The 57671-nt window shown below is 40.5% G+C and carries 60 protein-coding genes and 1 pseudogene (2 of these 61 running past the window's edge); 10 read left to right on the top strand and 51 right to left on the bottom strand.

Features of this window, described 5'->3' with window-relative positions; translation table 11 throughout:
• Both FD46_RS03340 and argF read left to right on the top strand, forming a co-directional pair.
• A protein-coding gene (locus tag FD46_RS03340; RefSeq protein ID WP_057895772.1) for an acetylornithine transaminase crosses the window boundary here: on the top strand, positions 1-468 show its 3' end. 684 nt of this gene lie to the left of the window's left edge; only the last 468 of its 1152 coding nucleotides appear in the window; its start codon lies off the left edge, out of view; it ends in the stop codon at positions 466-468.
• A 14-nt stretch (positions 469-482) separates the two neighbouring features.
• Complete coding sequence (argF, locus tag FD46_RS03345) at positions 483-1502, top strand: ornithine carbamoyltransferase (protein ID WP_057895773.1); 1020 nt, start codon at positions 483-485, stop codon at positions 1500-1502.
• 229 nt (positions 1503-1731) lie between these two features.
• Here argF and FD46_RS03350 read toward each other — a convergent pair whose 3' ends face one another.
• The 21 genes from FD46_RS03350 to FD46_RS03445 all read right to left on the bottom strand — a co-directional run bounded on the left by FD46_RS03350 (position 1732) and on the right by FD46_RS03445 (position 25195).
• Positions 1732-3099, bottom strand: coding sequence for an FAD-binding oxidoreductase (locus FD46_RS03350; protein WP_057895774.1), 1368 nt, complete (start codon positions 3097-3099; stop codon positions 1732-1734).
• A 207-nt stretch (positions 3100-3306) separates the two neighbouring features.
• Positions 3307-3801, bottom strand: coding sequence for an ECF transporter S component (locus FD46_RS03355; RefSeq protein WP_057895775.1), 495 nt, complete (start codon positions 3799-3801; stop codon positions 3307-3309).
• 105 nt (positions 3802-3906) lie between these two features.
• Positions 3907-4869 carry a bifunctional hydroxymethylpyrimidine kinase/phosphomethylpyrimidine kinase gene (locus FD46_RS03360; protein WP_083479355.1) on the bottom strand — a complete coding sequence of 321 codons (963 nt, stop codon included), beginning with the start codon at positions 4867-4869 and terminating at the stop codon, positions 3907-3909.
• Between the two features lie 214 nt (positions 4870-5083).
• Positions 5084-5230, bottom strand: coding sequence for a hypothetical protein (locus FD46_RS10450; protein WP_169790353.1), 147 nt, complete (start codon positions 5228-5230; stop codon positions 5084-5086).
• Between the two features lie 253 nt (positions 5231-5483).
• Positions 5484-6431: a ferrochelatase gene (gene hemH / locus FD46_RS03365; RefSeq protein WP_057895777.1), complete on the bottom strand. Its 948-nt coding sequence runs from the start codon at positions 6429-6431 to the stop codon at positions 5484-5486.
• A 35-nt stretch (positions 6432-6466) separates the two neighbouring features.
• Positions 6467-7261, bottom strand: a complete 795-nt coding sequence (locus tag FD46_RS03370) for a hypothetical protein (RefSeq protein ID WP_235805546.1) — start codon at positions 7259-7261, stop codon at positions 6467-6469.
• A gap of 314 nt (positions 7262-7575) precedes the next feature.
• On the bottom strand, positions 7576-8283 hold the full coding sequence (locus FD46_RS03375; protein WP_057895779.1) for an MIP/aquaporin family protein: 708 nt from the start codon (positions 8281-8283) through the stop codon (positions 7576-7578).
• Between the two features lie 13 nt (positions 8284-8296).
• Entirely contained in the window at positions 8297-8671 is a 375-nt protein-coding gene (gene dhaM / locus FD46_RS03380) for a dihydroxyacetone kinase phosphoryl donor subunit DhaM (protein ID WP_057895780.1), read from the bottom strand.
• Positions 8668-9252, bottom strand: coding sequence for a dihydroxyacetone kinase subunit DhaL (gene dhaL / locus FD46_RS03385; RefSeq protein WP_057895781.1), 585 nt, complete (start codon positions 9250-9252; stop codon positions 8668-8670). Before dhaL ends, dhaM begins: the two co-directional genes overlap by 4 nt.
• A 39-nt stretch (positions 9253-9291) precedes the next feature.
• Positions 9292-10287, bottom strand: a complete 996-nt coding sequence (dhaK, locus tag FD46_RS03390; RefSeq protein WP_057895782.1) for a dihydroxyacetone kinase subunit DhaK — start codon at positions 10285-10287, stop codon at positions 9292-9294.
• 199 nt (positions 10288-10486) lie between these two features.
• On the bottom strand, positions 10487-11203 hold the full coding sequence (locus FD46_RS03395; protein ID WP_057895876.1) for a demethylmenaquinone methyltransferase: 717 nt from the start codon (positions 11201-11203) through the stop codon (positions 10487-10489).
• Between the two features lie 435 nt (positions 11204-11638).
• On the bottom strand, positions 11639-13123 hold the full coding sequence (guaB, locus tag FD46_RS03400; RefSeq protein ID WP_057895783.1) for an IMP dehydrogenase: 1485 nt from the start codon (positions 13121-13123) through the stop codon (positions 11639-11641).
• A 408-nt stretch (positions 13124-13531) separates the two neighbouring features.
• A complete protein-coding gene (locus tag FD46_RS03405; protein ID WP_057895784.1) occupies positions 13532-14764 on the bottom strand; it encodes a dihydrolipoamide acetyltransferase family protein in 1233 nt (410 codons plus the stop codon).
• A 12-nt stretch (positions 14765-14776) separates the two neighbouring features.
• Positions 14777-15808 (bottom strand): alpha-ketoacid dehydrogenase subunit beta, encoded by a 1032-nt coding sequence (locus tag FD46_RS03410; RefSeq protein ID WP_057895785.1) that lies wholly within the window; start codon positions 15806-15808, stop codon positions 14777-14779.
• A gap of 26 nt (positions 15809-15834) precedes the next feature.
• Positions 15835-16803 carry a thiamine pyrophosphate-dependent dehydrogenase E1 component subunit alpha gene (locus tag FD46_RS03415; RefSeq protein WP_057895786.1) on the bottom strand — a complete coding sequence of 323 codons (969 nt, stop codon included), beginning with the start codon at positions 16801-16803 and terminating at the stop codon, positions 15835-15837.
• A 38-nt stretch (positions 16804-16841) separates the two neighbouring features.
• Positions 16842-18197, bottom strand: a complete 1356-nt coding sequence (gene lpdA, locus FD46_RS03420; RefSeq protein WP_057895787.1) for a dihydrolipoyl dehydrogenase — start codon at positions 18195-18197, stop codon at positions 16842-16844.
• Between the two features lie 312 nt (positions 18198-18509).
• Complete coding sequence (locus FD46_RS03425) at positions 18510-20282, bottom strand: sigma-54-dependent Fis family transcriptional regulator (protein WP_057895788.1); 1773 nt, start codon at positions 20280-20282, stop codon at positions 18510-18512.
• A gap of 330 nt (positions 20283-20612) precedes the next feature.
• Entirely contained in the window at positions 20613-21428 is an 816-nt protein-coding gene (locus FD46_RS03430) for an SPFH domain-containing protein (RefSeq protein WP_057895789.1), read from the bottom strand.
• Between the two features lie 20 nt (positions 21429-21448).
• Positions 21449-21799 carry a hypothetical protein gene (locus FD46_RS03435; protein WP_083479361.1) on the bottom strand — a complete coding sequence of 117 codons (351 nt, stop codon included), beginning with the start codon at positions 21797-21799 and terminating at the stop codon, positions 21449-21451.
• Between the two features lie 79 nt (positions 21800-21878).
• A complete protein-coding gene (locus tag FD46_RS03440) occupies positions 21879-24782 on the bottom strand; it encodes a DEAD/DEAH box helicase (protein ID WP_157047082.1) in 2904 nt (967 codons plus the stop codon).
• Positions 24779-25195 (bottom strand): (deoxy)nucleoside triphosphate pyrophosphohydrolase, encoded by a 417-nt coding sequence (locus FD46_RS03445; protein WP_057895791.1) that lies wholly within the window; start codon positions 25193-25195, stop codon positions 24779-24781. The genes FD46_RS03440 and FD46_RS03445 overlap by 4 nt, the downstream gene beginning before the upstream one ends.
• A gap of 131 nt (positions 25196-25326) precedes the next feature.
• On the opposite strand from FD46_RS03445, the gene FD46_RS03450 reads away from it, so the two are divergent.
• The 5 genes from FD46_RS03450 (at position 25327) to FD46_RS03470 (ending at position 31231) form a co-directional block, all read left to right on the top strand.
• A complete protein-coding gene (locus tag FD46_RS03450) occupies positions 25327-26517 on the top strand; it encodes an ArgE/DapE family deacylase (protein WP_338040979.1) in 1191 nt (396 codons plus the stop codon).
• Positions 26518-26594: 77 nt separating this feature from the next.
• Positions 26595-27932: a dihydrolipoyl dehydrogenase family protein gene (locus tag FD46_RS03455; protein WP_057895793.1), complete on the top strand. Its 1338-nt coding sequence runs from the start codon at positions 26595-26597 to the stop codon at positions 27930-27932.
• 458 nt (positions 27933-28390) lie between these two features.
• Positions 28391-29179 carry a DUF1003 domain-containing protein gene (locus FD46_RS03460; RefSeq protein WP_057895794.1) on the top strand — a complete coding sequence of 263 codons (789 nt, stop codon included), beginning with the start codon at positions 28391-28393 and terminating at the stop codon, positions 29177-29179.
• A gap of 447 nt (positions 29180-29626) precedes the next feature.
• Positions 29627-30265, top strand: a complete 639-nt coding sequence (locus FD46_RS03465) for an amino acid ABC transporter permease (protein WP_057895795.1) — start codon at positions 29627-29629, stop codon at positions 30263-30265.
• A gap of 114 nt (positions 30266-30379) precedes the next feature.
• Positions 30380-31231 carry a transporter substrate-binding domain-containing protein gene (locus tag FD46_RS03470; protein WP_057895796.1) on the top strand — a complete coding sequence of 284 codons (852 nt, stop codon included), beginning with the start codon at positions 30380-30382 and terminating at the stop codon, positions 31229-31231.
• Between the two features lie 181 nt (positions 31232-31412).
• Here FD46_RS03470 and FD46_RS03475 read toward each other — a convergent pair whose 3' ends face one another.
• Entirely contained in the window at positions 31413-32270 is an 858-nt protein-coding gene (locus FD46_RS03475) for a YitT family protein (protein WP_057895797.1), read from the bottom strand.
• Positions 32271-32375: 105 nt separating this feature from the next.
• Positions 32376-32723, bottom strand: a complete 348-nt coding sequence (locus tag FD46_RS03480) for a YisL family protein (RefSeq protein WP_057895798.1) — start codon at positions 32721-32723, stop codon at positions 32376-32378.
• 288 nt (positions 32724-33011) lie between these two features.
• Here FD46_RS03480 and FD46_RS03485 point away from each other — a divergent pair, with 288 nt between their 5' ends.
• Positions 33012-33977 carry a DUF1307 domain-containing protein gene (locus tag FD46_RS03485; protein WP_057895799.1) on the top strand — a complete coding sequence of 322 codons (966 nt, stop codon included), beginning with the start codon at positions 33012-33014 and terminating at the stop codon, positions 33975-33977.
• Between the two features lie 79 nt (positions 33978-34056).
• Positions 34057-34404, top strand: a complete 348-nt coding sequence (locus FD46_RS03490) for a hypothetical protein (protein ID WP_057895800.1) — start codon at positions 34057-34059, stop codon at positions 34402-34404.
• Here FD46_RS03490 and FD46_RS03495 read toward each other — a convergent pair.
• From FD46_RS03495 to rsmG, 13 genes and pseudogenes are all read right to left on the bottom strand, one after another.
• Positions 34401-35336: pseudogene (locus tag FD46_RS03495) on the bottom strand (magnesium transporter CorA family protein). The gene FD46_RS03490 and the pseudogene FD46_RS03495 overlap by 4 nt on opposite strands.
• Before the next feature lie 115 nt (positions 35337-35451).
• Positions 35452-36060, bottom strand: coding sequence for a superoxide dismutase (locus tag FD46_RS03505; protein ID WP_057895803.1), 609 nt, complete (start codon positions 36058-36060; stop codon positions 35452-35454).
• Between the two features lie 100 nt (positions 36061-36160).
• Positions 36161-37126, bottom strand: a complete 966-nt coding sequence (locus FD46_RS03510; protein WP_235805547.1) for an AEC family transporter — start codon at positions 37124-37126, stop codon at positions 36161-36163.
• 260 nt (positions 37127-37386) lie between these two features.
• On the bottom strand, positions 37387-38184 hold the full coding sequence (locus tag FD46_RS03515; protein WP_057895805.1) for a transporter substrate-binding domain-containing protein: 798 nt from the start codon (positions 38182-38184) through the stop codon (positions 37387-37389).
• Positions 38185-38199: 15 nt separating this feature from the next.
• Positions 38200-38943, bottom strand: a complete 744-nt coding sequence (locus FD46_RS03520; protein ID WP_057895806.1) for an amino acid ABC transporter ATP-binding protein — start codon at positions 38941-38943, stop codon at positions 38200-38202.
• 18 nt (positions 38944-38961) lie between these two features.
• A complete protein-coding gene (locus tag FD46_RS03525; protein WP_057895807.1) occupies positions 38962-39660 on the bottom strand; it encodes an amino acid ABC transporter permease in 699 nt (232 codons plus the stop codon).
• Between the two features lie 375 nt (positions 39661-40035).
• Positions 40036-40776 carry a DUF1129 domain-containing protein gene (locus FD46_RS03530; RefSeq protein ID WP_157047083.1) on the bottom strand — a complete coding sequence of 247 codons (741 nt, stop codon included), beginning with the start codon at positions 40774-40776 and terminating at the stop codon, positions 40036-40038.
• A gap of 26 nt (positions 40777-40802) precedes the next feature.
• Positions 40803-41903, bottom strand: a complete 1101-nt coding sequence (gene ychF / locus FD46_RS03535) for a redox-regulated ATPase YchF (protein ID WP_057895808.1) — start codon at positions 41901-41903, stop codon at positions 40803-40805.
• A gap of 18 nt (positions 41904-41921) precedes the next feature.
• A complete protein-coding gene (locus tag FD46_RS03540) occupies positions 41922-42128 on the bottom strand; it encodes a DUF951 domain-containing protein (RefSeq protein ID WP_057895809.1) in 207 nt (68 codons plus the stop codon).
• Positions 42129-42148: 20 nt separating this feature from the next.
• Positions 42149-43030: a ParB/RepB/Spo0J family partition protein gene (locus FD46_RS03545; protein ID WP_057895810.1), complete on the bottom strand. Its 882-nt coding sequence runs from the start codon at positions 43028-43030 to the stop codon at positions 42149-42151.
• Positions 43020-43787: a ParA family protein gene (locus FD46_RS03550; protein WP_057895811.1), complete on the bottom strand. Its 768-nt coding sequence runs from the start codon at positions 43785-43787 to the stop codon at positions 43020-43022. Before FD46_RS03550 ends, FD46_RS03545 begins: the two co-directional genes overlap by 11 nt.
• 23 nt (positions 43788-43810) lie before the next feature.
• Positions 43811-44653: a nucleoid occlusion protein gene (noc, locus tag FD46_RS03555; RefSeq protein WP_057895812.1), complete on the bottom strand. Its 843-nt coding sequence runs from the start codon at positions 44651-44653 to the stop codon at positions 43811-43813.
• 5 nt (positions 44654-44658) lie between these two features.
• Positions 44659-45402: a 16S rRNA (guanine(527)-N(7))-methyltransferase RsmG gene (gene rsmG, locus FD46_RS03560; RefSeq protein ID WP_057895813.1), complete on the bottom strand. Its 744-nt coding sequence runs from the start codon at positions 45400-45402 to the stop codon at positions 44659-44661.
• Positions 45403-45720: 318 nt separating this feature from the next.
• Here rsmG and FD46_RS03565 point away from each other — a divergent pair, with 318 nt between their 5' ends.
• Positions 45721-45906, top strand: coding sequence for a hypothetical protein (locus FD46_RS03565; protein WP_057895814.1), 186 nt, complete (start codon positions 45721-45723; stop codon positions 45904-45906).
• 195 nt (positions 45907-46101) lie between these two features.
• Here the strand turns inward: FD46_RS03565 and FD46_RS03570 are convergent, their stop codons facing one another.
• From FD46_RS03570 to FD46_RS03640, 15 genes are all read right to left on the bottom strand, one after another.
• The gene (locus FD46_RS03570; protein WP_057895815.1) at positions 46102-46797 is read right to left on the bottom strand and encodes a DUF4097 family beta strand repeat-containing protein; all 696 of its coding nucleotides are present in this window, start codon (positions 46795-46797) and stop codon (positions 46102-46104) included.
• A 20-nt stretch (positions 46798-46817) separates the two neighbouring features.
• A complete protein-coding gene (locus FD46_RS03575; RefSeq protein WP_057895816.1) occupies positions 46818-47381 on the bottom strand; it encodes a TetR/AcrR family transcriptional regulator in 564 nt (187 codons plus the stop codon).
• A gap of 318 nt (positions 47382-47699) precedes the next feature.
• A complete protein-coding gene (gene fliS / locus FD46_RS03580; RefSeq protein WP_235805548.1) occupies positions 47700-48074 on the bottom strand; it encodes a flagellar export chaperone FliS in 375 nt (124 codons plus the stop codon).
• 14 nt (positions 48075-48088) lie between these two features.
• Entirely contained in the window at positions 48089-48424 is a 336-nt protein-coding gene (locus tag FD46_RS03585) for a helix-turn-helix domain-containing protein (RefSeq protein WP_057895817.1), read from the bottom strand.
• A gap of 23 nt (positions 48425-48447) precedes the next feature.
• Positions 48448-49857 carry a flagellar filament capping protein FliD gene (fliD, locus tag FD46_RS03590; RefSeq protein ID WP_057895818.1) on the bottom strand — a complete coding sequence of 470 codons (1410 nt, stop codon included), beginning with the start codon at positions 49855-49857 and terminating at the stop codon, positions 48448-48450.
• Between the two features lie 9 nt (positions 49858-49866).
• Positions 49867-50292, bottom strand: a complete 426-nt coding sequence (locus tag FD46_RS03595; protein WP_057895819.1) for a flagellar protein FlaG — start codon at positions 50290-50292, stop codon at positions 49867-49869.
• Positions 50293-50395: 103 nt separating this feature from the next.
• Complete coding sequence (locus FD46_RS03600; RefSeq protein WP_057895820.1) at positions 50396-51499, bottom strand: flagellin N-terminal helical domain-containing protein; 1104 nt, start codon at positions 51497-51499, stop codon at positions 50396-50398.
• A 338-nt stretch (positions 51500-51837) separates the two neighbouring features.
• Positions 51838-52761 carry a flagellar hook-associated protein FlgL gene (gene flgL / locus FD46_RS03605; protein ID WP_057895821.1) on the bottom strand — a complete coding sequence of 308 codons (924 nt, stop codon included), beginning with the start codon at positions 52759-52761 and terminating at the stop codon, positions 51838-51840.
• 4 nt (positions 52762-52765) lie between these two features.
• A complete protein-coding gene (gene flgK / locus FD46_RS03610; RefSeq protein ID WP_057895822.1) occupies positions 52766-54289 on the bottom strand; it encodes a flagellar hook-associated protein FlgK in 1524 nt (507 codons plus the stop codon).
• 22 nt (positions 54290-54311) lie between these two features.
• Positions 54312-54671, bottom strand: a complete 360-nt coding sequence (locus tag FD46_RS03615; protein WP_057895823.1) for a hypothetical protein — start codon at positions 54669-54671, stop codon at positions 54312-54314.
• Positions 54672-54674: 3 nt separating this feature from the next.
• Complete coding sequence (gene flgM, locus FD46_RS03620; protein ID WP_057895824.1) at positions 54675-54965, bottom strand: flagellar biosynthesis anti-sigma factor FlgM; 291 nt, start codon at positions 54963-54965, stop codon at positions 54675-54677.
• A gap of 112 nt (positions 54966-55077) precedes the next feature.
• Entirely contained in the window at positions 55078-56184 is a 1107-nt protein-coding gene (gene fliY / locus FD46_RS03625) for a flagellar motor switch phosphatase FliY (protein ID WP_057895825.1), read from the bottom strand.
• A complete protein-coding gene (gene fliM / locus FD46_RS03630) occupies positions 56177-57187 on the bottom strand; it encodes a flagellar motor switch protein FliM (RefSeq protein WP_057895826.1) in 1011 nt (336 codons plus the stop codon). The genes fliY and fliM overlap by 8 nt, the downstream gene beginning before the upstream one ends.
• A gap of 16 nt (positions 57188-57203) precedes the next feature.
• Positions 57204-57596, bottom strand: a complete 393-nt coding sequence (locus FD46_RS03635) for a chemotaxis protein CheW (protein ID WP_057895827.1) — start codon at positions 57594-57596, stop codon at positions 57204-57206.
• A 21-nt stretch (positions 57597-57617) separates the two neighbouring features.
• Positions 57618-57671: the 3' portion of a response regulator gene (locus FD46_RS03640; RefSeq protein WP_057895879.1), read on the bottom strand. The gene runs 309 nt beyond the window's last position; 54 of the gene's 363 nt are visible here — the last part of the coding sequence; the start codon falls outside the window, past its right edge — the gene reads right to left on this strand; it ends in the stop codon at positions 57618-57620.

The following is a 57671-nucleotide window of genomic DNA, read 5'->3' on the forward strand; positions in this document are numbered from 1 at the left end:
ATTGTAACTGTTGCCAAAGGCCTTGCTAATGGTATTCCCGTAGGTGCGATGATCGGTAAGGCTGAACTTGCTGAATCCTTTGGGCCAGGAGCTCATGGTACTACCTTTGGAGGAAATCCGCTGGCAATGGCAGCAGCAGAAGCGGTGCTGACCACCATTGATGCTGATTTTCTTGATGCAGTTCAGCAAAAGGCTAGTTTCTTTTGGTATTACTTGGAAAAAGAAATTGCACCACTCCAAGTTGTCGATTCTGTTTCTGGCAAAGGCCTCATGGTCGGAATCCATCTGAACAAAGAGCTTGAAATTTCGAATGTAATCACTGCTTTGCAGCAAGCTGGGCTTCTCACCCTTCCTTCACGTGGAAATACACTCCGTTTACTTCCACCGCTTGTGATTACTGGTTCTAAGTTATTGACTGGTTTGAAACTAATTAAAAATACATTGCAAAACATCACAGTTAATCAATAGGGAGCGAAAAAAATATGAATCATTTTTTGGGCAAATCATTTCTCAAAGAAAACGATTTTTCAGCAGCGGAACTCAATTATTTAATTGACTTCGCTATTCATTTAAAAAAACTAAAAAAAAATCATCTTCCGCATCAATATTTACTGGGGCAAAATATTGCCCTACTTTTCGAAAAGCCCTCAACTAGGACACGTTCCGCTTTTACCGTTGCCGCCAATGATCTGGGAGCGCATCCGGAATTCTTAGGCAAACAAGACATTCAATTCGGCACCAAAGAATCTGTTGCAGATACAGCAGCAGTCTTAGGGGGAATGTTTGATGGAATTGAATTCCGCGGTTTCAAACAAGAAACTGTAGCAAAACTGGCTGAAAAAAGTGGAGTCCCAGTCTGGAACGGTCTTACGGATGAGTGGCACCCGACCCAAATGATTGCTGACTTTATGACACTCAAAGAATCCTTTGGAAAACTAAAAGGACTTACTCTAACTTACATCGGTGACGGCAGAAATAACGTTGCCAACAGCCTCTTAGTTACTGGAGCAATTTTAGGAGTAAATATCCATATTGCCGCACCAAAAAAGTTGCAGCCGCAAGCTGAAATTCAAAAAATTGCGGCAAAAGAAGCTGAAAAAAGCGGAGCTCAAATAAAAATCACTGATGACCTTCTTGCTGCCGTAAAGAATGCAGATGCGTTATACACCGATGTGTGGATTTCAATGGGGGAAAAAGTTGATGTTGGTGAACGAATCAAATTATTGCTTCCGTTCCAAATCAATAAAAAGCTCCTGCAGCAGACTGGAAAAGCTAAAACAATTATCATGCATTGTTTACCAGCCTTGCATGACAATCATACAGTTATTGGTAAAAAATTAACTACACAGTATCAGTTAGCTGCTTTAGAAATTACTGATGAGGTTTTTAATGGACCTCAGTCAGTCGTCTTTCAAGAAGCTGAAAACCGGATGCATGCTATCAAAGCCATCATGGCAGCTACACTTGGTACTCTTTTTATTCCAGATTCTATCTTTGCTTAACTTATTATTTCCAGCAGCTGTAGGTGCTGTTCAAACACAAACGAGAATCGAGAGTGTGCCAATAGTCGTTGAGGCATTAACTGTGAATATAATTTGACTATGAGTAATTCACGTTTAAACGAAAAAGACTGACTATTGAAACAAATTAATTTGTATATTTCAGGCTAAACCAAAGGGGCTGGATCAAAAATTAACTTTTGACTCAGCCCCCTTTTAATTCCTAAAATTACTAAACTTTACGGTTAGGATTTAAGATATTATTAGGATCAAATGTTTTTTTGACCTTTTTTTGCAAGTCAACCAGATTTTGCCCTAACTGCGGCAAAACCCATGCGTCTTTCAAATCTCCAATTCCATGCTCAGCAGAAATAGTTCCGCCCAATGATTGCACGTAGGCAAAAATTTTCTTGATCGCTTCAGTAACGTCTGAAGGAATCGCTGTTAATTCACGCGGGATTGCAATATTAGGGTGGAAGTTGCCATCTCCTGCATGCCCGCCGAGAAAAGCCTTAACTGGTGTTTTAAAAGTCAATTGATCGACAAATTCTGCTAATTCAGGTAGCTTTGAAAGTGGAACAGCAACATCCTCAACCACTAAACGCCCATAAGCTGCTTCTGCCTGGTAGTAATCTTGGCGAATCTTAATGATCTTTTGGGCATAGTCTCTTTCATTTGTAACCGAAACGTGAAGAGCGTTGTTTTCATGCAATATTTTTTTGAGTGCTTCAATAGCACCAACAGGAGTCACATCAAGTTGAAAGATCAAGAGTGCTTCTGCCCCGCCTTTGCCAAGATCAGTTTTTTCAAGTTTATCTAAAGCTTCGATTGAGGTATTATTTAAAGCTTCCATTAGAGAAGGAGATAAACCGCTCGTCGAAATTTTTTCGACGGCGACGCTTAAACTTTTCATGCTAGAAAAAGTAGCAAGTCCAGTAGTTGGTGTTCCAAAAGGAATTGGTAAAATTCTGACAGTAGCTTCTACAATGATCCCAAGCGTTCCTTCAGATCCGACAAAAAGGTCAGTCAGATCATAGCCCACATTATCTTTAAAACATTTGCTGCCTGTTTCAACAAGTGTCCCATCTGCTAATACAACTTTTAGTCCGATCACAGATTGCTTAGTAGTACCATACTTCAAAGAACTCATTCCACCAGCATTAGTGGCAATATTGCCTCCGACAGAACTAATCGGTTTAGATCCAGGATCAGGAGCAAAAAAATAACCTTCTTTACGGACTTCTTCATCAAGATCACCATTCAAAACACCTGCTTGCACAATAGCGTATTGATCCGGAATACTGATCTCAACAATTTTGTTTAAAGCTGATAAATCAAGAACGAGCCCTTCTTGTTCTCCTGCAGAGCCATTCACAATGGATGTCCCTGCTCCAAAAGCTGTTACAGCAGCTCCGTGTTGGTTTGCAAAACGCAAGGTTGCCTGGACATCTGCAATACTTTCAGCATGTACAACAGCTGCAGGCAAATTACCAGTAATAATTTCTTGCGTATACCTATTTTGTCCGTATTTTTTTCTTACCGTCAATTCTCTTTCAATTTTTCCATCCGGTATAGTAAGCTTTTCAATTTTAATTGTCATCTTTTTGCTTCTTCCTGATTTGTTTTGAAGATAGCCGGGATTGGGTCAAAGCTTATCTTTTGACTCAGTTTTTTTGTACTCTCTTGCAGTTTCCATATTAACATGTTTCAATAGTCAGCCCTTTTCTGCTTAAAGTCTAACGACTATTGGCACACTCCCTTATCTTCATCAAAAATGTTTAATTTACATTTCATATTTTTAAATATATTATTTATTACTAAAAACTCTATTGCCTAAACGATAATAAACTGGCAACGCAACGAATGCTCCTGCCAATCCCTGCACAAAGTTCAAGGGAACTCCAATTAGGCCAGTCTGTAGAGTATACATCAGTGAGTCGCTAATCAGATATCCACCCACCATTACAACTACGCCCACTGTTAAGCCTAACCAAGAGGCATATTTCCCATTTTTTTCACTAAGCATCCCAGCTAAATAACCCTCTAAGCCGTGAATTATCAGTGAAAAGAACATATATTGCGGGAAGCCCGAAATCAGATCCAAGAAGAAGCCGCTGAATCCTCCCACAACCGCACCTGCATATCTTCCCAACAATAAAGCAGCAATAAAAATTCCAGCATCACATAAATTAATATTACCGTGTGTCATTGGGAGCGGAATCAAGAATACACGTGCAATCACTACATTAACAGCAATTAAGATTGCCAATAACGTAACCTGCTTTAATCTATCTTGTTTCATTTTTCTTCTTCCTTTCCTAGGTACTTCAGCAATAAAACTCATAATAAGCTAATTAAATTGTAATTTAATCATTATTCTAGCATTATTTAATCTGAGATAAAACATCTATTCGTCTCTTATTTCAAGTATTTTCTTAATAATAGGCATCAGTTCTACGCCAAAGCGCCGCTTAACTTGTTTGTTTTCCAATCCTCTTAAAGCATGATAAGTTACTTTTGTTGCGAACCTTACTGCTTGACCGAAGGAAGCTCCATTCCATAAACTTCCAGTTAAAAGGGCTGCAAAAATATCCCCGCTTCCATAAAAATGCCCTTTAAGACATGGATAATAGCAGGATTGGACAATTCCATTTTCAAGCCAGATGCACCCTATCTTATTTTGTACTCTGACACCCGTGATCACTGCTTTGCCCCCTGCTTTTAACTGGCTTTGCATTTTGAGCAGCAGCTCTTTTTGCTGCAGTTTTGAAGGTTCTTTCAAACAAACTCTTCCAGCCAAAAAACAGGCCTCTGTTAAATTCGGAGTACTTATATCTGCATATTTAAGCAGTTTTTCAGTCGAATTAAGCTGTTCGGTTGTAAAGGAAGGATAAAGCTTCCCTTCATCCGCCATTACTGGATCAACCACCACTAATCTCAAAGAAGCAGTTTTCAAAAATGTTTTCAAAACTTCGCTGACTTCAACACTATCAATATAGCCTAATAAAGCTCCTTGCAGCGGAACATGCTGCGTTTTCCAGTGTGCAATAGTTTTTTTTATCCATACAGCCGTTTCCAGCCTTACTGGAGTGCCGAAGCCCTCACTTTGTGTAGACATGATTCCAGTTGGCAAAAGTGCTACGGATATGCCTTGAGACTCTAGAATAGGAAATGCAGCGGTTGTTGATAGGCTACCGAGGGCACAAAGGTCTTCTGCTAATATCAAATATTCTTTATGCTCCATCGTGTACCTCATCTTCTTCCTCTGGTAGATAATATAACGGCTGCGTTCAGATTCTACTTTAAAATTACTTTTATTCTTAGAGTATACATAACTATTCAGCATAAAAACAATGTATTTTGTATTCAAATAATTAACTGTTGTTTTTACAAGCAGAAAGATAATCCTGTTGATAGTTATAAGGCTTCTTACTACTACAAAAAAGCGACCAATTCTAGAATAGAATAAAGTCGCTATTATTTACTTGCATTAAAATGTCACTTTGGCACTTACCGCTATCTTTTTTTAAGTTCGGCAAGGCATATTTCAGAAAAGTTCATATTTTGCTGTACCTGTAATCCTATCAGCTATTCTTATGCAGTAAATTTTGTAATTTATCACCTAAAGTATCAATCTTCTTAGACGCAAAAATCGTCGCTCCAATTAAAAAGCCGCCCACTATCAAGGTGCTTGCAACCATAAACTTAAAAATTGATTTTAAAGCTTCCATCGTAATTCCCCCTCATATCTCTAAGACATACTACTTTGTCTTGTATCGTCTATATCTCGTTGTCAGTTCCTTACTGATTGCTAGAAAAAGCTGCACTAGTGAAAGAAGCAAGGAAACCTTCGTCCAAAAACTAATTTTGTTACCTGCTCTTTTCAACTGTCCGCCCCCGATCCTTTTTCTTAACTAACTACAAGTTAATTATAGATGAAAACGGTACCCAATATCTAGTAATACGAATTGAGTACTGTTTTACCTACTGTTTATTCAAAACAAGTTTTTTTAATACTTCAATAAAGTCCTCATCATCATTAAGAGCAGGAATCATTCTATAATCAACTCCGCCACTATCCAAAAAATAAGCCTGGTTTTCAATCTGTAATTCATGCAGTGTTTCGAGGCAATCGGCAACAAAACTGGGGGCAACAACTAAAACCCTTTTTATGCCTTTGCTGGGCAGAAGCTTCAGAGTCGTATCTGTTGCTGGTTTTAACCATTCATTCGGTCCAAAACGGGACTGAAAAGTTTGAAAATGAGGATATGGTCCGAGTTGTTTCATTATTAATTCAGTTGTAAGCGTACAACGCTTTTGGTAAGGATCACCCTTTTTTATATAGCTGACAGGCAGTCCATGATAAGAAAATAAAATTTTATCCGGCTGGAATTTCTCAATCTCCAGCTTTATTTTTTGCGCTATTACCCTTATATAAGGATCAAAGTCGCAAAAATCCGTGACAATATGTAAGTTTGGAATCTCAGTACGTTTAAAATAAAACCGATTGACTTCATCAAGAACTGAACCCACAGTTGTTGTCGAATATTGAGGATAAAGCGGAATAATTGTTAAGTCATCGATTTCCAAAGCCTCAAACTCTTTTAATACAGTCGGAATTAATGGACTGCTATAACTCATAGCATACTTGACCACGTACTGAACGAGCTGCTGCTGCAGCAGCTGTGTTTGCCTTTGCGTGTAGTACAACAATGGTGAGCCATGCTCTTTTGACCAGATTTTTTGATACAACTGTGCTGATTTTTGCGGTCGATGCGGCAAGATCATTAAATTCAGAATCGGCTTCCATTTCCAAGCAGGCATATCAATCACACGCTGATCACTTAAAAATTTTTTCAAGTAGGCCCTTACGTCCGCAACTGCTGTGGTTTCAGGAGTTCCTAGATTTACAAGCAACACACCTTTTTTCATTTTCTTCACTCCTTTACTGTGCTGTTCTATCGGAACTAAACACTACGATTATTTGCAAGCAAGGTTCTGAAACCTATTCCTAAACCAAGTACAACTGCGGCTACTAAAACAAGCTGCTTGCTATTATTATTATCTTTATTATCAGTTTCATGGTTCTGCGGTCTATTTTCAGTACTGACACTGCTACTGAACGTTTCTGTCTTTACTATTCCATTAACCGGCGGCAAGGTTGTTATATCAGTACTTATAACCTTTACGGCAAATGTCTGGGGAATACTGTTTTGCGAGAAATGTTTTGAAATTGCATTTTCTTGTTTCCATAAAGAGCTTGTCACGGCTTGTTTTAGAGGAGTAGGAGGACTGCTTTGTGTTTCTGTACTAGTTGAATAATAATACATTGTACTGCTTAAAGATGATACTTCAGCAGGAACAGCACTTGCGGAAGATTCAGCAGCAGACAATGATTGTGGGAGGTCTGCCGTATCAAAAACAATAAGAAAATGTTCTGTTTCTTGTTTATTTTCAGCTGTTTTTTTTGTTATTTTCCCTTCAAGCGGAACTCCCAGATTTTGCACCAAAAAAGTGACAGATAATTCTTCACTTTGAGGTTTAAATTGCTGCCCATTAATAATCAAGTCGGTCTCTGTACCAGCTGGTGTCAAAAACAAGGTCACTATATAGCGATCTTGAGTAACTGAAACTTTGGCGTTATTTGTAAAGTAACTCTCCGCAGCGGAAGAATCTCCCGTTTCAAAATCCTTCAATCGATAATTAATTTGGTAATCAACCGTACCCGTCTGCTCCGCATGTGCTTCAAATGACAGATTCATTAATAAGATTAATATGGTCGTGAAAAACACCGCTAGTATTTTTTTAATCATTTGCCTAACCTTTACTTTTCGTTCACTGCTTTGTTTTTAAAAAGCTAACTTTCAAAATTATATCATTAACTTTCCTTCAGTTCTTCATTTGAATAAAATAATTCGCAAAAAAGTAAAAGCAATAACATCATTAAAAACTATTTAATATAAAAAGATCCAGTCTGAGAAATTAAGCTAACTACGTTTCTCAATCTGAATCCAATTTAAAATTTTTTTATTTTTATTTTAAACCTATAACTGCACTTTATATTAAAATAAAATTTTTATGGCATAATGAATTCTAAACCTGCAGCCAAAACTCCGCCCACAATCGGTCCTACCATCGGCACCCATGCATATGACCAATTAGGGTTTGTTTTATTTGGAACCGGTAAAACAGTATAAGCAAAACGAGGTCCCCAGTCACGGGCAGGGTTAAGAGCAAATCCGGTAGTTCCGCCTAATGCCAGTCCAACTACAGTAATTAACAACCCTACAATAACTGGTTTTAAACCTTGTGTAAAATCTCCTAAGTTTAGCAGTGTAAAAATGAAGGCAAAAGTAGCAATCACTTCACTTAAAAAGTTAAAGGTCGGATTTTCAATTGCAGGTGCGGTTGCAAAAATCCCAACATGATTTCCGTCTTTTGCTGTCTTAGTATCTTTAAAGTGCGGGTAGTATTGGACAACTACAATAGCTGCACCAATAAACGCTCCTATAAATTGCCCCAACAAGTATGGTAAAACCTCACTCCAAGGAAAGAAACCAAAAGCTGCAAAACCGATCGTTACAGCAGGATTAAGATGGCCTTGTGATCCAAAGTGTCCTGCTACGTATACCCCGAAAGTTACAGCTAAACCCCAAGCAAGTGAAATGAATGTCCAATTCTGCGCATGCGCATATGTTTTTTTTAGATTAACTCCAGCCCCGCAGCCAACACCAAAAATTATTAAAACTGCTGTTCCCAGTAATTCACCCCAAAAGCCATTCATACAGATACCCTCCTTATTTAATCTTCAAAGGTGCCAATTGTTCTTCAACGTCTTTAAGTGCTACATCCGCTTGCAGAAGCGTTGCTGCAGTATATGCTCCTTCAATCAACGCTGCATCATAAATGTGAACTTTTTTATCAGTCATCTCAACAGCAAGTTCAAGGTTCATTTTCGAACTGCCAAGATCATAAAATGCAGCAATTTCATCTGCCTTGTTTTCGGTAAACGCAGTTGAAATTTTAGCAGCGCTCGTTCCAATATCATTATCATCAGTTCCGCCAGCAAAAGTGATTGAAACATCTGCAGCGACTTGTTCAAGCAAACGTGGAATCCCCGCGGCCACTTCTGGAACATGAGAAACGATTACTATTCCAATTTTTTTTGTCATTTTGTACCTCCTGCGTCTATAAATGTTTCGAAAAGGTATCCGCTCGACATCGCCCCTGGATCAAGATGGCCAATTGATCTTTCTCCCAAATAAGATGCGCGTCCTTTACGTGCTTCCATATCTTTTGTACTTTCAACTGCTTTTTTGATTTCTTCTTTTGAAAAGCTGCCATCACTAAAAGTCTTCACAATGGGGGCCCAGACATCAACCATCGTCTTGTCGCCTTCTTTTGCCCCGCCGCGTTTCTTGATTCCTTCTAGCGCAACTGTAAACAGCTCTTCTGGTTTTTGCGTTTCATTGCATTTTTTTGCCATCTCTAAAAAGGCTGTTCCATATAGCGGTCCAGAAGCCCCGCCTACTTTACTAATAAGTGCCATTGCGATCGCTTGCAAAGTTGCCTTTAAATCTGGTTCTTTGAGTTTAGCAAGACCTTCTTTAACTCCAGTTACCCCGCGTTTCATATTATTGCCATGATCACCATCACCTATAGGGGTATCCAACTCGCTAAGATAAGCTTTATTTTTATCAATTTCATCGTAAAACAGTTCCATCCATTTCTTTGTCAATTCAACTGTCAGCATTTCTGCTTCCTCCTTCGCCATTGTCAAACATTTAATTATTTACCAACCTACTGTCTCAACTGAATAGTTCAGATATTCCAACCACTTTTTATCAGTTAATTCAAAAATTGTTAAAGAAATACCTGCCATGTCGATCGAAGTCATGTAATTTCCAACTTTCATAAAAGCAGGTTTGATCTTTTTTTCTGCCAATTTATCTAAAACATCATGACTAAAGATATACTGCTCCATCAATGGAGTAGCCCCCATACCGTTAACTAAAACCGCATATTGTTTTTCAGGATCCAGGTGCTGCTGTTCATCAAGTTTGGTAATTAATTCTCCCACTAACTTTTTAGAAGTTTTAATTTTTTCACGTCGATAGCCCGGCTCACTGTGAATTCCAACACCATATTCAATCTCATCATCTGCTAATTCAAAGCCTGGTTTTCCAACTTCAGGAACAGTGGCTGCAGATAATGCAACTGCCAGAGTACTAATGTGCGGTAATGCATTTTTGGCAAGTTCTTCAAGCTCATCTAAACTTGCGCCTTGGTCCGCTGCAGCACCTACAAGTTTATGCATAATGACTGTTCCCGCAACTCCGCGTTTCCCTTGTGTATATAAACTATTTTCTACGGCAATATCATCATCAACTATGATAGATTTAACCTTAATTCCGTCTACATCGGCCATGTCTTTTGCCATCTCAAAGTTCATTACATCACCGGAATAATTTTTGATTACAAGAAAAACGCCTTTTCCTTGATCAACAGCCTGAATCGCTTTATAAATCTGATCAGGTGTTGGCGAGGTAAAGACCTGCCCGCAAACCGCAGCACTTAACATTCCCTTCCCAACAAAGCCTGCATGTGCCGGTTCGTGACCGCTACCGCCACCGCTGACAATTCCAACTTTGCCCTTCATTGAAGCCTTATCACTACGTACCACAGCCTCTGTATCCGGAATTCTTTCTAAGTACTCCGGATATGAGCGAACAAGTCCGTCAACCATTTCAGGAACAACATCTTGCGGACTATTAATGATTTTCTTCATCTGTTTCACTACCCCTTCTTACAAAATTTTAAACCAGTAAAAGTACGCGCTTACATAAAAGCAAATAAAAATATGCCTCTATATAAATTTTTACCATAAATAAGCGCAATGAAACAGTAAAACGACTTATTTTTCACATGATATTCTTGGAGCAAAACAAAAAATAGTTTTTCTAAGCGCTATTGCAGAAATTGCTGTTTCAACTCTTTTTATAACCAATATGCAAAGCACCGGCACCCAAGTTAAACAGTCTGTAGCTAACATCTACTGCCCCTGCTGCGATAAACATCCCTTTCAGCTGATCAGGAGTCGCAAATTTTTCAGATGTTTTATGCAGATAATCATAATCTGCATATTTGTTGCCCTTTAACTTAGCAAGTATCGGCATAACCTGCAGATACATCTTCCAGCCGCACTCAATAAAACGATTAGTCGGATGTGAAGTTTCTAAGCTGGCAATTACCCCGCCAGGTTTAACTACCCGCAGCATTTCACGCAAGACTTGGTTAGCATCAGGTACATTTCTCAAGCCAAATCCAATTGTTACTGCGTTAAAATGATTATCCGGATAATTCAGCTTCATGACGTTACCATGCACTAAAGAGATGCTTTTCTCCAATTGATTATCACGAATCTTCCGTTCAGCAACTTTAAGCATTTCTTTACTAAAATCCATCCCAATAACACTTCCAGACATCCCTGCTGCATGAGCAAGCATTATTGTCCATACTCCGGTACCACAACATAAGTCCAAAATATTCATTCCTGGTTTCACTTTTAAGGTTTCCATCGTTTTTTCCCGCCATTTTTTTTGCGTTCCTAAACTGATCAAGTCGTTCATCTGATCATAGTTGGAAGCTACCCGGTCAAATAGCAGGTTTACCTGTTTTTCTGGAGTTTTATTAGTCAATACCAATTGCAAAACCAACCTTTCTGCTGGATGAATCAAAGTTGTTAATTTTTTAAAACGCAATACCGCTTGTTCTCATATTGTAACACTCGTTATGTCTGAATTATTATAACTCTTACATAAACATCTTCATCCAGAAATTATCAAAACTTTCCGCCACATTTTTCTTAATGAAAAATGTTCGAAAAATCAAAAAAAGAAGTGTGCCAATAGTCGATAGATTTTGGGCATTAACTGCGAAATGCGAACCTAGTCCGAATTTGACTATCAGTAATTCATGGTTAAATGAAAAAGACTGACTATTGAAACACGTTAATATGGAAACTGCAAGGGAGTACAAAAAAGCTGAGCCAAAACATAAGTTTTGACCCAGCCTCTTTCGTTAATCGGTTGGTACATTCAAGAAGTGAACTTTTGCTATTATACTAGCTGAGACACTGCTTATTTGCTGTAATTAGGCGACTCTTTTGTGATTTGAACATCATGCGGATGCGATTCGCGCAGACCAGCATTAGAAATCTGTACGAACTGCGCATCATCTTGCAGCTGTTTAACATGACCGGCACCAACGTAGCCCATTCCGGCACGCAGACCACCGACCATTTGATAAACAAGGTCTGCAATACTGCCTTTATATGCAACACGTCCTTCAATTCCTTCGGGCACCAGCTTGTTAGCTTCGTTAACGCCGCTTTGGAAGTAACGGTCTGAAGAACCGTGTTTGCTATCCATCGCACCAAGGCTTCCCATTCCGCGATAGGTCTTAAAACGTCTTCCTTGATAAATTTCAGTTTCACCAGGCGCTTCATCAGTCCCAGCGAGCATGCTTCCAAGCATAACCGCAGCTCCGCCGGCTGCCAATGCCTTCACAATGTCTCCAGAATACTTGATCCCGCCATCAGCAATAATTGCTTTTCCATATTGCCGTGCTACACTTGCAGCATCATAAATTGCTGTCAGCTGCGGTACACCCACACCGGCAACAATTCTTGTGGTACAGATGGACCCAGGCCCAATCCCAACTTTAACAACATCTACACCAACATCGTAAAGTGCTTTAGTAGCCTCTGCTGTAGCAACATTGCCTGCAATCAAAGTTGCTTCAGGAAAATGTTCTCTGATTTCTTTGATCTTTCGAATCACACCGGCAGAATGACCATGCGCAGTATCAATCACAATAGCATCTGCACCAGCATCAAGAAGTGCCTGTGCACGATCGAAAGTATCACTTGTGACTCCGACTGCAGCAGCAACTAAAAGACGCCCATGGACATCCTTTGCGGCATTCGGAAATTCTACGACCTTTTCAATATCTTTAATAGTGATTAATCCGGATAAACGCCCTTTGTCATCAATTACTGGCAGTTTTTCAATCTTATGTTCCTGAAGAATAGCCTCCGCCTTTTTCAGCGAAGTCCCAACAGGCGCCGTCACTAAATGCTCCTTCGTCATAACTTTGTCAATTAAAACAGAATGATCATCTACAAAACGCAGATCGCGATTAGTAATGATTCCCACAAACTTGCGATTCTGCATTGTTTCAACAATCGGTACTCCGCTAATTCGGTATTTACGCATTAAGTTTTCTGCTTCAGCTACGCTGTTTTCAGGTGTTAAGAAAAACGGATCAATGATTACACCACTTTCAGAACGTTTTACTTTACGAACTTCATCGGCCTGTCTTTCAATAGTCATATTTTTATGGATAACGCCTAATCCACCTTGGCGTGCCATAGCAATCGCAGTTGCAGACTCAGTAACAGTATCCATCCCTGCACTGATTATCGGGATATTCAATTTTATATTTTTTGCAAGTTGTATGGTCAAATCGACATCATTCGGTAAAACATGGCTCTCTGCTGGTATTAATAGAACATCGTCAAATGTGAATCCTTTTTTTGCAAATTTTGTATCCCAATTGGACATTACTGATGCGCTCCTTTAATTATTTTTATTTTTCAACTTACCCAATTTTGAATTGAAATGCAAGCTTTCTCATCTATTTTTCAGAAAACAATTCAAAAATATGAGAAAATGGTCAAAAAAGAAAGGAACCGAGTCAAAATTCGTATTTTGACTTGGCCCTTTTCTTTTAATCTGAAATAGACGAATCAGCGTGTCTCAATAGTTAATCTTTTCCGCTTACCCACGAAATTACTCATAGTCAAATTCAGACTAGGTTCGCAGTTAATGTCCAAAATCTACCAACTATCGGCCCATTCCCCCTGATTTCTTTACAGTATACGTACCAACACTTCGCTAATGGTTATTCTTCCCCAATACCTGAATCTTTCCAGTTACATCAATAATTGTTAACACTAAGTTACATTTATTTTAAATTATCAGTGTATACGGATCTTCCAAGTAAGAGATTAATTTTGCCAAAAAGTCGGCTGCAGGAGAACCATCAATAATTTGATGATCAAAAGTCAAACTAAGCGGCAGTTTATCTGTCTGAATAACCTTTCCTGTATCATCAAGCTGCAATTCCTTTAAGAGGGTTCCCACACCAAGAATACCGATTTCCGGAGAATTAATTATTGGTGTAAAATATTCAATCCCGCTTTTGCCAAGGTTACTGATCGTAAATGTTGATCCAGCGTATAAATCGCCTGCCAAAGTGCCTTGACGTGCTCCTTCGATCACTTTGTTGAGCTGCCCGCTTAGATCAGTAAGTGTTAACGCCTGCGCATTCTTAACAACAGGTACCACCAGTCCATTTGAAACAGCAACTGCCATCCCAATATTGATTTCATCAACTTTCTTGAATTCACCGCCCTGATACCATGCATTCATATCAGGTGTTTCTTTCAAGGCTAAAATTGCAGCACGTGTAACCAAGGTTGTGATACTCAGCTGACCGTTAGTTAACGGACGTGCTACCTTTTGCTTCAGGTCTTTTCTAAAAGCCATTAAAGCCGTAATGTCCGCTTTGGCATGCAAAGTAACTTGTGCAGTATTCTGCAAACTGCCCATCATTTTTTGTGCAATTACTTTACGCATTCCTGCTAGCCCTTGACCTGCAGTACTTGAATTTGTTTGCGGTGTTTTTTCGGTCTTTGGCTGATTTGCAGCATAGTTTTCAACATCTCTTCTTGTTATCCGGTTATTTCCGCCCGTGCCTGAAATTTCACTATAATCAATTCCTTTTTCAGCAGCAATTTTACGTGCAAGCGGTGTTATAAAGATTCGTCCGTTTGCTGCAGGTGCAGATTCAGTCTCATTTTTCTTACTTTTGCTCTTTTCTTCAACTGGCTTTTTTGGAGCTGTCTCTTCAGCTGGAACAGTTTCTTTTTCTGCTGGTTCCGCATCTTCGCCAGCTTTTTCGCCTTCCTTGCCAAGATACCCAATTGGTGCTTTGCATTTGGCATCTTCGCCTTCTTTTACAACAATCTTGATTAAAATACCGTCTGCCGGTGCGTCAACATCAGCAGTTAATTTTTCTGAATTGATTGTCGCAACAGTTTCCCCTTTTTTGACTGCATCTCCTTCATGCTTGAGCCATTCGAAAACCGTTCCTTCAGTCATTGTCAGACCAAGTTTTGGCATGATTATTTCAGTTGCCATGCTTACACCCCCCTACTTTTTCAAATCGTCGATCAATTCAGCCGCAGTTTCAAGTACTCGTTTTGGACTGGGCAGATACAGCTGTTCAAGGTTAGTTGCAAATGGTACTGGAGTATTCGGTGCACAAACTGTTTTGATCGGTCCATCAAGGTAATCAAAGGCCTTATCGCCTACTACAGCTGCAATGTCTTTCGCAGTATTATTATGCGGATGGGCTTCATCAATTACAATTAGTCTGCCTGTCTTCTTCACGGACTCGATGACTGTTTCCTGATCCCAAGGTGCAACTGTCAAGAGATCGATAACTTCTGTTTCAATCCCATCTTTAGCAAGCTGGTCTGCCACATCCAATGCGACATATAACATTTTGCCGATTGTAACAATCGTCAGATCCTTTCCTTCCCGTTTAATTTTTGCCTTGCCGATCTCAACTTTATAATAATCTTCTGGAACTTCTCCCTTTAGGCCATATAACGTCTTATCTTCTGAAAAGACAACAATGTTATCATCTTCGATAGCCGAGAGTAGGAGCCCCTTTGCATCATAAGGGTTAGACGGTACAACTACTTTGACTCCTGGAATGGAACCGAACAAACCGTAATACGAGCCTGAATGCTGAGCTGCAGCACTCGCACCAGCACCATGAGTAGTCCTGACTGTCATTGGAATTCTGGCTTTGCCACCAAACATATATCGCATCTTAGAACCTTGTGCTAGAATTGTATCCAAACTGAAGCCGATAAAGTCATTGAACATTAGTTCCGGTACAGGCCGTAAACCGGTAGCAGCCGCTCCAACTGCAGCCCCCATATATCCCATTTCAGAAATCGGAGTATCAATTACCCGCTTTCTGCCATACTTAGGCATTAGTCCTTTGGTGACCCCGAAAACTCCTCCCCAAGCATCTTCATTTTCTTTTTCAAGTTGTTTAACTTTTGCTCCCCCGGCAATATCTTCTCCCAGTAAAATAACTTTGTCGTCTTTTGCCATTGCCTGGTCTAATGCTTCGTTGATTGCTTTCATAAAAGCTATTCTTCTTGCCATGATGTTGTCAGCTCCTTTCAGGTTTTTTAGTCTGCAAAAACATCTTGATACAGTGTTTCTGGTTTTGGAACTTCACTTTCTTCCGCAAATTTAATCGCATGTTCAATATCTTCTGTGGAGCTTTTTTCAATTTTGTTTGCACCAGCAGCCGAAAGAAGTTTTTTATCTACAGCATACTGACGAAATTCCTTAATGCAATCACGTTTTGCAAACGTATTTTCATCTCCAGAAGAAGCCTTATACTTCTGTTCGTCTCCTTCAAAATGCCCATAATTACGGTAAGTCAGGCATTCGATAAGCGTTGGGCCTTCGCCATTACGTGCCCGTTCAATTGCTTTTCCAGCTGCTTCATAAACAGCCATAAGGTCCTTACCATCTACTGTCTCGCTAGGAATTCCATAGGCTGGTCCGCGATCTGCAATTCTTTTAGAACCGGAAGCGTACCACTGCGGTGTTGCTTCACCAAATGAATTGTTTTCATTTACGAAAACAACTGGAAGTTTCCAAATTGAAGCCATGTTGATACTTTCATGGAAGGTTCCCTCATTAGCAGCTCCATCACCAAAGAAGCAGACCGCAACATCTTTTGTTTTCAGATACTGATTACGCAGTCCTGCACCAATGGCAATTGGAAAGCCGCCGCCGACCATTCCGTTAGCACCCAGCATTCCCTTATCGATATCGGCGATATGCATGGAACCTCCTTTGCCCTTGCATAGACCTGTTTCCTTACCGTAAATTTCTGCCATCATCTGGTTCAGATCACAACCTTTTGCAATACAGTGACCATGTCCCCTATGTGTACTTGTAATATAATCATTATCTGTCAAATGTGCACAAACACCGACTGCGACAGCTTCTTCGCCAGCGTACAAATGAACAAAACCTGGGATTGAACCTGTTGCAAAAATCTCATGGACCTCGTTTTCGAAGTTGCGAATGTCATTCATCTTTTTATATATCCAAGCAGCACGTTCTTTATTCAGTTTCTCCATGACCTTTTCCTCCTTTTATTGACAGTCCCTAGAATTTATTAATTATGAATTGCTCTTCCTACTAATGCATTAGCAGTTTCTCCAATTACTTCTGAAAGTGTTGGATGGGCAAATACATTTTCAGCAAGCTCATCAACAGTTCCTTCAGCCGCACAAACTGCCAGAATAGTATGAATCATCTCGGTTGCATCGCTTCCTACAACAACTGCGCCTAAGATCTCATGATATTTCTTTTCACTGATAATCTTTACGTATCCTTCAGTCTCAAGACTGGCAAGCGCCCGTCCATTGCCACTGAAGGGAACTTTCTTAACAACTACTTGATAGCCATTTTCTTGTGCTGTTTTCTCGCTCATCCCGAAACTGGCAACTTCAGGTTCCGTGTATACACAACGGGGAATAAGTGTTTGTTTCAAAGGAGGTTTCTTTTCTTTGCAGATTGCCTCCACAGCGTGAATTCCCTCAGCACTGGCTGCATGTGCGAGTTGGAACCCTCCACATAAATCACCAATAGCAAAAACATGCGGCATGCTGGTCTGATAATTTTCATCAACCTTGACAAATTTTTTTCTTTCATCAAGTTCAAGATCCAGTGTTTTTGCTAATTCAAGGTTAGCCTTACGGCCCGCTGCCACTAAGATTTTATCGAACGGAAACTTTGTTCCGTCCTTTAATCTGACATCCGCAGGAGAAACTTCCTCGAGCTTCACTTTCGTTTTTACTTTAATTCCCAGAGCTTGAAGCTTCTTTTTAATTATCTGGCGTGCATCTTCGTCTTCTGTCAATAAGATATCATCTGCAACTTCCAGCAATGTCACTGAAACTCCTAAAGGACTCATAGCAAAAGCCAGTTCGACAGCGATAACTCCGCCGCCGATCACCACTAGTTTTTGTGGCAGTTCTCTCATATTAAAAAAAGTATCTGTTGTCAAAAAATCAACTTTTTCCAATCCTTTGATGGGTGGAACAAAGGGATGGCTTCCAGTAGCCAAGATAATATCCTGTGCTTCAAGCACCCTTTTCCCAACTTGTAAACTGCCATCAATTCCAAAGCGGGCTTCTCCTTCAAGATACGTAATTTTATTGTTTTTGAAGAGATATTGAATACCGCCTTGAAGCGTATTGACCACTTGATCCTTTCGTTTTACCAATTTAGAATAGTCAATTTTTCCAGTTTTGATTTCTATTCCGTTTTGAGCAGCTGTTTGAGCATCAAGTATAAAGCGACTGTGTTTCAAGTATGATTTGGAAGGGATACAGCCTACATTTAAACAGGTTCCTCCAATAGACTTTTTTTCTATTACTGCTACTTTCTTGCCTTTTTGTGCAGCCTTGATTGCAGCAACATATCCGCCCGGGCCAGAACCGATTACCACGACATCATATTTTTCCATAATACATTCCCCCTTTATAAACCAGTTTTTCTAACAATTCCCTTCACTGTAATAAGTAGCAAAAGCGATGCCAACTGCAGTAAAAAAGCAGCATTTTAAAAAATTTTTTTTAACAAACAAAAAATGCATTTGTTTGCTCATTACTCTTATTTTTTACTCGTAAGTAATGCTTTTGAACAAAAAAATTCGTCTTTTTAAAATTAAAAGACGAATTTTTAAAGTCATTTTATTTACTTTAATTTCAATTACCCTAAATTCTGTAACGTGTAACACTTTTCGTTAACAATTCAATGTATTACCTGTTACATTTTGTTACAAACTGTACCTTTTCATCTTTCGGTACAGCGTTGTTCTTGAAATTCCGAGCTCCTTTGCTGTTTTAGTGATCTGGTAATGATTATTTTTCAATGCAGCCTGAATGTGCTGCTTTACAAGACTTTCTGAAGCTATCTGCGGTGTTAATTCTTTTTTGATGACACAACCCGATTCGACCAGTTCATGTAATTGTTCATCCGACGGTTCATCGTTCAGGTAAAAAAGATGCACTCTTTCCATAAAACTATTAAACTCACGAATATTTCCATACCAAGGATATCGGATCGCAAAATCGTATATTCTTTTCTGCCAATTAATCTGCCACTTTTTTTCCTCGCAATAAGCCTGTATCAGCTGCTTTATATCTGTTTTACGCGCACGCAAGGGAGGAATCTCCAGTTGGCATACGTATATCCGATAAAACAAATCTTCTCGAAACTTCCCATCAGCTACTATTTTACGCAAGTTTTTATTACTTGCTGTTATGAGGTGAAATGAAACTCTCAAAGGCTTGCCGTTAATTGGAGTTACTTGCTGCTCTTCAAGTACCCGTAAAAGAGACGTTTGCATTTTAAGAGACATACTGTCCACCTCATCTAAAAAAAGCGTTCCATGATTTGCCTGCAGTATTTTCCCCGAACTGCCTTTAAGTGCTGCTCCAGTAAACGCCCCCGGAGCATAACCAAAAAGTTCGCTTTCCAATAGGCTTTCGCTGACAGCTCCGCAATTAACCGTTATTAGCGGGCCCTCGCTGACAGCACTATTGTAATGGACTGTCTTTGCAATAATTTCTTTTCCACTCCCCGATTCTCCATAAATATGGACAGGCAGACCGCTTTTAGAAACCTTAAGTGCCTTGTGGAGAAATTGCCTGTAATTTTCATCTGTTGTCAGCACACCTGGGTAATAAAATGAATCCTTTGAGGCATCTTCATTATTGAACAGTTCAATCTGATAGCCAACAACCTGATCTTCATAACGGATCTCAGTACTATTGTAAATGGTATCCGGACCAAGATATTTTCTGATATCTTTTCCCTGCTCCAGACGATCTTCATATTGCTGCGGCAAATTGATAATCTTAAAATCAAGATCGCAAATCAGCATTTGCTGCAATTGTGAATGCGACAATAAGTAATGAAAAAGTTCTTGTTTTTTCTCCAAACTGCTTTTTATCATAATATTTGCTACCTGCTGAGCTATTACATTCAGCAGCAGCTGTCCGTCTCTTGCAGAATTATTATGATATGTTGAAATGTCCAATATGCCTAAAAGCTGTCCCTCAGAGCCAACAATCGGCGATGCCACACATCCCCACTGCCTTGAAGCTTTTGCATAATGTTCCTTCAAATCAACATATTCGCCGCTGCCAGTTCTTAAAGCAATCCCGATCGCATTAGTCCCCACATTTGTTTCAGACCAGTTAGTTCCCTCTTTAAAATACATTTCATTTGCATGGTCTTGAACATTATAAGAGCCGCTTCTCCAAAGAATGTCGCCATGTTCATCAGCTAAAATAAAAAGGTAATCCTGTAGGAAAAATTTATCTTGAAAAAGCCTGATTTGCTGTTCAACTACCTGTATCAGCTTGCTTTTTTGTTTTTGGACAATCTGCAGCTCAGAAACAGAAAGAATTTTTTCTGGACGTGTTAAAAAAGGATCAATCTCTTTTTGGTAACAAATTTCCCAAGAATGAGCAATTCTTCGGGGCAGTTCTTTTAAAGCACCCTTTTCTCCAGCAATAAAACTTTTCCACAATTGTTGTTCCATCAGCATAGCCCCCTTTGAAACCGTTTCCTATAATTTCAACTAAATTATACTATAGTTAGGCATTGCTGTGATACTAAACATACCTTTTAAAAGAGAACGTGATAGGTATCATAAGACTTTGAACAAGCTCATAACTAGATGCTTGTTCATAGAGCACGTTAATATGAAAACTGCAAGGAAGCACAAAAAAGCTGAGTCAAAACATAAGTTTTAATCCAGCCTGATTTTTATCTTGGTAGTATATGAATTAACGTATCTAAGTGTAAACTTTTACTGATGACATGCTAATTTGTCCTGTTTTAAACAAAAAATAAATAATTGCAGGCACAGCTACTTGTTATCCTGCTCAAGCATCTTTTTAATAACAGGAACCTCGCCTAGAGTCGTCATTTCATCTTTTGAAAGAACTACTAAATTAGTATTCGACTGCGCCAGTTCAACAAAAGCATGAATACTTTGATCCTTAAAATAGTTTGCATCAACTTGTGCAAGGCTCCTGCGAATCTTTTCAATACGATAGCTTTCAGCATCTGCTCTTGCCTTAGTTGCTTGCGCTTGTGCTTGTGCTGTTTCAATCAAGGCTCTGTTGCGTGCATCTGTTGTAAGCTTAATATTTTGCGCTTCACCTTGAGCCCTAGCAATCGTTGCAATTCGTTCTCGGTCTGCCGTCAATTGTTTATCCATTGCTCCTTGAATCGCAGATGAAGGAGTCAGCTCATCAATATTAACGCGGTCAACATTAATTCCATACACATTTGTAAGGTCCCCAATAGCAGCTGCCAGATCTGCATTAATTTTCGAAGTTGAACCCAAGGCATCAGTCAGTTCAAGCCGGCCGATAATGTCCCGCAAATGTCCGCGTACAAGCTGAGCCATCGATTCAACCGAATCTGTATTTTCGTAAGTGTACTTCTGTGCATTTGTTACATGGTAATTCAGTGTTACACTCGCTTGAATGTCAGCATTATCTTTAGTAATTACAGAATACTGCGAAAGCTGCAATGGCCTCATAGCCAAGTTCACGGTTCTGATTCTTTGAATCAACGGAATATAAAACTGCAAGCCGGCATTAACTGTCCGCCCGTATTTGCCAAGTGTCTCAACAAGTCCTTGGCAATTTTGCTGTACGATCTTGAATCCAAACATAGTTTTTTTCCTCCTGTTTCTCAACGTACAATTGGGCGTAACGTTAAGATATTACCATTTGCTTCTATCACAATATAATCTTTTGCCGGATCAAATTTTAAATTGCTTTCAATCAGATAACGATAGAAGATTCCTTTTACTTGTACGAGTCCATTTTCTGAGTCAACTTGACTGCCGGTCAAGGTCTGCCCAATAAACTGCCGGTTTTCCAAGGAATCATCAGTTACTTGGTCATCTTGTTTTGCAAGTTCTCTTACAATCATTGTCTGCAGCAGACCATTTACACTTTGATTTTGCTCTGCTGCCCTTTTTTCCAAGCCTTTTTTTAAATCCTGCGGGATTCGCAAAAGAAAGGCTGCTGTTTTTTCCACCAATAGCTCACCTCTTAACCTGTTTCTTATGATATCATAATGATATCGTAAAAATACTGCTTATTAAATAAAACTCTGCCTATCCTTTGCCTGTCAGTGAAAGAAACCGATTATATTGTAGGGGCATTTTCAGCCTTAGAATCATGGAAACTACACTGCGCGCCTTTTTATGCGGAACTGAGATCAGCTGTTCTGCAGCAGAATCTTTTTCAATGCTGCATTCACCGCAATAAAAGAAGCTTTTGCCTTCTGCATCGCTTTTTTTAATGAAAAGGTAAGGTTTAACGATATTTTCACCGTCCTCATCCGCTTGCAGCAGCTGCTTGACTTCAGTTGAGTATAGGTGGCGCGGACTGCGAGTATACCAGCGGATTAAAGAGGTATTAATAAATTCATTTTCATAACTTGCACTGCGCTTTTTTTCGGGATCATCTTTAAGATACGTAATAAAGATGGGACAGGCTCTTGAGCCTACGCGATACCCGTACATTGGGGCACTGACATCTTTTTCCCAATTCAAGAGCCTGCAGACATCCTTGCGTGTATATTTGCGGTACAGTGTAAAAGGCCGATCCGCTTTATAATCACGCGCTTTATACAGTCCAGTGTTTAAGGCATCTTTGAAAAGACGGCTGAATAAAGACTTTTTGGCTAAAGAAGCTTGGATATCCGCATTCAAACGATAGCTGCCGTTTTTGTGTTCCGCTATTGGCCTTTCACCATACGCCTTTGACTTAAGCTTTTTGCCAGCTTTTATTCTAAAAAAGTTCAGGTTAAGAATCTGCGACACTGATTTCAACGTCTGTTCATCGTAATAACAACTATGCTTTTTCAATAAGTTGATATATTCACTATCTGTTATCTGAGCTTGTTCCATCAGCATACTTAACAGCAATAATTCATGTCTGCGCATTCCGTTAAGCAGTTCTTTAGTAACAAAACTCAGCACTTGATCTTCATATGCGCTTAAAAAAACATTTTCTTTCATCTTCAATAAAAAATGATAGTAATTTGCCAGCAAATGGTTCTCTGCAAATACGGCAGCATCGACTGTTCCGAATTTTTGAAAATCAAATAATAATGGAATCCGTCCCAACTTTTGTTTCAGTTCCCGATAACCGTTACGTAAGGAAGCTAACGAATCCAGTTTTACAGCCTGAATTGCCTCATAAATCCGTTCCCGTGCGACCTTCGTAAAGTTAATAGTCGATAACCCAATAACTGGCGGCACAGCAAGATCTTCACGTACACTATCTTTACTGCGTGATTTGTCTCCTGTTAAAGATAGTGGTATCAAATAGTTATTTTTATAGTTGCCGATAAAATCAAGGATGGTTACAAAATCTTTTTCAGCGGCCTTACGCAGCCCGCGTCCTAATTGCTGGATAAAAACAATACTCGATTGGGTACTGCGAAGCATTACAACCTGATTGATACTCGGAATATCAATCCCTTCATTAAAAATATCAATCGTAACCAGATATTCAAGCTCCCCTTGCTCAAGCTTCAAGACAGCCTTTTGGCGGTAATCAATAGTATCTTCACCGCTCAAAGCTGCTGCGGGATGCCCCTTTTCACACAGTAGCTGCGCTATTTTCCTTGCTTCATCCTTACGGCTGCAAAAGATCAGGCCGCGAGCTTTATTACCGCTGTAACCATAGTAATTAAGCTGTTTCAGTAGATAATCAACCCGTTTTTTTGAAGCTAAAAAACGCAGTGGTGTCTGATCTGCAATAACCTTGCCTTGGTACTCATAATCTTGAATTCCAACATAGTGGAAGGGACATAGCATCCGTTCTTCAAGGGCATCCTGCAATCTGATTTCATATGCAATATTATAATCAAAGAGCTGGTAGATACTAAAATCGTCATTTCGTTCGGGTGTTGCGGTCATCCCCAGACAAAACTGCGGCTTAAAATAGGCAAGAACTTTACGGTAAGTCTTTGCTCCTGCACGATGAGCTTCATCTATCAGCAGATAGTCAAAGGTTTCTTTAGAAAACTGCTTTAAAACAGCATCCTTAGACAGTGTCTGGATCGTTGCAAACAAGTATCTTGCATTTTGATCAAAGCGGTTGCCAGAAAGTATACCGTAATCACAACTTTCTCCTCCTAAAATTCTTTTAAAACTGCTCATAGCCTTTTCCAGAATCTGCTCTCTGTGAACTACGAATAAAAGTTTTTTTGGTTTAAACTGCTGAACATCAAATGCTCCCAGATATGTTTTCCCGGTTCCAGTAGCTGAAATGACTAATCCTCTCTTGCCACCGCCCGCACGTAAATTATGCAGTTCTTTCAAAGCATCTTGCTGCATTTTGTTAGGTTTAATTTGCGGCAGCGAAAGTTTTTTTGTGGTTGCTGCTTTATTTTTGGAAGAAGAGTTTTGTGGTACATAATCCAGTTCGTAAGTCTTAATCCACGTAGAAGTTACAGGAACCGCATTTTGCCAAGCTTCTTTAAGACTTTGCCGCAATTCTTGCGTTACTTCACCATTTGTGTAAGAAGACAGCCGGATATTCCATTCATAATTAGCAAGCAAAGCAGCACGTGTCAGGTTGGCGCTGCCGATGATTGCAGAGACATAATTTTCCTTTATGTGTTCAAAAAAGTAACCTTTGGCGTGAAACCCAGATTGCACAGAAACTTTCACAGTTATATTCGGAATCTTCAATAGTTCTTTAAAAACTTTAGGCTGGTTAAAAGAAAGATAATCAGAGGTTAATATTTTCCCCTTGATGCCCTGCTTTGCTAAATCAGCTAAAACCACTTTTAAAGGAACGAGCATATCCGAGGTAATAAAAGCCACTGCAAAGGTAAAGTGCGAACAATTTTGCAACTCGTATTTAAGGTGGTCCCACACCGTATCCCCTTTTTTATTGCTAAGCAGCCTAGGGGAAAATTCCTCAGTAGCAGAATTCTTTTCCTTATCAATAAATCCTCCCAATACAGAGGAAAGCAGTTCTGCAGCAATATTTTCTGTCATCTAAGCTTTCCTTCTTTCTTCAAGTTTTTTATGAGCCGCTTAACTAAAGGAACATTTCCTGGTATCCAGTCAAGCTGAGCCAATTCATTTGGAAAAACCCACTTCAGTTTAGTATGAGCGTGCAGTTGCAGATTATAAGATAAAAGTTTTGCGTAAAAAAGTGTCAACTCTATCGTAGCAAACTCGTGTTCAATAACAGCTGTCTCAAAAACACGCTCACTGATAGAAAGCTGATCCCCTAATTCTTCTTGAATTTCTCTTTTTAATGCGGCTTGCAATGTTTCTCCAGAATTGACCTTTCCTCCTGGAAATTCCCACCTGTCTTCTAAAATGCGTCCCTTTTCACGCTGTCCTACAAGAACCTTCCCATCAGCAATTATCACTGCCGCAACAACTTTTATCTTTTGTTTCATCTTGACTGCTCCTATTTAAAAAATTATGTTTTCAGTATATCATGCTGTTTTCTTAATATTAAAATCAGAACGTTGAAACCGACTTATCATACTTATCCGTTTGGCAGCATGCTATACTAGCTTAAAAGATATTGCTGCAAGCAAAAGGAGACGTTAATGTGGAAGATAGCCAAAAAATAGCAATCTTAAAAAAAATAATTACATTTCCATCGGTTAATGGCAATGAAACTGAAGTAGCTGATTTTATAAAAAATCTCTTTAAAAAAATTCCAACTGCAAAATGCACGAAAGTCAATTACTCCCCCAACCGTGACAATCTAGTGGTCACACTCGGTGATAAGGGCCCGCTCTTGGGCTTCAGCGGTCATATGGATGTGGTCGATCCTGGGAAAGAAGCGGATTGGCAAACACCTCCTTTTCAACCTGTAATTAAAGGAAGCCGTCTTTACGGCCGAGGAGCTTCTGATATGAAAAGCGGCTTAGCAGCTTTAGTGGTTGCAATGCTTGAACTGGCTGAAGAAGATGTCTCTTTTGCAGGTCGAATCCGCCTTTTAGCCAGTATTGGAGAAGAAACTGGAGAATATGGTGCCGCTCAGTTGGTAAAAAAGGGTTATGCGGATAACTTAGCCGGACTTCTAGTCGCTGAACCTACTGATGATATGCGTGAAATAGTTTACACTGCACGGGGAGTGATTGATTATCGAGTTGTTTCCAATGGTAAAGCAGCACATAGCGCTGCCCCTCAAGATGGTATCAACGCAATCGATAACCTGTTCAGCTTCTATAAACTAGCAAAACAGCGTCTAGCAGAACTTACTGCTGCCGACCCTGTTTTAGGAAAGGTTACTCATAGCATTACCAAGATTAAAGGGGGAGAACAAGTTAACAGTATCCCTTCGTATGCCGAGTTAATGGGAAATATTCGAACAATTCCTCAATATCCAAACCATATTTTCTTTCAAGCACTCCAAAAGGTAGTGTCTGAACTAAATGAACGCCCAGGTTATGACTTGTCTATCAGCTACAGTTTCCCAGAAGAAGCGATTGCGGGCGACCCACAATCTGAAATAATTCAAGTAGCACAAAGAATCTACCAAAAACACTGGCCTCATCCTGCGATAATCAGCGGCGGGCTGGGCGCAAACGATGCTTCAGAGCTTTTACAAGCACAAGGCAACTTCAACTTTCTTGAAATCGGTCCCGGTTCTGATACTTCTCATCAAAGTAATGAATACGTAGAAATCGAAACTTATCTCAAAGCGACTGCATTTTATAAAGATTTTGCTGTGGCCTTCTTGGCACAACAGCAACGATCACTATAGCAGGCATTTTTTTTGTATCACCTCCTAAGCTGCGCTATTCTTACCATATAGTCAATAACGAAATAGGAGGTTAACTTATGTCAACAAAAGCTTTTGATTATGATGTTTTATATTTAGGAAGCGGGCATGGTACTTTTGATGGCGCCATTCCGCTAGCTGCCAAAGGTAAAAAAGTTGCAGTTGTTGAAAGCGGCTTAGTTGGTGGCACCTGCCCCAATCGCGGCTGCAATGCGAAGATCACTTTGGATGCCCCTGTTGCATTACAGCGTACAGCTGAAGCTATGCAACAACAGGTTTCTTATCCCATTAACCTTAATTGGAAAACTACAGTTGCGCATAAGCAAGACGTAATCAAAGAGCTGCCCGACTTTATTGCAGGCTTGATGGAAGATAACGGCATCAAACTGATTAAAGGATGGGGACATTTTGTTGATGCACATACTATTGAAGTCAATGCAAAAAGATATTCCGCTGAAAAAATAGTCATCGCAACAGGGCTGCATCCTCACAGGCTTGATATTCCCGGAAGACAGCTTGCTCATGACAGCAGTGAATTTATGAACCTGCAAAAACTGCCTAAACGGATAACCATTATCGGAGCCGGCTATGTTAGCCTTGAATTTGCAACAATTGCTAATGCGTTCGGTTCAGATGTTACGGTTTTAATGCACCATGACAAAGCTTTACGCAAGTTTCATCAGCCATTTGTTGAGAAATTACTTGCACTTTTAGAAAAACGCGGAGTTAAGTTCATCAAAAATGCTGATATTACTGCCTTTTCTGCGGCATACGGTTCAAAACAAGTTCATATTAATGATGCAAAAATGATTGAAACCGGCTGGATACTTGATGCTACCGGAAGAGACCCGAATATTGCGGGCTTAAAGTTAAAAGAAATCGGAGTTGCTTATGATGACGATGGTATTATCGTTAATGACCATTTGCAGACTACTGTTCCGAATATCTATGCCAGCGGAGATGTTATCAAAAAAGAACAGCCTAAGTTAACACCTACGGCAATTTTTGAATCAAAATATCTGCAACAGCTTTTTACTGGTGAAACAACATCGCCGATAGACTATCCCGCAATCCCTTCTGTCGTATTTACATCTCCTCGGATTGCTAAGGTGGGTATAACCCCGGTTAAAGCAGAAAGCGATCCTGCTTTTTCGAATGTGCATAATAATATTTTAGATAACTGGTACCGGCATGTTGAAAGTGAACAGTATGGTGAAAATATTCTGACATTTGATAAGCAGCATCATCTGGTAGGTGCTACGGAAATCAGCGAACACGCGGAAGATGTAATCAATGCACTTTTGCCAGCGCTTGAATTCAAACTTGATTCTTCTCAAGTGGGTCGGATTATTAATCTCTTCCCTACCATCTCATCAGCTGCATGGGAAGCACTTTAGAACAAATAAAATCAGAACTGGTATTGCAGCAAGTAGTAAAAATATGCCTTGTAAGTGAATGACATCAATTCATTTCCAAATATAAAAGTTAAGAGAACTGGACCGAAACATGTGTTTTGGTCCAGTCTTTCTGTACTCTCTTGCAGTTTCCATATTAACATGTTTCAATAATCAGTCTTTCCCTTGTTATACCCTTTTAATTGTTAATATATTTTATTTCTAAAAATATTCAGTTCTACAAATAGTTTGACAATAAAACAGATGTCCCTTACAATTAATGTGATTGCAAAGTAGCTTGGTTTCTAGGAAAGGCAGGTGGGTTAATTATGTCAGATAATCATATATGTTCAGCAAGCGACGATGGTCCCGCGCATTTGCAAAGCTTAAAAGTACGGGAAATTAACCCGCTTATAAGCTTTGCTGTACGTGCATTTTAAGTAATTGAGGTGCTTTATCTCATGAAACAAAAGCGTACAGTCTTTTGTCTAGTAGATCATAAGGAATATGATTTAATAGATGGCGTTTTCCTAGAAGATTTGGATGGTTCTATTAAAGCGTTGATTCGCCGGGACTTTCCAAAGGCAGCAAACCAAGACTTTATTTGCAGTGAGCATCTGGTCCATTATCGTCTACAACGGATGGATCAGATGATTGCTAAGGATTATCGGCAAAATCATCGCATCAACCAAAAGCTCACAAGAGTGATGGAAAAAGATGCTTATGAAGTGATCGATGTCCAGAAGCAATTGGAAAACTCGTTGACATTTGGTCAAAGGGTAGCGGACGCTGTTGCCCGCTTCGGGGGTAGTTGGCCCTTTATTATTTCTTTCGTTTCATTAATGGTTTTATGGATTTTAGTCAATACGTTTCACTTGTTTGGAGTGAAATTCGACTCTTTTCCTTTCATTTTGCTTAATCTTTTTTTAAGTATGGTAGCTGCGGTTCAGGCTCCATTAATTATGATGAGCCAAAATCGTGCTGCTAAGTATGATCGGATGGAATCGCGTAACGATTACCATGTTAATTTAAAATCAGAAGAAGAGATTCGGGTATTACATTCAAAAATTGATCACTTAATTCAGCAAGATCAACCGAATATTTTACAGATTCAAAAAATCCAAACAGAAATGCTTGGTTCTATCGAATCGCAGGTTAATGAATTGCGGCGTTTACAGAGTTATTTTGAAGAAAATCAAGTTACGCAAAAAACTGCTCCACGGCAATCTAAAAATCAAACAGATAATTAATCAACTGAGGTCAGTCAGAATGGACAGATGGCTGTAAGTTGTGTACAACAGGGACTGGGTCAAAACTTATGTTTTGGCTCAGTTTTTTTGGACTCTTTTGCAATTTCATATCAACGTGTTTCAATAGTCAGTCTTTTCCGCTTAATCACAAATTACTCATAGTCAAATTCGGACTATGTTCGTAATTAGCAGTTAATGCTCAAAGCCTAACGACTATTGGCACACTCCTTTTTTGTTTCTAATTACAACTAAGTTTACTGACATTTCTTGATGAGACCTTTCCTCATAACAATTCAAGCCGCTTTCTAACGATAAGACTCTTCTTAACTTAACATTCATGGATATTAATTATTATGCAGGTTTTTAAACGCTTTCACTATTTTAGCGTTATTATGTATATGAACAGTCAACCAAAATGATTTCTTCTATGTTAAGGAGCATCCCATAATGAATCTATTCGATCCGACACTCGCAATTCATTCGCTTCCTACTATTTTAAGCGGATTGCCGCTATCATTAATTCTTCTTGCTGTTTGCTTTATTACTTCAAATATCGTTGGAGTTTTCATAGTATTGCTGCGCATAAATGAACATTCACTTCTCCGCCTTTTTGCTCGTTTTTACATCTCGTTTTTCAGAGGCGTACCTATACTTGTTATTTTATTTCTGACATACTTTGGCGCAAACATGGACGCAATTCCAGCAGCAATTCTGTCAATGACACTTGTTTCCAGCGCTTTTATCGCCGAATATTACCGTTCAGCATTGATCGGAATTAATAAAACTCAATATGATGCAGCGCGTGCCCTAGGGCTTTCAAATATCAAAACAATGCAATATGTAATTCTTCCGCAAGCCTTTCGCATCGTACTTCCTTCTCTTGGCAACGTCTTATTGGATATGTTTAAAGGCACCTCGCTTGCTGCAATGATTACTGTGTCAGAAATGTTCATGAAGGCGAAAATCGTCGCGGGAGCCAGCCAAGATTATATGACTATTTATATTGTAATTGCATTTATTTACTGGCTGGTCTGCTGCGGCCTAAGTGCGCTTGAACAGTTGACCGAACAGCGTCTTCATCATTAATAACTTATGTTACGGCAGCCACTCTTTCCTATTGTGAAATCGCTTTCTAGGAGTTATTATAAAGCTGTAATAAATTTATATTTCAATTATTAAGTAAAAGAAAGGAACCTACATATGCTGCGAAAAAAATGGTTAATCTCTTTATTACTGGTAATTATCTGTATCTTTGGCATTATCATCTTCGGTAAAAATAGACTTGGCAATAAAAGTACTCTGACAGTGGCTACTTCCGGGACCTTGTATCCAACTTCATATCATGATTCTAAAACAAAAAAACTGACCGGCTATGATATCGAAGTCATCCGCGCAGTTGCTAAAAAACTGCACCAAAAAATAATATTCAAGGAATACAACGTTGATGGTATGCTGACTGCTGTCAAAGCAGGAAAAGCAGAAGTAGCAATCAATGACTTTGCAATCTCTCCTGTCCGCAAAAAAAGTTATCTGCTGTCCACTCCTATTAAACATTCCTTTAATAGTCTGGTTGTGCGTGCAAGCGACGATTCTAATATTCATACTTGGGCTGATCTCAAGAAAAAACGTTCTGCAGGTGAATCAGGGACAAGCTATCAAAGACTTGCTGAACAATTGGGCGCTAAGCCTGTTAATTATGACAACGTCACCAATGGCGTCTATCTGCGAGATGTTAAAAATGGTAAAACTGACTTCATCATGAATGATTATTACTTGCAGAAATTAGCTCTTAAAGCAGTTCCTAACAGCGGCCTCAAGATCATCCCAAACATGTATTTTACTACTAATGAAGATGGTTCGGGCGAAGGAATTGTTATCAATAAAAATGACAAGCAGCTGCAAAAACAGATTAATGCTGAACTCGCAAAGCTTAGAAAAGATGGAACTCTTTCGCGACTCGCAAAGAAATATTATGGAGCTGATGTTACCAAAAAACCTAGTGTCCATATTTCTAAAAACTTCACCATTAAAAATAAATACAGCGGTCAATAGATCTGGAGTATGCCAGTAGTTGTTAGGCTTTTAGCATTAACTGCGAATTACGAGCCTAGTCTAATTTGATTGTCAGCATTCGTGGTCAAGCACAAAAGGCTGAAGTTTGTCTATTTCAGGTTAAAACAAAGGGACTGAGTCCAAAAATTATTTGGCTCAGTCCTTTTAAAAATCTGGTTTATTACAACAGCTGATGCATCTGCAGCCCCCGCACACTGCGAACATGCTCCACAACTATTAATGCCTTGGCATCAACACTTTCAACAATTGGAACTACTTTTGTTAGCTGCGGAGAAGTACACACCAAGTAAAGCATAGTCTGCTCTTTTCCGCTGTAAAAACCCCTCCCTTTAAAAACTGTGATTCCTTGATGCAGTTCATTTGAAAGAGAGGCCGCGATTGATTCATGGGAATCCGAAATAATAAAAATCGCTTTTTTAGCGCCTACCCGTGCTAGAAATTGATTCGTAAGAACGGCTGCAATGTAGAGCTGCAGAATCGTTAACAGTGTATTTTGAAAACCGATTATAAAAACCATCGGAGCCGCAACACCCAGATCAAAAAACAAAGTTGCCGAGCCGGTTTGTACCCCCAAATAACGATTGGCTATTTTAGCCAAGATTGTACTACCGGCAATTGTACCGCCGCAGCGTAAAATAATGCCCATTGAAATTCCTGTCAGAACACCGCTGACCATTGTGGGAATGACGGTCTGATCAGTATGATAAACAGCTATAACTGGAAATTTCAAAAAAACAGTCAAACAAACAATGGCCCACAAAGAACGTATTACTGTTTTCTTGCCTAAAAAACGGTATCCCACAACAATCAAAATTCCATTTAAAATAAAATTGGTAAGATATAGCGGAATTCCCAAAGTATAATAGAACATTGTAGTCAAACCGACTACGCCGCCTTCACCTAAGCGGGTAGGAAGCAGAAAGTAGTTGAGAGAAATCGTATATACCAAAGTCCCCAAAGCTATCCCCGCGTACTCCCAGAATGTCTTATTGTCTTTTAAGTTCCATAACCCCTGCATTTTCTTTCTCCCGTTATCTTCCCTGAGCACTCTAACTAGACTGCGGCCAGGCTATTTTTTATTTCACTTTTTGCTTCAAGGCCTCTGAAACTTTTAAACTCAATCCTAAATAAACGGCCGCCCCTGTGCCAGGATAAAACCGACAACTCCAACTAAACAGCAGCTTCCGACCGCTAACAAAAAGAGCTTTCTTGAGAAACGCCCATGTAATTTTTCAGCAAATGCAACTTCAATAAAACCAATCGAACCAAATGCAATAAGCAGCTTAACTATGGTCAACATTGCGTCTCTTTGCCAAGCATACTTGAACAGCCAAAAACCGCTGATAATGGCAATTATATAACAGATTCTAGCCCCCATGGCGCAGACTTTTGCCTTTTTTTGCGAAGTTTTTAACCCAAACCACGTCAATATTAGTAAAATAAGCCATGCTGACAGATGTATCCAAATCATTAAAATTACCCTCTTTAAAAATCGTTTTCCCAGTTTTAAGACTAAAGCAGATACAACTTTTTGTACACTTTTTCTATACACAATAGCAGTTTCTGTTCTTATCTTAGTCAGCTGTCAAACTAACTACTCAATAAACAATTTCATTTTAACCTTTGCAAAAACAAATGGCTAGTTCTAATTAAAGCCCGTTTTAAGGCTATTAGCTTTTCAAAGACTCTCCTATCAGATAAGATAAAGCCATAAGATGTATACCAGCTTTAGCAGATAAGATAAAAGGGGGAGTTCGCAATGAAACGGCAGCACTTTTTAGGAAGCGCTTTTATAGTCCTTATCTTTACCTTATTACTATCAGGCTGCAGTCTTTTACCAGAAAAACAGGTCCACTATCAACGCTTCGGCAATGGAATCGATATGCGTTTAACATACTATGCTCGCCGAGACAGGGTTACACGGCAAGAAACACGCAGCACGATCCTCTATTCTGCACTCGGGGCTTCAGATAAAGAAAGTGCAAAGCAGATACTCGACCCGCTTTCCAAACGCTTTCAAGGAATCACAGGTTTAACTGAGAAAATTACCTACGGAAAAAATTATGCAAAAGAAAAATTGACGATAGACTACAAAAAAGTTAACTTGAAAAAAATTAAGCAGCTGCCAGGAATGTACTATTCTAATACTAAAAGCAATAGAATCAGCCTGAAAAAAAGCGAAGAGTTTCTGAAAAAAAATAAATTCGTTAAAATAACTGATAATAAATACAAAAAATTTACTAAGAAAGAACTAACACAACGCACCTACTCAATCAAAGACTTCGACAAAATAAAATTGGCATCTTCAAGTATTGATGACGATGCTACAACTATTACTGACTTAACTAAGCAATTAGGCAGACCTGACAGTACACAAAAAACTAAAAGTACCGGTGAAGAACGCAGTATGTATCTTTGGTATCTTACTCCAAGTAAAACTGCTTATGTATCTGTTTATACAGTCGGCAATAGAATCAATACCAAAACCCTGAACAGATACCAGAATACGGATAAAAAAATCAACAGCAGCGTCTTTGACTCTTTGCAAAACGGCATTGCTTATGACACAATAATCAACACTTTGGGCGAACCGACTAGAGCAACGGTATTTCGCAATGGCAGTAATACCTATGCCACTTTGACTTACAGAGACAAAAACACCACCAAAACGTACACTTTTTATTTCACCAACGAAAAGCTGATCTCAAAACGAGAAAGCAGCTGAGTAAACCCCGCCTAGTTATTCAAGCTGCTGCCTGTTTTTAAACGACTTGGTAAATTCTTCAAGATAAGAGGGTAAACTAATGGAAACTTTAAGGATAGCTGACTCTATAACCAAAAACTATATTGTTGCCCGGATTAACGAGTATGCCAAAGAAGAACAGAATATTTTCAGTATACTTGATGAAGAGCAAAAAGCACGTGGATACCGGCAATTAAAAAAAAACATCGATAATGACCAGCAGTTGTTAAACTTGTCTGAAAATAAAGATATTGTGGCTGACAATGACTGGTTGCGTGCATATGCGCACCACTTTGTAGCACATCTGGAAAGACAGCCTTACGGTTTTGATACCGACGACAATTTACTGGAATTTGGAAATACCCGTGATCATTTGATAGCCTACTTCGAAAACAACAAAACTTTTTAAAGATCATGAAAACGATGCAATATCCACAGCAGTAACAGAATGGGCAGCAAGGAGATTATGATGGAAAAGATCCACGCCCACGAATGACCTGCAAACGGAAGGTAGACATTCATCCCGTAAAATCCAGAAATAATTGGCGGAATTGCCAATACCAAGGACCAAATGGTTAGAAAATTCATAATATTATTCAAGTTGTTATTAATTATATTAGTATAAGCTGTAGAAATTCGCTCGAGTACTTCAGAGCTGATCCGTGTCATTTGCTGACATTCTTCAGCTACTATTTTTACTTCGCCCAGTTGTTCTTTTTCGGTCGGGTTCAACTGTAAAAAGTTGTCTTTAGAGTCGGCAACTATCAAAAACTGCTTGATCGCAATCACGTTATTATCCGCCGCCGTCGTTAAATAAACCAAGCCTTCATTCAATTCTGCCAGCTGCTCAATTTTATGACCGCTTGGTGTTTTTTTGTAGTGAAAAAGTTCTTCCCGCGTCTCATTTATTGCATCGATTTGATCAAAATAATCGCTGGTGATCTGCAGCAGCAGTTTAAATATTATACTTATTAAAGACACTTCCTGGTCCTTATGTTTAAAAGTATTTACTATTTTTACCAAGTCATCTCTGACAAATGCCACTTCATCTTAAATTACAGTAATTAATATTTTGCTTGTAAAAATAAAAATGATAGGTACCGTTTCAAATTGGAAAAGCTTATCTTTTTTCTTTGAGACCCGCCAAATAAAAAGAGCGGTATTATCTTCAGAATTATATTCAAAACGAGCTCGTTTTCGTTTAGCCTGAAAGTAAGTGGTATATTTTGGAAAAAAGTCATACTGCTCTTTTAACCTTTGAATTTCTTGCAGACCAAGCTGGTTGACATTCACCCATTTTAAATCGTTCCACAGCTCCGTGATCTTAATAATAGTCTTCACCGCCCTTTTAACTTTTTAACCTCTAAAAAAAATGTTAAATGAAAACTAAAGCCCCTTTCTTGCCGGAATAAACCAAGCAAAAGGGGCTTTTTTTATCGTAATAAGCAGTTCATTTTTATTTTTCGGCAAATCTTTCAGCAACTTTTTGCCAGTTAACAATATGCCAAAAAGCTGAAACATATTCAGGACGTCTGTTTTGATATTTTAAATAATACGCATGTTCCCAAACATCCAGCCCTAAAAGCGGCTTCTTTCCCTGAGAAAGCGGCGAATCTTGGTTAGGAAGCGCCAAAATGCCCAGATGTCCATCTTCTTCTTTGACTAACCACGCCCAGCCTGAACCGAAGACTCCCAGCGCAGCGGCCGTAAACTTTTTCTTAAACTCTTCAAAGCTGCCAAAATCTTTTTCCAGCTGTTCTAACAGTGCCCCTGTTGGATCAGTATCGAATTTAGGCGACAGGTTCTCCCAAAACAAAGTATGGTTGGCATGTCCGCCACCGTTATTTCTAACAGCTGTTTTAATGGGGTCCGGTAAACTATCCAGTTTGCCCAGAATTTGCGTGATTGATTGGATTGCAAGTTCGGGCTGGTCTTTTAGTGCTGCATTAAGTTTGTCAACGTACGTTTGATGATGCTTATCATGATGAAAGTGCATCGTTTCTTCGTCAATGTAAGGTTCAAGGGCAGCATAGCTGTATGGTAGTGTAGGAACTGTAAAGGTCATGCGATTTAAACCCCTTTCATTTCTAGAGACAAACAACTTCGTTACCTTCATCGTAACTGAAACTTTCGTTATTTGTCTATTAAAACGCTCACACAGAAGTTTACCTTACTTGCAGCAGAACAAGCAAAATACTCATAGTAACCACAGACAAAAGTGTGCTGGCAAGCTGCGTCGAAGTAATCTCATCTTCATGGAGATGATTTTGGATTGCAAGCATACTTGGAATTGCGGCAGTTGGAATCGCAAGCGTGATAACTACCATTTGCTGAAAACGAAAGTTCTCGCGGAAAAAGACCATTGCTCCCCAGATAACCAGGGGCAAAGCAATGTTCTTCAATAAGACATTAATAATTACAGGCAGGGTTAAATGGAACTTTTGCGAATACAGCATGATACCGATAGAAAAAAGAGCCACTCCCCCAGCCGTCTGTCCTACTTCGCTAAAAAGCGGCAAAAACTTTGCTTCCAGATGAAACCCAGACAGGTTCAGTGCAAAACCGATAATCGGTGCCCACACCAACGGCTTCTTCAAAGCATTTACCAACATTTTCCCAGCTGAATTTTCTGCACCGAACGTATCCTTTTTTTGTATTTTCGCAAGCGACAGCAATAAAACACTCAACGGTGCTTGAACCAAGTTAAGGTATAAGCCGCAGACCGCTACTAGGATAATACTGTCCGTGCCTCCAAAAATGATTGCTAAAACCGAGGTTCCCATAAAAGGTACTGAGGGACACGCCACTGATAATGCCCGCAGAACCGCCAGCCCCAAGTTCTTGAACAAGAGGCAGTAAACGGCAATTAATAGTATAAAAATAAAAATCATTCCGACTCCCAGCCACAAAAAAAGCGGAAGATCATGAATAATTACTTTCCGGCTGGCTGAGAGCAATCCGCCAAAGAGGCTTAGAGGCAAAGCATAAGTCATCACAAATTCAATAAAAAGCTGACTGGCGCTTTTATCAAATTGTTTGCGCATTCCTGAAAAATACCCCAGCGCAAGCGTAAAAATAATCGGCGCGATGGCTATCACCAACGTTAGTACCATATGTACCATCTTCTTCATTAAAATATAATTAAAGACAGCTTATCACACTTATTCTCTAAAAATGATAAAAGTAACAATTCAAAATAATTTGGTCAAAAAAAGCACTAAAAGATAGGTAAAAGCGCTGTTTAAATTAAGAAAATAAAATCATAACTGGACGATCTTTAAATACCGCCTGTTGAAAAAAGACACAAAAAAGCAGATAACAAGTTCTCTAACCCGTTATCTGCTTTATTAACCGCCCGTTTGTTCCGTTAAAATGTGCTGGTCCGTCCGTGCTATTTTGTAATGTCCGCACTGAAATATTTTTCGGAAAGCTTTTTCAGCGTCCCGTCATTGCGCAGCTGCTTGAGCGCTTTATTAGTCTGCTTGCGCAGCTTGGACGAATTCTTATTAAAGAGTGCCACAATCTTTGCGGGATCTTTTTCGTCTGAAACATCCTTATACTTAAGTCCCTTAGTAGAGCTGCTCTTTTGATATGATAAAAAGGCTTCTTTGGAATTAATAGTTCCGTCAACACGGCCTTGTTTAATCAAAGAAACCGTTGTGGCGAAGTCTCCCGAAGGAACAGTTTCAGCACCGAATTTTTTAGCCGTCTGCTCATTGTCTGTTCCCGTTCCCTCAGCCAGCTTCTTTCCCTTAACATCACTCAAGCTGTTCAGGTTAGTTTCATCACTGCGGGTAATTAAAACCGCTCGTGAATAAATGTATGGTGTTGAGAACAGATAACTTTTTGCACGCTCAGGTGTTTGTGTAATGTTATTTAAAACAACATCATATTTATTGCTTCCCAAGCCTGCAATCAAACCGTCCCATTTAGTCGGGACAAATTTAGCTTTCAAATTCATTTTTTTAGCAAGCGCCTTTCCCAGCTCAACTTCAAAACCGGTCAGCTTGCCGTCTTTACGATAAGAATAAGGAGCATATGTTCCCTCAAGTCCAATCGTTAAGGTTCCCTTTTGATTCAAATCTGATTGAAAACCGGTTGACTTCTTAGAAGAAGAGCAAGCAGTCACTGTAAGTCCTAAAAGAGTAATACCTGCTAATAAAGCTACGCGTTTAAAGTTAAATTTCATTTTCATCCACCCTTTTTATATGTTTTCAAATGTCATTGCTGAAATAAAATCAACAATTCTCTTATTTTTGGTATTGAAGAAGTCTTGATTCGAACCGTCAAACAATACATGGCCATTTTCAATGAACAATACACGTTCAGCAACTTCACGGGCAAAAGCCATGTTATGTGTCACAATAATCAGCGACTGTTTTTCCTGTGCAAGCTGCCGCAAAACCTTGAGAACTTCCAGTTCTAATTCCGGGTCCAAGGCACTGGTAGGTTCATCAAGCAGCACATATTCCGGCTTCATTGCCAGTGAACGTGCAATTGCAACCCGCTGCGCCTGGCCGCCTGAAAGCTGATTGGGATATACGGCCGCTTTATCGCCTAAACCGACTTTTTTTAACAGCTCTTGTGCTCGTTTTTTTGCAGGATCGGATTTTTCATGCAGCACTTGAATCGGTCCTTCAGTAATATTTTTCAACACTGTCAGGTGCGGAAAAAGATTGTAGTCTTGAAAAACCATCTCTGTTTTTCTACGGATTTTGAGAACTTCTTTAGTAGAAAAACCCTTTGCAAAATCAAAAAGCTCATCGTCAAAACGGTAAAGACCGGATTCAGGTCTTTCAAGCAGATTAAGCGAACGCAACAAAGTTGATTTTCCTGAACCGGAAGGCCCCAAGATCACTGTTGTTTCATGCTCAGGAAAAGTTGTTGAAATACTGTCCAAGACACGGTGCCCATTGAAACTTTTATTCAATTTTTCTAATTTCAGCACTTAAGCTGCCTCCTTTTCCTAATTAGCGTTTGAAACATAGCGTGAAGTGACTTTCTCCAGGTAACCCTGCAGCCAAGACAAAAGCGAACAGGCAACTGCATATAACGCTGCTACCAAACAATACATCACCAGCGGCTGATAGTTCTGCGCCGCAATCTGCTGGCTGACCTCAAACATCTCAACGATAGTTATCGAAGCTGCTAACGAAGTATCTTTTACTAAACTGATGAAACTGTTAGCAAGCGGCGGCAGTGAAACCCGGATAGCCTGCGGCAGGATAATCCTGCGCAATGCCAGTGCTCTGGTCATTCCGATTGAATAAGCCGCCTCCCACTGTCCTTTAGGAATCGAAAGGATCGCTGCACGCATGGTTTCTGAACAATAAGCCCCTGTATTCAAAGAAAAAGTCAATATTCCAGCGACAAGCGGTGTCAGTTTAATCCCCTCAGGCGCAAGTCCGCTGATTTTAAGATACGGCAACCCGAAATAAACAATAAAGAGCTGGACTAGCAGGGGAGTACTGCGGAAAAGCCAGACGTAGAAACGGACAATTGCCTTAAGTACATAAAATGCTCCGCCTTTCTTTGAAATCCTGACCAATGCAGTCAACAAAGCAAGTACCAACCCGATCAAAAAAGAAATGATTGCGATCGGGATTGTATACTTTAATCCAGCTGCAATTAGTTGAGGCAGCGCATTTGTGATAATATCCCACATGCCTATAAACACGACCTTTCAAATTTAAAACTCTTTTTTAGTGCCGCAAAGGAAACCAGTCTTAAAAATACAAAAGAACCCTTACTTCTGCCTAAGAGAAGCAAGGGTTCTTTCGCATTTAACAAAGATATCTTGAAATAAAACAAGAAAAAGTTTTACAAAAGACTTCTATGTTCAACCTGAAACGCCGCGCGAAAGAAACTATACTTCTGTTCAGCACAACGACACATACAAGTCTTAACCATAGAAATCATCTTGTCTTCCTCCAAAAATTATTTTCCGTTCATTCAAGCCGGACCAAAACCGACCTCCAAAGTACGCTTTTTATTTTAACGATTCACTGTCCGGTTGTCAAACAAAAAAGGGTTTGAAACCTTAGAAAGGTTTAGAAGGAATATTGAGCTTCTTTTTCAAAAGGTAGCGCGAGCCGTAACTTAAAACTGCAAGAATTGCATAAGCTATTACCGGCAAAGGTCTGTTCAGAAGTGGAATATTATCCGTAATAGTATAAACTGCTACCCAGACTACCATGAAGATCAGCGACAACAAGATCACCTTCCAAAACGGCATTTTTTTAGCTCCGCTGCGGCGCTGAGCAGCAATCCGATAAAAGTAAGCCATTCCGACACCGGCAAAAACTGAGGTCACAACCAGCGTTAAGATGCCGCTGTTAGTCTGTCCGGTTTTAACAGCAAACTGGGTCAGTGCTGCATACATCACACAAAAGAGTGTAAAAATCATCAACCCATTATCAAGTGCAATTTTCCAAAAAGCAGGCGGGGCCTGAACCTTTTTAGGTCCGGAAATAATTTCCTGTGCGCGTTCGCTGACTGTCCCGTAATACTTTGCAGCTACAACCCCTTGCTTTTGTTTTTCGAGCAGTTCAACTGTCATCTGCTCGATTGCTTCTTTTCTTTTTTCTTCAGAAACCCCCTCTTCTTCTAAGTGGCGGTTAAGCCTGAACATATAATCTTCATTTCGCTTGGTCAAACCGGCAAAAGAATCCTTGTCCTCTGTAAAACTTTCCCTTTTCTTTTCTTTTAATGTCTCTGATTGCTGCTTGGCGACATTTTCATTACGCTTTTTATTCTCATTTTCATTGCTGTCTTGTCCCACTGATTCTCCCACCTTTTTTATCCGCTTTAAACGTTGAACCTGAATTCAATGATATCTCCGTCTTGTACTTCGTATTCTTTACCTTCTTGACGCAGCTTTCCAGCTTCGCGAGCAGCAGCGATACTGCCGTATTTATCCAGGTCGGCAAAGGAAACTGTCTCTGCACGGATAAAGCCGCGTTCAAAATCCGAATGAATAATGCCCGCTACCTGAGGAGCCTTCATCCCCTTATTAAAAGTCCAGGCACGCGTTTCTTTGCCGCCTGCCGTAAAGAAAGTCGCCAGTCCTAATAACTTGTAAGAAGCTTTGATAAGCCGATCCAAACCTGACTCTTCAACTCCTTCAGCTTCTAAGAAGTCCTTTTTATCGCCTTCGTCAAGCTGGGCAATCTCTTCTTCTGTTTTTGCACTGACTGCTAACGTCTCTGCGCCTTCTGCCTGTGCATATTTTTGAATCTGCTGTACGTAAGCCACCTTTTCCGGCTCAGCCATGTCATCTTCTGCAATATTGGCTACATAAAGAACCGGTTTAGAAGTCAGCAGGAATAAGCCCTTGACGATTTTTTGCTCATCTTCATCAAATTCCAATGAACGCACGGGTTTGCCGGCTTCCAAGACAGGTTTGATTCTTTTTAAGACATTGAATTCAGCCAGAGCTTCCTTATCCTTTGTCCGAGCAACTTTTTCAACTCTTTCATAACGCTTGTTGATACTCTCAAGGTCGGCCAGAGTCAGTTCCAAGTTGATCGTTTCAATATCGTCCAACGGATCAATCTTGTTGTTGACATGTGTCACGTTATCATCATCAAAAGCACGCACAACGTGCACAATTGCATCTACCTGACGAATATTTTCAAGAAACTTGTTGCCAAGGCCTTCTCCTTTACTGGCACCTTTGACAATCCCAGCAATATCAGTAAATTCAAAAGTTGTATGGATCACTTTTTTTGCTGGAATCAGCTCATCAATACGATTAAGCCTATGATCTGGTACTTCCACCATTCCTACGTTGGGGTCAATTGTCGCAAAGGGATAGTTTGCCATCTCTGCACCGGCTTTTGTGATTGCGTTAAACAGAGTTGATTTTCCTACATTGGGCAGACCCACGATTCCTGCTGTTAATGACATTTCTTAATTCACTCTTTCCTACTCATTATCTTTTGGTTCAGCTTTTTCCAAAACTTTTTTTAATTTACGGTTGAATTCCCGCCGCGGCATCATAATAAGGTGGCCGCATCCTGTACATTTGATTTTGATATCCATTCCGACACGGATGATCTCCCAGCGGTTTGTACCACAAGGATGCTGTTTTTTCATCTCAACCGTATCATGCAATCCGTATTCTGCCTGCATTTGCTCATCCTCCACTCAGATCAATCGATTGAAATCCCAAGAATATCTAAAATACGATTAAAGTCAGTTGTTGTCAGGTAATCAATCTCGATCTTGCCCTTGCCGTTCCTGGAATTACCCTTAATTGCAACTTTCGTGCCAAACTTCTCGCGCAGAGCTGATTCGCTGCGGCGATAATAAATTGCCGCAGGGTTTTGTTTAATTTCCTTTTTTTGCTTCGAGCCTATCCCGTTCATCCGGGTAATCAGCTGCTCCAGCTGCCGGACGGTCAGCTTTTCTGCAACCGTCTTTTTAGCTAAAGAAACCAGCTGGTGTTTATCTTTGAGCGCCAGCAGAGTTCTTGCCTGCCCCATTGAAAGCTTTTGAGCCTGCAGCATTTGTTTAACTTCGTGCGGCAAGCCCAATAAACGCAGGTAATTAGCAATATACGGCCGACTTTTACCGAGCCGTTCAGAAACCTGTGTCTGCGTTAAGTTCAGCTTGTCCATCAGTGTATTATATGCCTCAGCTTCTTCAAGAGGTGTCAGGTCTTCGCGCTGCAGATTTTCAAGCACCGCAATCTCCATCATACTCGGCTCGTCAAGCTGACGTACAATTGCAGGAATCTTCTTCTTGGCAGCTAGCTTTGAAGCCCGGAAACGCCGCTCGCCTGCAATGATTTCATATCCCTTAACAGTTGACTTGCGGACAATGATCGGCTGGAAAACACCCGACTTTTTAATTGAGGCTGTTAATTCAGCAAGCGCCGCTTCATCAAACGACTTACGCGGCTGATACGGGTTAGGTCTGATCTGGCTTAAATCAAGCTCTGTAACAACTTCTTCATTATCTTCGGGCTGTTCGAATTCTTGAAAAAGAGCTTCGATTCCGCGCCCCAATCCTTTATTATTCTTATTCGCCATGATCAGCAAGTACCTCCTTTGCTAAGGCCCTGTATTCCGCAGCACCACGTGAAGCAGGGTCATAATCTACGATTGTCATGCCGTGGCTGGGTGCTTCAGACAGCCTGACATTCCGCGGAATGATTGTATGATAAACCTTATCTTTAAAGAATTTCCGTACTTCAGCAACGACCTGTGTACCGAGATTGGTACGTGCATCCAACATTGTCATTAAGACCCCTTCAATTGAAAGTTCAGGGTTAAAGTGTTTCTGAACAAGCCTAATGGTATTCATCAGCTGGCTTAAGCCTTCAAGTGCATAATACTCGCTTTGCACTGGGATCAGAATCGAGTCGCTTGCGCTGAAAGCATTGATAGTAAGCAGCCCCAAAGAAGGCGGACAGTCGATTAAGATATAATCATACTTTTCTTTGACTTGCTTGATTGCATCCAGCAGACGCGATTCGCGTGCCATTTGCGATGTTAATTCAATCTCGGCACCGGATAACTGAATCGTGGCCGGAACAATCTCCAGTCCCTTATGATTAGTTGCAATGATCGTCTTTTCAAGCGGATAGTCATTGACCAAAACATCGTAAATATCTTTTTCAATTTTATTTTTATGTATCCCGACGCCGCTTGTGGCATTGCCCTGTGCGTCAGAATCGATCAGTAGAACTTTTTTGCCCAGATCTGCTAAACAAGCCCCCAGGTTAACGCTGGTAGTTGTCTTGCCCACGCCGCCCTTTTGATTTGCCAAAGCAATTACAATTCCCATGAAATTTCCCCCACTTTGCTATCCTATTCTTTATTTTGCTTATCAACGGGGATCTCAATTATGATCCTATGAAATCCTGGTACGTCTTCTTCATGTGTTTTCAGTTTCATACCGTTATCATTAATCATTTTAACAGATTTTTTAATTGTATTGACAGCTATGCGGGTATCATGCAGCATTCCCCTGGCTCTTTTTTTATTTGCTTTTTTAGGCTGCTGTTTTTTACTATCCTGTATCTGTTTGATGAGTATCTCAGTATCTTTAACAGTCAGCTGCTGGGCAATTACCTTTTTAATGACAGATATCTGCTCTTCTTTTGGGAGTCCCAATACACTGCGCCCATGACGCTCTAAGACTTTACGCTGCATAATCGCCTGCTGCACGTATTCAGGCAGTTTGAGCAGTCTTAGCTTATTAGCTACAAATGACTGGCTCTTTCCGATCGCCTGTGCAAGCTGGTTTTGCGTTAATTTGTTGAGTTCCATCAACTCCTGATACGCTTTGGCCTCTTCAATCGCACTCAATCCTTCGCGCTGCAGATTTTCAATTACCGCCAGAGAAGCAGCCTCGGTGTCTGAAAGCTGCTTGATGATTGCCGGGATCTTTTCCCAGCCCAAAAGACCAGCTGCCCGGAAGCGGCGTTCTCCTGCAATGATCTCATAATGCTGCGGTTCGTATTCGCGCACGATAATCGGCTGCAGCAGACCATGGTCCTTAATTGTCTGCGCTAACTCTGCCAGTTTGTCGTTGTCAAAAACCCGGCGCGGCTGAAAACGATTGGGTACGATCTGCGCCAGTGCAAGCTTTTCTACCTGCTGTTCATTTTTTTTATCTTTTTTCCCTTTATTAAAAAGTGAAAAACCCACGATTTCTACCCCCTAGAAGCTGAATCTTTCAGCGGCTTTTTAGCCGGCATCCCTGGTTTTCTGGGATATTTTTTTGGTGTTTCCTTAACCTTTTCAAAGACAATCAGATGACGCTCATCGCCGGTCTCCGGCAGTAGCAGCTTGCTATCGCTTTTAAAGCTGCCTCCCAGAAGTTCTACCGCATACTGCGCTTCGGCAAGTTCACTGTGCGCCTTTTGCGCCTTGAGTGCAACGAAGTCTCCGCCTATTTTAACAAGCGGCAGACACAGCTCAGAAAGGATGTTCAGCCGCGCTACCGCCCGGGCAGTCACAACATCAAAACTTTCACGGAATTCACTCTTGGCACTTGCAAATTCTTCTGCACGAGCGTGGTAGAATGAAACTCCCTCTAATCCCAGTGTTTCTGCCAGTTCCTGCAAAAATGCGATTCGTTTATTCAGGGAATCTACAATTGTCACTTGCAGCTGTGGAAAACAGATCTTTAAGGGAATTGAAGGAAAACCGGCTCCGGCACCGACATCGCATAGCCGCAGCGGCAGGGTCTGCAAACGCGGCTCTGCTAACGCAGGCAGCAGCGAATCAAAAAAATGCTTAAGGTAGACGTCTCCTTCAGCCGTAATCGCGGTCAAGTTGACCTTGGAGTTGGTCTTTACCAGCAGTTTGAAGTACTTATTGAACTGTTCCTGCTGTTTTTGTGTGAGCACGATTTTCTTTTTTGCCAATGTTTGTGTAAATTCTTCTGGTGTCATTTTGGTCCTCTTTTTCTCTCGGCTACTGTTTTTTGTGAAACAAAAAATGTTTCACACACTAGTACTAGTTTAAGATATTTGCTGCTCAAATACAAGGGGCGGCTGTCTTCAAAAAAACAGAAATATCCTTTCTTTTTCCCTCGATGCGGCAGTATTTTGGACTTCATATTCAAAAGCGAAGTTCCCCCAAAAAGATACTTAATTAAGTCCAGCCCTGCTTTTATTTTACCTTACAGGAAAATGCATGTAAAAGGCAGCTTAAAATTGTTTTTTGAAAAATAAACCGTTATCATTTAGTTATGAAAAGGGGGCATTACTATGAATAACAAAGACCTGCGCGTCGTTATCGCATTGCTGATCACTGCATTTTACCTTTCTATCCGTTATGTTGCTGACCTGTCTTTCGTAAATGCTTATTTTGATTACCTGATGGCACTCTTGATCTTAATTGTGATGCCCCGGCCGAAGTTCGCGTTATGGCCGCGAAAAACTGAAAACGAATAGTTATTTAAATTTAACAAGGGACTGAGTCAAAATTGACTCAGTCCCTTATTTTAAGCTGAATATACCATTAATCGTGTTGCAATAGTCAGTCTTTTTCGCTCAACGGCAAGTTACACATAATCAAATTCGACCATGTTCGTAATTCATAGTTAATACTCAAAATCTAATGACTGGCACTCTTTTTCACCAGTAAACTTATCTCGTTGTAACTCTAACTTGACCTGTTCCGCTAACAATCTTGAGCTGTTTTGTCTGGTGGTCATCATAATTTTGATTAGAGGCCGCTTTCCTCTGCCCGTTTAACTTAAAGGTGCCGGTCTTTATCGAAACTTTTAAGCCCGGTGCAGCTAAGTTGTTGAATACGGTCGTGCCATTGCGCTTTTTAACTTCTCCACTACCTTTAAGAATCAAATTTTGTCCTAAGCTCGTACCATTGCGATGGTCGATTGTAAGATCTTGAACAGTTATTTTATTTAATTTCAGCAAGCCGTTCAGCTGATCCACACTAAGTTCTTCCAGAGACTTGCCGGCCGGAAGCGTAATCCGGATTGTTGCGGACTTTCCCAACTCCAGGCGATGGGAGAAATAATCCTTTTGCGTAATTATGAGCTGCTGCTTGGCAGCTGTCACTTTAAATTGGGAAGCTGGGATATTTTCTAAATCAACTTTAGGCTTAGTTCCCTCTTCAATAAATATTCTCGCTGTTCTGACTTTAAGTTCGATGTTTTGCAGCTGAGGACTTAAGCTGCGTGAAGACGTCTGCAGTTTTTCAAACTTCAGGCTGTTAACATCAATTCTGCGCGCAGACTTTTGCGCCCATAAAGCAAACCCGCCTCCAACTAAAAGCAGTATCACAATAAAGAACCCCAGCCATATTAAAATAGTTTTCATCATTTCCTCCTTTTTTGAAACTAGTTCTGCTTTCCAATCACAGCTTTCAAGTATTCCTTAACAAGGGCACGCAGCATTTCTGTCTGCTCCATGAATCCTCGGCTGTCAAACACCGTATCAAGATAGCTGACAAATAACATTAACTTTTGCAGCTTATTTTGCTGTTCGGCGGTCAATCTCAGCAGAGCAGTTTTTTGCTGCAGCCACCTTTGCAGATAATCACCGAAAGGATAGACTGCGTCTTCGCGTGCATAATATTCATGCAACAGCGTACCGAGTTCCGGCTTGTACCATTCAAGTAAAATATTATTACCTTTTACTTGGCGGAAGATAAAGTCCAGTAAATAATCAACTCCTTCTATGAGGTCAACCTGAGCTGTAAGCTTTTCCATCAATTTTTGACGCATCAGGTTATTTTCTGCAACGTAAACGGCAAGGAAAATTTCCTTTTTTGAGTTGAAGTACTTGTAAAACGAGCCGGTTGCAATTCCGGCAGCTTTTGTAATCTGGCTAACATTTGTGTTTTTGTAGCCTTGGGCGAGAAATGTTTTTCTTGCTGCAGCCAGCAATCCTTGTTTATCCATCAAAGTGATCCTTTCTATGAATGAATAATATTTTTAATTCATTCATAGAATAACATACTTTTAGCTGAAAAGACAATTTTGCAGCTTACAATTAAGAGCAAGAAAAAAGGACATGAGTCAAAGATTAACTTTTGGCTCAGTCCCTTATTTTAAGCTGCATATACCCATTAATCGTGTTGCAATAGTCAGCTTTTTTCGCTACGACTATTGGCACTCTTTTGATAAGGCATATTGAAAATTTTTAAATTTAATTTTGGCTTTCGATCTGCTGACAGATTGCTAACAGCTATTTACAGCTTTTTAATACTGAAATACCATCTAATCGTTAATCTTAAGTTGCTTCCAAGCTGTTAACAATTCTTCCAGCATCTTGATCACAGGTACTATCAGGTCTTTATCCTTATTAATGTTCGCAGCTACCAGCTGGCGCTCCATAAAATCATACAACTGGGAAAGCTCTTGGGGCAGCTGGCTTTCAATATTCTCGTTAAGTGCATTACGCAGCTCACTAATAATATCTTGGGCTTTAATCAACTGCTGATGAGCTGCCAGCATATTTTGTTCGTTCAAAGCAAGTTCTGCTCTTTTAAGATTTTTAATCGCACCTTCATACAGCAAAACGATCAGTTTCTGCGGTGAAGCGCTCATCACTTGGTTTTTTAAATAACTATTGCTTACATCTTGATAACCCACTATTAAACTCTCCTTTAAAAATCAACGTCGATCAGGGCGGCGCCTTTATCCTGCTGCAGGTAAGCACTGACTATACTGCTTGGACGGTTTAGTTTTTGAATCTGCTGTGCAACTGCATTTTTTTGTTTCTGCAAATTTACAGTCAATTCACCGTACTGTGCAACCACTTGTGCAGTCAGCTGCTGCAGTTCAGTATCATTTTCCGTTACTGAAATACCTGTATTTTCAGAAATTAACTGTCTTGCCTGCTGTAGTACCTCTTCAGCCTGTTTTACGCTATGCCCGTCCCACGACTTCAAAACAGCCAGCAGCGTACGCAAAGCTTTTTCTTTTTCTTCTTTTTGATTCATCAAACCGTCCTCCACTTTAAAGCCTAATCAGTTGTAGTCGAAGTTGTACTCGTGAAGTAACTCAACTGGGACTGTGCTTCCATCATTGCCTGATCCAAACGGGTAAACATATCAACGTAATAATCTTTTTTTGCGGCCAGCATTGTGTTAAAACTATCAATCTGACTGTTAAGATCCTTAATACTCGAGTCAAAACCGGCAGTTTTGCTGGCAATCACACCTTTATTGGTTGAAGTATCTGCAAGGTACTTGTTAGCAAGATCATCCAACCCTGCGGCATACCCGGTTGCAGAAGTCACGGTTCCAGTCACACTTTTAGTCGCATTATAAAAGAAGTTCTTAACGGCATCCGGGTCAGCTGCAAGGGTGGCATTCAACTTGTCCTGGTCTAACCCTAACGTGCCATCACGATCAACAGAAGAGATGCCCACAGCATCAGGATTCAGCGTTGTGCCACTGACAGTCGGCGTCGTGATCAGGCTACGCAAAGATGTCTGCAAGCGCATCAATTCGCTATCGCCAACCAGCTTGCCGGTAGTGTTGTCCGAGCTACTTGGGTCTCCGACAGAAAGATCGTCACTGATTAAACTCATCATGCTATTATACTGGCTGACAAGGTCATTGACTGCTGAGACTGTCTTGGAAGTATCATTTTGCAAGGACAGAGTCACATGAGTATCGCTGACCTGTGCTAAGGTAAAGGTCGTACCTTCAACAGCATCACTGACAGTATTGCTGTTGCGTTCGACCTGCAGTCCATCCAGTTCAAAAAGTGCTGTCTGTCCTGTAGTGGTCGCTGCTTTCGACCCTAAGCCTAAAGATTCAGCTGCATCGCCGCTAACACTGATGTCTTGAGCACCCATATCGGTATTATTCAGCACCAGCCGGTTATCAACGATGCCTGCTTTAACATGTGAATCTTTGGTCTGCTGGTTAATCTTATCAACAATGTTAGTGAGCGTATCTGTACTTTCGATGTTAATAGCAAAAGTTTTACTGCTGCCGTCATCACTTTTCTGCGCACTGTTAAGTGTTAGGGTGCCAGTAACATCAAGGGCTGTCTTCGTTCCTTTTGTATTCTGTTCACCCACAATTTTTGTAGCAGTAGCAAGGCGATCGACCTTCAGATCATAAGTTCCTTCTGCAGCCGCTGTTGTTCCTGAAATGGAAGCAATCTGGCTGTTTGAAGTCGTAGCATTCTTAGTCTGAAAAGCACTGTCGGATTCAAGTGCCTGCACTTTGGTCAAGAAGTTCGCCAACCGGGTTTTAACGTCTGTCCAAGCAGTTTTTTGATCCGTCAACGTCGTAATCTGGGTTTGCGCCCGTGTTTTACCCGCAGAATCTGCTTGAAGCAGCTGTTCGATATCATCAGCAGTGATACCTGAATATTGCCCCAACGTTGCACTCATTCCATCAGTGGTAATACTTGCCATCTTATCTCACTATCCTTTCCTATCAATTGCAATCCCCATCTGATCCCAGATTTTACCAATTACATCAAGCATCTTGGAAGAAGGAATTTCCTGGAGAACCTTTTCTGTACGCATATCCAGCAGTTCAACATACGTGCGCCCAGTACGCTTATGAATTTTAAAAGCCAGCTTAGTATCCCGGCCTAAAAGCCGCTTATTCATCTTTGATACAGCCTGACGTAATTCTTCTTCGCCAAGTTCAACGCCTTTACTTTTTTCTTGAATGCTTTGTACTTTAACCGCTTTTTCCATAGAATCCTGTATTTTCCCTTGGTCAGCAAGGAGATCCTTTGCAAGGCTTGCGAAGTCGAAGTCGCCAATATTGGCTTGCGCTTGCGGTTCAATCGGCTGCAGCTTCTGCACATTATCAACTGGCTGTACGTTATTAAGCTCCATTTCAACCCTTCTTCCGTTAAATTAAATTATGTATGGTGCAAAAGCCGACTGTCCCAGTGGGCAATCGACTTTTGCAAAAAGCTGATTATTAATATGTTAGTGATTAGCTTTGTAACAAGCTCAAAACTGAGTTCGGCATTGAATTTGCCTGTGCCAGCATTGAAGTTGCGGCCTGTGTCAAGATGTTAGACTTGGTAAAGTTAGTCATTTCCTCAGCCATATCAACGTCACGAATACGTGAGTTAGCTTCCGAAAGGTTTTCTTCTGTGGTGCCTAAGTTATTAACGGTATGGGTCAAACGGTTTTGTGCTGCACCAAGTTGTGCACGCTGATCTGACACCTTATTAATAGCAGCATCAATTTTTGTAATAGGGTCAGCAGCTTTAATTTCACCGTTAATTTCCTCTATTTTACTTGAGCCCTCCTCTGTTTTTGCATAGGTTTCACTAGCAGCATCGTACTTAGCCTGAGCATCTGCTTTAGCTGCATCTGCTGAAAGTGCATCTTCATCCGCAGACTCCTCATAAGCTGTGCCCTCCCCATTAAGTTTGTAATTTTTGTCTGAATCTAAGCTAGTTGTGCTACTTAAAAGAGCTTTTGCTGCTCCTCCTTCAGTAGTACCTTCAAAAGCAGTAGTGTACTCAGTAGTTTTAGTTGGATCGGTTGCTTGGCCTAATGTTAAACCTGTGACACCTAACGCTGAAGCGCTCATATTACCAATCTCAACTGACATGGTCTGACCAGCATTAGCCCCAATTTGAAATGTAAAGGACTGATTACTTCCATCTGCTTTTCCAGTTAATAAACTTTTAGTGTTAAATTCAGTCGTGTTACTGATACGATCAATTTCTGAACTTAATGCACTAAACTCTTTATTGATAGCAGAACGATCATCGTCACTTAACGTTCCATTGGCACTTTGAACTGTGAGATCACGCATGCGGCCCAAGATACTATGAGTTTCGTTCAAAGCACCTTCAGCTGTTTGGATCAAAGAAACTCCATCTTGAGCGTTACGTGTTGCTTGACCCAAGCCGCCGATTTGGCCTTTCATCTTTTCTGAAATTGCAAGTCCGGCTGCATCGTCGCCCGCTTTGTTGATTCTTGAACCAGATGATAACTTAGCTAAAGAATCGCTCTTAGCAGTTGTTGCAGCAGTCAAGCTGCGTAAAGTGTTCATTGCAGAAACGTTTGTGTTAATTCTCATGTTTAACTCCTCCATTTAAGTTGCTACATTTTATTTCCTGGGGTTATCCCCTATGTTATATTTATCGGCCGCCCCCAGAGATGTTTAATAGTTTTCCTAAAAAGAAATAAAATAAAACTTGTACAAGTTATTTTTTCACCGCAATTTTATCGCAATAAAAGCTGTTTCCCAGGCATTCAGCACTTTACTGCCGGAAATTAATGCTTTTATTTATTCAAACAAAAAAGCTGCCTATGAAACACGTTAACAGGAAAAAACTGCAATAGAGTACAAAGAAGCTGGACCAAAATATCAATTTTGCTCCAGCTTCTTTTATTTGTTTATTATCTTTTATGTAACTAATTCATATAGTTCAACACGGTTGTCTGCATAATCTTGGTTCCCATTGCCAGTGTTGCCTGGTAGGCTGTCATCTGATTTTGGTATTCCATGTACTTTTGTGCCACATCAACGTCTTGTTTATTAGAAAGTTCCTCAGTTAAATTGGCTTTTTCAGTATCATTACGAGACTGTGCGGCAGTCAAACGATTCTCTAATGCTCCGACTTGTGAGCGAACTGCTACAAAATTATCATTGTAATTATCAATCCCCTGTAAAAGATCTCCTGAAAGAGCAGTTTTATCATCATTATTAAGAGCAGAAATCAGACTATTAAAGTAGGTACCCAGATTTTGCGGCTGTGTACTTGTTCCAGTTTCATTCAACAGCTGCTGCCCGTTAGCAACAAGATTAACTGAGACCCCATTCGAAATCTCACGCGGCAGATCCTGAGCGGTCCCATTGTATTTGATTCCGGTAATGTCACCATTAGTTCCCTTTTCAACTTCAAAGGGTACAGTGGTCGTGTTTTCTCCCCCGAAAACGTAACGCCCGTCAAAGTTGGTATTCAATGTATCAACCATTTCCAAGATACTTTGCTGAATCTCATCCTTGTTGGCCTGTACTTCGTCTGTTCCGGAAGAAGCGTTCGCAGAAGACTGAATCAGTGTACGAATTCGTGAAAGCGAGTCGCTGACGTTACTGAGCGCAGAATCTTGAACACGCGACCAGGAAACTGAGTCTGAGATTGTATTTGAATACATCGAATTTTGCGCAATCGAAGTGTTAAGGTTCATGATTTTTGAAGCCAGCAAGGGGTTATCAGAAGACTTGCTGACTTCTTTAAAACTTGAAAGCTGATCCATTGATTTTTGTACCTTGCTGGAGTTAGCAGTCAAATTCTGCAAAAAATCACTGTATGTCATGTTACTTGAAATCCTCATCCTGCTAAGCCCCCGTTCTATTAATCAGTGTATCAAGCATTTCAGAAACAACAGATAAAATCCGCGCGTTAGCTTGGAATCCCTGCTGAAAGCGAATGACATCCGACATCTCTTCATTCAAGGAAACTCCCGACGTCGACTCGTTTTTATATTCCAGCTGATTCAAGACAGAAAGCTGAGCAGCAGAAGTATTGTCGGCTTGCTGCTTGGAGATTCCGTTTTTAGTAACCATGTTATTAAATGCGTCTGCAAAGTTTTTGCCGGTTGTTTCCTGTGTAAACTGCATTGTATCCGGATCATAGCTGGAGAGCTCTTCATCAGAAACAGGATAACCGAACTTAGCAGTCGAAAGCTTTGAAAGTGCCAAAGCCCGGCTGCCGTCTCCAGCCGAACCAGTTTTTCCAGCCGCAATTGAAGTCGGATCGTTCATGACTGCTTCACTGACTTGAAAATTCTGGGCATAACTGGCAGAATCAGCGCCTATTTCAAAGAAGCCGCTTGTACTCTGTTCACCGTCAGTAACGATCAGATTGGTGGTTTTAGCAACCGTTCCTGCAAAATCATTCAGCTCCTGTAGCCTATCCTGAATCTCATTGATTGAATCCTGTAGGCCTCCGAGTGTCCCACTTGGCATTTCAAGCTGGCTGTACTCAGACTGTCCATCTGTGCCTTCTTTTGTAAGTAAAATCGTCCCTTGCGGATAAGAAGCTGAAAGTGTGGTCTTACCGTTAACAGCATCTCCGCCTGCAGCAATCACACTTTGTCCATCCTGACTGCCTATAACTACGCTAAGTGTGGCCCGGCTATCGGCAGTCAGGATATCTTGCCCTCCGCTTTGTACGAAAGCCCGTCCGAATTTATCTGTTGTGACCGTAATGCTTGCAAGACCGGAAAGATCCTTCAGGACTGAATCGCGTGAATCTAATAAGTCATTAGGTGTTTCTCCCTGACTTGTCAGCTTATAAATCTGCTCGTTTAAGTCTTGTAATTGTTTGACCTTTTCGTTAAAATCCAGTGCTCCCTTTGCCGTACTGTCCACTGTATCGTCTTTTAACTGGTTGATATTTGTTGCCATTGCGCGCAAGGTATCTGCAAAAGTACTGGCATTTTGCACCACAAGTGTCTTATCCGTTCCTAATTCCGGATTGTTAGCAAGCTGAGTCCAACTGCTGGTCAGTGTTGACATCTGTGCCAACAGTCCATTATCCGAAGGCTCGTTAAACATGTCTTCTAATTGTCCCAAACTATCGGATTTTTGGTTAGAAAATTGATACTGCGAGTTGCTGTCTCTGATTTGTCCGCGAACAAAATCATCGACAATCCGTTCTACTCCGCCCGATTGTACTCCGGTTCCAAGGGTCCCGACACCTGTCAGGCTATATGGTGTACTGGTCTGCAGCAAGACCCGCTGTCTGGAGTAGCCGTCTGTATTTGTATTAGCAATATTATGACTGCTGGTCTGCAATGCGACTTGATTAGCTGACATGCCACTGGTTGCAGTCCCCAGAGTTCCAAATAGTCCTACCATTCAAAATCCTCCTCTTACCTTGTTACACTTCACGATCGATCATTGCTGTCCGCTGTGAATCAGCTACTTTTGCGTTCTTGGAATAAGTTCCTGCCGGACTTTTAAGGTTGGCTTTAACCGCCGTCATCAGCATTTTCTGATAGCCAATTGCCTGTTTTGTCAGCAGTGTATTTTCTTCCTGCTGAGCCTTGATCTGCACAAGCAGCTGTCGTGTTGCTGGCGAGATTTCTCCTTGATACTCTTGCAGAACCGGTACAAACTTTTCCTTTTTAGCAACTAGTAAAATTAATTCTTCAGCTTTATCTTTGATCAAATACTGTTTTTCCTGTTTAAGAATGCGGCTGAATTTTTTCAGCTGCAATTGAAATTCAGTCTCTTGCATTCGCTAGTCTTCCTTTTGAATATCACTCAAGCCCAACATCTTGTCGGCAATTTTATCAGCTGAAATCTGGTAGGTGCCGTTTTTGATAGCATCCTTTAACTTGCTGACCTTTTCCAGATCAACCCCAGTTTCAGTATCCGCTGCTTCCCTGATTTTTTTTGTATTCTCAGATAAAGTGATTTTTGGTGCTGTCTTCGTTTCTTTTGCTGCTTGAATGTTTTCTTCATGAAATTGCTGTTTCTTGTTAATTTGGTTATTATAGCCGTTGCTTCCCTGATAACCTTCGATTTTCATTTTGTTCGCTCCTTTCATAAAAAGTCTCACATATTACATATCGGCAGAATTAAAAAAAGTTAAACCGGTTGGGATAACTTTTTTGAATCTTGATATTAAAGTAAGGAGCTTTTTACTTCAGGCGATGAATTCGTTGGCTTGGCGAGAGGATATTGGTGATTCTAATCCCAAAGTTTTCGTTGATCACAACTACTTCACCAGTTGCGATCGGTTTTCCGTTGAGCAGGATCTCTAAGGGTTCATCTGTTAGCCGATCCAGCTCAACTACTGAGCCGGAATTAAAGGAGAGAATGTCACGGATTGTTTTTTCACTGCGGCCCAAGACTACGCTCAAGTTGAGCGGTACATCTAAAAGCAGGTCAAGATTATCTCCTTCTGCAACCTTGTTTTCCTCCAGCTGCTGGAACTCGGGTTTACTGACTTCTACATGTTTCGTTTGTTCTTTACTCATCATTTTAGTATCAACAGAAGCCGTCTTTGGTGCAGATTTTGTTTCTTCTTTTTGTTCTGGCTGAGAAACAGCTTTTTCTCGTTCGATCACTGTGGCCTTATCAGAAAGCATTGCATCTGTAATATCATCGACCATATCTTTAGTAAAGATCTGCATGATCTCGCTTTCGATCAGTCCTTCAACCGAAAGTGAAAATGAAATCCGATAAATTTCTTCTGCATTTACTATCCCGTTATACTCAATGTTCGAGGCATTCTCCCATAATTTTACCGCGGGCGGTAAAATATCAACTTTTCGGTTAATCATGGTTGCCATTGAAGTTGAAGCAGAACCGATCATCTGGTTCATTGCTTCTGCTACCGCGCTTAACTGCAATTCACTGAATTCACTTGATTTCGGATTACCATCTCCGCCCATCATTAAATCCGCAATCACTACGGCATCTTTAACTTCCAGCAAAAGCAGGTTGGAGCCGGCAAGCCCTTCCTTGAACTCAACAACTGTCGCTACTTTGGGCGTATGGACTGCGGACAGAACTTCTTCAAATTTCATTCTTGAAACATGCGGCGTCGTGATACTTACCCTGCGATTTAGAATCGAAGAGAGCGTAGTTGCTGCTTGAGACATCGAGATGTTGCCGACTTCTCCGATAATGTCTTGTCTAGTCTTCTCGTCCATGCCATTATCATTATCTTGGCCCTCATCTTTACTTACCGCATTGCCGGCCATCAATGCATCGACTTCTGCTTGTGATAAACTGTCACTCATTGTCTTGTTCTCCCTCCAACTTATCGATAAGTTCAACCGCTAATTGTTCGTTTTTCTTTCCTAGTTTCACCCTGTAAAAAGGATTGCCTTCAATGTAAGAATTTAATGGTTCTGTTATCTTGCGGTCTAATTTGATAACATCCCCCACTTCCAGATGCAAGAAATTAGCTAATTCAAGCTGTGTTTCCCCCAGCAAAACCTCTAGCTGCAGTTTAACGTCATTCATTCCCTTTTGCAGCCTTTTTTCCTCGCTGGCATCAAATTCATGGCTGGTATCAAACCAGCTGCGAAAACTCAGCTTATCAGTGATTTCATCAAAAAAGACATACGGAATGCACAAATTGACAAAGGTATCTACCCCAGCAATACTTACAGTAAAAGTAACCATAATAACGGGTTCATTAGGCGACATATTCTGCAACAGCTGCGGGTTGCTGCTTAATCCTTCGACTTTTGTGTCCAGCTTAACAATTTCACTCCACACATTTTGAAAAATTTTACTGAATTCTTGAACAACTTCTTGCAAAACAGCCAGCTCGATCTCAGTAAATTCCTTCTTGTTATCCATCTCGTCGGTTTCAATGCTGTTCTTAGTATCGGGACCGCCGCACAGCAGTTCCACTAAAAGCATGCATAGCTGCGGATTCATCTCCAGCAGCTGTACTCCTTTCAGGGGCTCGGAATGAAGCTGTCCGATTAGAGTAACTCTTGGAATCGAATGCACAAACTCGTCGTAGCTGACCTGTTCTATCGAGGCAAGCTGAAAGTTGGCATTGGTGCGCAGCAAAGTTGAAAAAGCATTGCTGCTCACCTTTGAAAAGTCTTCAAAGATCATATGCAGCGTATTGACGTACTCTTTCGAAAGCTTTGTCGGCCTTCTGAAGTCATAACTTTTGACCTTAACAGCTTCACTTTCTTCTTCAATTTCTTCTTGGCTGATCTCGCCGCTGTCCATCGCCTTTAGCAACGAGTCAATCTCTTTTTGCGTCAATACTTGGTCCACAAAGATCCCTCACTTATCAAAAAATCGCTTGTTTCACATCAACAATATTTGCCACTTTATCTTTAACCGACACCATACCTGAATAATACTTCTTTTTTGAGGTTTCTTCTAATTGAATATCATCTGGTGTCACATCAACAACTTTCACCACTTCTTCAATTAAAAGCCCCTTTCGTTCGTCATTATTTTTCATGACTAAAATATTCATGCTCTCAGCCGGCTCTTCAATTCCGAGCAGTTCTGAAAGCCCCGCAACTGTTAGAACAGATCCCCTGAGGTTGATCAACCCCTTGACCCACTTAGGTGCCAAAGGCACTTCTGTAATTCTGAGCGTCTCAATTACTTCCTCCACCGAAGCGGCAGGGATCAAGTAAAAGTGCTGGCTCATTTTGAAGAGAATCATCTGCATAGATTATCATCTCCTTAATTTTTAGGAAAGAGCTTTATCCAGCGCTTTGATAACACGTTCCGTATCAAAAGGCTT

It is taken from the genome of Liquorilactobacillus oeni DSM 19972 (assembly GCF_001436275.1).
Classification (GTDB): domain Bacteria; phylum Bacillota; class Bacilli; order Lactobacillales; family Lactobacillaceae; genus Liquorilactobacillus; species Liquorilactobacillus oeni.

Excerpts from the sequence above, each read along its gene's own strand:
- argF (WP_057895773.1), top strand. The coding sequence starts at position 483 with ATGAATCATTTTTTGGGCAAATCATTTCTCAAAGAAAACGATTTTTCA.
- FD46_RS03350 (WP_057895774.1), bottom strand. The coding sequence starts at position 3,099 with ATGACAATTAAAATTGAAAAGCTTACTATACCGGATGGAAAAATTGAA.
- FD46_RS03355 (WP_057895775.1), bottom strand. The coding sequence starts at position 3,801 with ATGAAACAAGATAGATTAAAGCAGGTTACGTTATTGGCAATCTTAATT.
- FD46_RS10450 (WP_169790353.1), bottom strand. The coding sequence starts at position 5,230 with ATGGAAGCTTTAAAATCAATTTTTAAGTTTATGGTTGCAAGCACCTTG.
- hemH (WP_057895777.1), bottom strand. The coding sequence starts at position 6,431 with ATGAAAAAAGGTGTGTTGCTTGTAAATCTAGGAACTCCTGAAACCACA.
- FD46_RS03370 (WP_235805546.1), bottom strand. The coding sequence starts at position 7,261 with ATGAATCTGTCATTTGAAGCACATGCGGAGCAGACGGGTACGGTTGAT.
- FD46_RS03375 (WP_057895779.1), bottom strand. The coding sequence starts at position 8,283 with ATGAATGGCTTTTGGGGTGAATTACTGGGAACAGCAGTTTTAATAATT.
- dhaM (WP_057895780.1), bottom strand. The coding sequence starts at position 8,671 with ATGACAAAAAAAATTGGAATAGTAATCGTTTCTCATGTTCCAGAAGTG.
- dhaL (WP_057895781.1), bottom strand. The coding sequence starts at position 9,252 with ATGCTGACAGTTGAATTGACAAAGAAATGGATGGAACTGTTTTACGAT.
- dhaK (WP_057895782.1), bottom strand. The coding sequence starts at position 10,287 with ATGAAGAAAATCATTAATAGTCCGCAAGATGTTGTTCCTGAAATGGTT.
- guaB (WP_057895783.1), bottom strand. The coding sequence starts at position 13,123 with ATGTCCAATTGGGATACAAAATTTGCAAAAAAAGGATTCACATTTGAC.
- FD46_RS03405 (WP_057895784.1), bottom strand. The coding sequence starts at position 14,764 with ATGGCAACTGAAATAATCATGCCAAAACTTGGTCTGACAATGACTGAA.
- FD46_RS03410 (WP_057895785.1), bottom strand. The coding sequence starts at position 15,808 with ATGGCAAGAAGAATAGCTTTTATGAAAGCAATCAACGAAGCATTAGAC.
- FD46_RS03415 (WP_057895786.1), bottom strand. The coding sequence starts at position 16,803 with ATGGAGAAACTGAATAAAGAACGTGCTGCTTGGATATATAAAAAGATG.
- lpdA (WP_057895787.1), bottom strand. The coding sequence starts at position 18,197 with ATGGAAAAATATGATGTCGTGGTAATCGGTTCTGGCCCGGGCGGATAT.
- FD46_RS03425 (WP_057895788.1), bottom strand. The coding sequence starts at position 20,282 with ATGGAACAACAATTGTGGAAAAGTTTTATTGCTGGAGAAAAGGGTGCT.
- FD46_RS03430 (WP_057895789.1), bottom strand. The coding sequence starts at position 21,428 with ATGTTTGGATTCAAGATCGTACAGCAAAATTGCCAAGGACTTGTTGAG.
- FD46_RS03440 (WP_157047082.1), bottom strand. The coding sequence starts at position 24,782 with ATGACAGAAAATATTGCTGCAGAACTGCTTTCCTCTGTATTGGGAGGA.
- FD46_RS03445 (WP_057895791.1), bottom strand. The coding sequence starts at position 25,195 with ATGAAACAAAAGATAAAAGTTGTTGCGGCAGTGATAATTGCTGATGGG.
- FD46_RS03455 (WP_057895793.1), top strand. The coding sequence starts at position 26,595 with ATGTCAACAAAAGCTTTTGATTATGATGTTTTATATTTAGGAAGCGGG.
- FD46_RS03460 (WP_057895794.1), top strand. The coding sequence starts at position 28,391 with ATGAAACAAAAGCGTACAGTCTTTTGTCTAGTAGATCATAAGGAATAT.
- FD46_RS03465 (WP_057895795.1), top strand. The coding sequence starts at position 29,627 with ATGAATCTATTCGATCCGACACTCGCAATTCATTCGCTTCCTACTATT.
- FD46_RS03470 (WP_057895796.1), top strand. The coding sequence starts at position 30,380 with ATGCTGCGAAAAAAATGGTTAATCTCTTTATTACTGGTAATTATCTGT.
- FD46_RS03475 (WP_057895797.1), bottom strand. The coding sequence starts at position 32,270 with ATGCAGGGGTTATGGAACTTAAAAGACAATAAGACATTCTGGGAGTAC.
- FD46_RS03480 (WP_057895798.1), bottom strand. The coding sequence starts at position 32,723 with ATGATTTGGATACATCTGTCAGCATGGCTTATTTTACTAATATTGACG.
- FD46_RS03485 (WP_057895799.1), top strand. The coding sequence starts at position 33,012 with ATGAAACGGCAGCACTTTTTAGGAAGCGCTTTTATAGTCCTTATCTTT.
- FD46_RS03490 (WP_057895800.1), top strand. The coding sequence starts at position 34,057 with ATGGAAACTTTAAGGATAGCTGACTCTATAACCAAAAACTATATTGTT.
- FD46_RS03505 (WP_057895803.1), bottom strand. The coding sequence starts at position 36,060 with ATGACCTTTACAGTTCCTACACTACCATACAGCTATGCTGCCCTTGAA.
- FD46_RS03510 (WP_235805547.1), bottom strand. The coding sequence starts at position 37,126 with ATGAAGAAGATGGTACATATGGTACTAACGTTGGTGATAGCCATCGCG.
- FD46_RS03515 (WP_057895805.1), bottom strand. The coding sequence starts at position 38,184 with ATGAAATTTAACTTTAAACGCGTAGCTTTATTAGCAGGTATTACTCTT.
- FD46_RS03525 (WP_057895807.1), bottom strand. The coding sequence starts at position 39,660 with ATGTGGGATATTATCACAAATGCGCTGCCTCAACTAATTGCAGCTGGA.
- ychF (WP_057895808.1), bottom strand. The coding sequence starts at position 41,903 with ATGTCATTAACAGCAGGAATCGTGGGTCTGCCCAATGTAGGAAAATCA.
- FD46_RS03540 (WP_057895809.1), bottom strand. The coding sequence starts at position 42,128 with ATGCAGGCAGAATACGGATTGCATGATACGGTTGAGATGAAAAAACAG.
- FD46_RS03545 (WP_057895810.1), bottom strand. The coding sequence starts at position 43,030 with ATGGCGAATAAGAATAATAAAGGATTGGGGCGCGGAATCGAAGCTCTT.
- FD46_RS03550 (WP_057895811.1), bottom strand. The coding sequence starts at position 43,787 with ATGGGAATTGTAATTGCTTTGGCAAATCAAAAGGGCGGCGTGGGCAAG.
- rsmG (WP_057895813.1), bottom strand. The coding sequence starts at position 45,402 with ATGACACCAGAAGAATTTACACAAACATTGGCAAAAAAGAAAATCGTG.
- FD46_RS03565 (WP_057895814.1), top strand. The coding sequence starts at position 45,721 with ATGAATAACAAAGACCTGCGCGTCGTTATCGCATTGCTGATCACTGCA.
- FD46_RS03570 (WP_057895815.1), bottom strand. The coding sequence starts at position 46,797 with ATGAAAACTATTTTAATATGGCTGGGGTTCTTTATTGTGATACTGCTT.
- FD46_RS03575 (WP_057895816.1), bottom strand. The coding sequence starts at position 47,381 with ATGGATAAACAAGGATTGCTGGCTGCAGCAAGAAAAACATTTCTCGCC.
- FD46_RS03585 (WP_057895817.1), bottom strand. The coding sequence starts at position 48,424 with ATGAATCAAAAAGAAGAAAAAGAAAAAGCTTTGCGTACGCTGCTGGCT.
- fliD (WP_057895818.1), bottom strand. The coding sequence starts at position 49,857 with ATGGCAAGTATTACCACTGATGGAATGAGTGCAACGTTGGGGCAATAT.
- FD46_RS03595 (WP_057895819.1), bottom strand. The coding sequence starts at position 50,292 with ATGGAGCTTAATAACGTACAGCCAGTTGATAATGTGCAGAAGCTGCAG.
- FD46_RS03600 (WP_057895820.1), bottom strand. The coding sequence starts at position 51,499 with ATGAGAATTAACACAAACGTTTCTGCAATGAACACTTTACGCAGCTTG.
- flgL (WP_057895821.1), bottom strand. The coding sequence starts at position 52,761 with ATGAGGATTTCAAGTAACATGACATACAGTGATTTTTTGCAGAATTTG.
- flgK (WP_057895822.1), bottom strand. The coding sequence starts at position 54,289 with ATGGTAGGACTATTTGGAACTCTGGGGACTGCAACCAGTGGCATGTCA.
- FD46_RS03615 (WP_057895823.1), bottom strand. The coding sequence starts at position 54,671 with ATGCAAGAGACTGAATTTCAATTGCAGCTGAAAAAATTCAGCCGCATT.
- flgM (WP_057895824.1), bottom strand. The coding sequence starts at position 54,965 with ATGAAAATCGAAGGTTATCAGGGAAGCAACGGCTATAATAACCAAATT.
- fliY (WP_057895825.1), bottom strand. The coding sequence starts at position 56,184 with ATGAGTGACAGTTTATCACAAGCAGAAGTCGATGCATTGATGGCCGGC.
- FD46_RS03635 (WP_057895827.1), bottom strand. The coding sequence starts at position 57,596 with ATGCAGATGATTCTCTTCAAAATGAGCCAGCACTTTTACTTGATCCCT.